A 57,671-nucleotide genomic window follows, 5' to 3' on the forward strand; every position below is an offset into this window, starting at 1 on the left:
TCAACAAAACTGTTGACGGCTTTTGTGTCCATATTGCGGCTAAAATTGCCTCTCACACTCTACGTCTTTTGCTTCGTCGCCGTTTTGGTATTAATGTTCTCACTTTCCAGTCTCAACCTATTTAATTCACATTAGGCGTAATTTGCAATCCTGCATCATAATCAGCCACATAGGCGTAGTTCCCTACTACTTGCACACCATAAGCAGAGCCAGAGGTATCGTAACCCCCGGTGAGGGTGGGGTTGGCTGGGTTGCTGATATCGATAATTTGCAATCCTGCACCACCATCACCCACATAGGTGTAGTTCCCCACTACCTCTACACCATAAGCAAAGCCAGAGGTGTTGTAATTCCCCACAAGGGTAACCATAAAGTCAATCCTTAATTGGTAAAGTTAATAGTGTCTGCGGTGTGAAAATTTACATATTCAACCCGCTTAACTAAAATCTATGTTAGAACAAACACCAAAATTATGTCAAATTCGAGGTTTATAAGGTATAATGGTGGCAATTTGTAAACCCATTTCTGAGATGCTCAGTACTAATTAATTCAAGTGCTATTTTAATTAGACTATGGACTCCAGATGCAGTTTTTGGAGAAAATAGTTTTAGGAATGCTTTTAATTGTCACCACCAATGCTCAACACCATTGCTCCCATTACTGGTAGGGTCAGTACTCGTGAACCCAAGCTGCGTTCTTTGTCTTTTATCCCTTTAAAGTTAGCAAGTGTACCTGGGTTAATTAATTCAAACAGGTGCAATTCTATCTCTTCACTGGCTAGACCAGGTACGCTGACCCCGTGGCGAAAATCTGGATTTTCTTGTTTTTTCCGTGGTTTACCCATGGCTTTTTCAACGTCAATAATTTCGTCTTTGTGTTGACTTTTACCATTTAGCTTCCCACTCTTGGCATAAATTCATTTTTCTTAACTTGACATTAATGGCATCTTCTCCGCCTACCTACTCAGATAAAATGCGCTGTAATTTTCCTTGTTTAGCACAAGGACTTCAATTCAGAAAATTCCCTGGAATCGCTGTCAAGAATTTTTAGTGTAATTCTTCCATCGGTTATGCAAATTTTGCATAATTTCCTGTTAACGTCCCAGCATTTTATCGCGCAGATGCTTGATGCGATCGCGCAATTTGGTTGCCTCTTCAAATTCCAATTTCTTGGCTGCTTCTTTCATCTGTGCTTCTAACGCACCAATCAATTCAGGAATTTGTTCTAAAGGTAGTTCATCTATATGTTCATCAACAATTTTTAAATCAGTGGCATTTAAGCGTCGGGAAACATCTAAAAAAGATAAAATTGCATTACTGGATTTTTTTATAATCGGTTGGGGTGTAATGCCATAAGTGCGGTTATATGCCATTTGAATTCCACGCCTTCTATCTGTTTCATCAATGGCTTTGATCATACTGGCTGTGAGATGATCAGCATACATAATAGCTTGGCCGCGAATGTGTCTTGCCGCTCTACCGATAGTTTGAATCAGGGAACGCTCGGCCCGTAAAAAGCCTTCTTTATCTGCATCCATAATTACCACTAGGGAAACTTCAGGTAAATCTAAGCCTTCCCGTAACAAGTTTACTCCCACTAAAACGTCAAAATTACCTTCACGCAAATCTTGTAAAATTTCGATGCGCTCAATGGAATTAATTTCTGAATGTAAATAGCGCACGCGTATATTATGTTCTTGCAGATATTCAGTCAAATCTTCCGCCATCCGCTTCGTTAACGTGGTAATTAACACTCGTTCTTGGAGGTCTACTCTGTCTTTAATTTCCCCTAATAAATCATCAATTTGTCCTTCTGTGGGACGGACGGAAATTTCTGGGTCAACCACTCCGGTAGGTCTAATTATTTGCTCAATAATATGACCTGCGGAAACTTCTAATTCCCAATTTCCTGGGGTCGCGGAAACGAAAATACACTGATTTACTTTTTGCCAAAATTCTTCTGCTTGTAACGGTCGGTTATCAGCAGCACTAGGAAGACGAAATCCATGCTCAATTAAAACTTTTTTTCTAGCTTGGTCACCGTTATACATTCCGTGAATTTGGGGAACTGTAACGTGAGATTCATCTATGACTAATAGCCAATCTTGAGGAAAATAATCAATTAAACATTCTGGGGGTGCGCCGGCTTTTCTTCCTGCTAAATGACGAGAATAATTTTCTACCCCATTGCAATAACCAACTTCTCGCAACATTTCTAAGTCATAGCGTGTGCGTTGGTCAATGCGTTGTGCTTCTAATAATTTACCTGCTTGTTCTAGTTCTGCTTTGTGCTGCTTTAATTCAGACGCAATGTCACAACAAGCGACTTCTAACCGTTCTTGTGGAGTAACAAAGTGACGGGCTGGGTAGACATTAACAGCTTGTAAACTGCGAATAATTTCCCCACTTACAGGGTCAACATATCTAATTGCGTCGATTTCGTCGCCAAAGAACTCTACCCGAATAATTCTGTCTTCATAGGCGGGGCCAATTTCCAAAACATCACCCCGGACACGAAAACGTCCCCGACCCATTTCCATGTCGTTGCGGCCATACTGCACTGATGCCAAATCCCGTAAAATTTGGCGTTGATTTATTTCCATCCCTATTCGCAAAGGAATGGCAGCTTTGAGATATTCTGCGGGAATACCTAAACCGTAGATGCAGCTAATGGAAGCCACCACAATTACGTCACGGCGTTCAAAGAGCGATCTCGTAGCTGAATGCCGTAACATATCTATTTCATCGTTAATAGAAGCCGTCTTTTCAATGTAAGTATCGCTAACGGGAATATACGCTTCTGGCTGATAGTAATCGTAGTAGCTGACAAAATACTCAACTGCGTTGTGAGGAAAAAATTCTCGCATTTCGTTACACAGTTGTGCTGCCAGGGTTTTATTATGGGCTAGTACCAAAGTGGGTCTACCCACTTTTTCAATTACTGAGGCTATGGAAAATGTCTTACCTGTTCCCGTAGCTCCTAGTAAAGTTTGGTAACGGCTGCCTGTTTGGATACTGTTGACTAATTGCGCGATAGCCTGTGGTTGATCCCCCGTGGGAATAAAGGGAGCTTGAAGACAAAATCCTGTCATACAGTTGTTTTCAATCCGTGGAAAATACCCTGTCCCATGGTAACACCAACTCAAATTTACTTTTTGGAACTGTCGGTGCTACCCAATGCACAGGCTAACAATGCCTAACTGACAGCTTTTGATACATCAGTTTCTCCACTGAGAGATACCGTTCGTGGTAAAGTAAACAAACCTCTATCTGTTCAGAATGACACCTTATAAAGGCAAAACCTTTAACGGTGTAACAACAATACTCACTCTAGTAAATAGCAATATTATTTTACAATAATTTACAGTTTAAATTTACTTATGTATCCCTTTTAAAGATAATTATGTATTAATTAGCTTGTTTAAGGTTACACTCTTAATGTATGGAAAAAAAATCATTTTTCCTTAATTATTGTAAAATTCAGTTAATAAACTAGAGGTATCCGTTTACGAGTATTAGCAGCACTAGTGAATAAATTGATTCTCAATAACAGGATACCAAGCTGAAGGGGGAAAACACAGTGGAAGTTGAAAATAAGCAGGATAACAGCTTGAATACAGATCAAGGGCAGAAAGAGCAGGGGAAACTGGCCGTTGCTGGAATCCGTCCCATAGGAAGCAGTGACTTACAAATTGCTGGCACAGTCTCTATTTCTGGAATCCGTCCCATTGGCATCAGTACTTTAGCGGTAGCTGATACAGTTAGTATTATGGGAATTCGCCCCATCGGCGCTCATACATTTGAAATTGCTGACACTATTAACCTATCTGGTATTCGTCCAATTGGTTCAAGCAAACTAGCAATTTCTGACAAATATACCTCTTTTGGTAACCGTCCAATGGCATCAAATATTATTGATGATTCAGAAATTCTCATGGGTTTTCTTGATTAGTCCTCACAGGAATTGCCATAACTTTAATTACCCGGTTATTTGATATAGCCGGTTTTTTTTATTTTAATAAAACATTAATTTGGTTTTCTCATCAGTCTTTTTGTATAGATAGCTAATATACCTAATGAGGGAAGATAGTCAGCCAAACATTAACCTACCTTATAAAGGTAATAACAAAGATTTTTTCAAGTAAACCCTTGAGGCAAACGAGCTGCTCACCCTAAATCTTTACACAGTAAATTACTCAACCAAACATTAAAACTCCCTAAACATATCAAAACTGAGAAAGTATCTGTCAAAACTTACCGGTTCACTTGCAACGCCCCGGATTCCCCCGGGGGCTACTTCGCCAAACCCTGTTAATAAATCACATTACATAGTTTGTAACTGTTTGACTATCAGAGGTAAAAATGAATTTGCTAAAGCAGGGTCGCAAAATCGTGACTGCTTTGATATTAATTTTAGTGTTAACAATAACTACTGCTTGTGGTGGTGGTACTGTAACCCAGCCTGACCCCAGGGCTACCGCACCAGTGGGTCGTGATGTAACTTATGCACAACTAGAGAAAGGTAACACCGCAGCCGGACAAAGTTTTGGCGCGTGGGTTGTAGAAACATCTAAAGGATTAATTCAGGATGCTTATGTCCGTGATAACAATCAGCTAGGTGTTGTGATTTCTTCTGAAGTTAGCCCCAAGGAGGTGCGACCTCTAGCAAAATCTTTAGTTCAAGGTTTTGAGAAAAACTTTCCCGGTCAAAATTTAACTGTTTTTCTGTATGGGCCAGACAAAAAGTTAATTTTGACTGCTCAGTATGACAGGGCGACAAATCAAATTCAGTATAGCTAACTAAGATCAAGGCAAAAATTGCACTGATTAAACTAATTAAGGAGTAAGTAAAGTGGCTAGTAGTGAAGAATATAGACGGCAAATCATGAAGGATTTGTCCGAGGCCAATGTAGAATCTCTTGATAATGTTTCTTATGAAAACTTTGATGATTTTGCCCAACGGACAACAACCGATCAACGTCGTCAGTTATTTGGTAAGTCTGTAAGTCATGAACGGATACCTCCCAGCCAAATAGAACCGGAATTACAAAAAGCCATCGCGCAAATCAAACCCAATGAACGGGATGATGTAGCAAGGGCTTTTTTTAAACAATTTAAATCCAGAGGCTTAGACGAACAACCACTAGAACAGCAGTTAGCTCTTTCTACCCGCAACCCCAACCGGATGACTGCTGATGATGTGAGTAAACTTGCATCTTTCGCCTATCACAACCACCCCGATATTTTCCGGGATGTGCTGGCCGAACAACCGACAATTATAAAGTTTCTCAGCAATCCCATTGTGGCTGGGCTCATTGGTATTGCAGCGGCCAAGTGGTTAGGTAGTCGCAAGTAGGAAACATAACCTCCCCAAGGGGAGGTTTTAGCTTAGTTATTCAAAAATAGCGAAATAGTTAAACCTTTGCCAACTCTGGGGTAGGACGCTTACTGTTACGAATAGAAGATACAGCTTCAGCGTAATCTTTCGCCTTAAATACTGCTGAACCAGCAACAATGGCATTAGCTCCTGCTTCCAAAACCTGCCAACTGTTATTGGCCTTGAGTCCGCCATCTACTTCAATCCAAGGATCTAAACCGCGCTCATCACACATTTGGCGCAATTGACGGATTTTTGGCAATACACCAGGGATAAAGCTCTGACCGCCAAATCCGGGGTTAACGCTCATAATCAAAACCAAATCGCACAGATCTAGAACATATTCAATTAGCTGTAAAGGAGTACCGGGGTTAAGTACAACTCCGGCTTTTTTGCCTAATTCTTTGATTTGTCCTAAAGTCCTGTGTAGGTGGGGCGAAGCATTATGCTCACAATGTACAGATATAATATCAGCACCGGCTTTAGCAAAATCTTCCACATACTTTTCTGGTTCCACAATCATCAAGTGAACATCCAGTGGTTTGGTTGTGACAGGGCGAATCGCCTCCACAACCAGAGGACCTATTGTAATGTTAGGTACAAAACGACCATCCATTACGTCAACATGAATCCAATCAGCTCCAGCTGCATCTACGGCACGAATTTCGTCGCCTAAACGACTAAAGTCGGCTGAGAGGATAGATGGGGCAATCACAATAGGCTTTTGAGATGAATTTTGGGTCATGGTTAGTGGGTTTTAAAGCGTTCTCGTCTGTAAGTATTGTAACAAAATAGTGAACACAAGCTAATCACTTTGATCCCATCCTGTTTAAGCCGCAAAAGAAATATTTCCAAACAGGGAAGCTCAGGAAATAAAGAATAATTAATAACAACTAAAAAATTAACAACTCAACAATGGGCAAAAAATTAAGCTGGATAATTTGGGGATTGAGTGCTTCTTGGTTAACCGTACCTGTACTTGCTTCAGCAGTGCACAGTGTTTTGGGGAGTAATGGTATCGATGCGCTGAAATTGCACCAACCTCCTTATAATTTGCTTGGCCGCAAAATTGCCATTGGTCAGGTAGAAATTGGTCGCCCGGGAATGTTTGGATGGGATAAGGCAGCATCTCAAAATCGCAGTGTGTCTTTAGCGGCAGTGTTTTTACGTAACTTACCCGCTAAATCTAACACTAGTGTTGATTCCCATGCTCATAATGTTGCTGGTATAATGGTCAGTGGAGATAAGGCTCTACCAGGAGTTGCTCCCAAGGCGCGGTTGTATTCCTCAGCCGTTGGTTCGGTAAAAAACATGGCACAGGCAGAAGAATGCCTAAGCGCACAACACATAGCTTTACAAAATGGTCATGATGTCCGCGCTATCAACTTTAGTTTTGGTGAACCTCTCAACCGCGATAAGCGCCCTGATGCAGTTTTAGACGGCAATGCTTTACTAACTTTATGCCTTGACTGGTCTACTCGCGTTCATGATGTTTTGTATGTCATCGCGGGCAATCAAGGCACAGGGGGCATTCCCATTCCCACAGACAATTATAATGGCATTAACGTTGCTTTTTCATCCCCCAGGGGGGGTATTTTTAATAAAGTTGATGTCTCTAATCTAGCGGCTGTTAATCAAGGAGCCACTGCTCGGTTAGCTGGTAAGGAGTTTAATATTGATGGTCGTCGTTCTATCGGTCTGGTAGCACCGGGAAGTAATATTCCGATGTTGAATCCGGATGGTAAGTTGAATAAGGTGACCGGCACAAGTTTTGCTGCTCCCCAGGTAACAGCTAGTGTTGCTTTGTTGCAAGAATTTGGTGACCAACAGCTACAGAAAAAACAAGTTAATTGGACTACAGATGCTCGCCGCCATCAAGTGATGAAAGCTGTATTATTGAATTCGGCAGATAAGCTCAAAGACAGTGGTAATGGCTTGCATTTGGGTATGACTCGGACACTGATTGATAAACACAATAAAAACTGGCTGGCTTCTGATGCTTATGAAGATGCGGAAATTCCCTTAGATGCTCAAATGGGAACTGGTCATTTAAATGTTTATCGTGCTTATCAGCAATTTAGAGCTGGTCAATGGCAGCCCTCAAACCAAGTACCTGTTATTGGTTGGAATTATGGCATTGTCAATGCAGGGACTACTGTGGATTATGCCATAAACAGACCTTTAAAACAAGGAAGTTTTGTAAGTATTACCTTGACGTGGAATCGGTTAGTAGAACTAAATGATAGTAATAAAAACCAGGAATATGATCTGGGTGAAACTTTTAGCCATGGCGGCTTGAATAATATGGATTTATATTTAATGAAAGCAGATGCTGGTGTTGCTTGTGCCTCTGTCAGTAAAATTGACAGTGTAGAGCATATTTTCTGTCCTGTTCCGGCTACTGGTAATTATAAAATCCGTGTCCAGTTTCGCCAACAGGTCAACAAAGCAACTCAAGCCTATGGTTTAGCTTGGTGGAGTGTTGCTCACTAGGTAATAGGCAAAATTTGGTGAAAAAGCCCTAGAAAAGACCAATAATTAGGTATAAATTTGTGTGGTACGGCTCAAACAGATTTATAATTTATCTGCAATAACCCAAAAAAATTTCCATTAAGGATAAATTGCGACTAGCTAACAACTAAGGTTATAGCATCAACTATAAGTGTTGAATCCTGCAATAAAAATTTACAATTTTTACGTTTTGCCCAGATAAAGTTCATTGTCTATTAAGAATAGAGTCATTAATTGCTCAAATTTTGTATCACCCACGCAGAACTTGGACAGTCAACAGTCAACATTTCTGAGCATCAACCAGCAGGAAAATAGATGCTAACCAAGTTAAGTACATCACACAACCAAACAATGATACCTAAAAACTTTTTCGGCAATTCACAGTTTTCTTCAGATTTCCCAAATTCCCTTCCTCCTGTAGCCAAGCCAAGTCCTGAGTTTTATGCTATTTTTTCTCAAAAGGAAATTTTAGACTTAATTCGGATATTAGAACTTACAAAAGAAATTCCTTTAAAATATTCTTATAAAGGTAGAGGTGCAAAAATATGGAATAATTTTTATCAAAAATATATTATTCCTAAATGGTTTCAAAAGACGAATGTAGAAATTGATTTATTACAAAAAAACTTTGAATATATTAACGGTAGTTATCAAAATTCTTCTCAAGTCAATATTGTAGATGTAGGTGCTGGTAATTCTTATCCGGTAAAAAACATCATTGCTCAACTTAATAAATTAGGCAGAATTAATAAATATATTGCTTTAGATATTAGTCAAGAACTTTTAAACTTATCAAAAGCAAACATCAGTAAATGGTTTCCTGTTCTTCAGTTTGATAGTTGCACAATTGATATAGAAAATAGTTCTATTCCCCCAGAGATTTTGCTACACTCAACTAATGAGAATATAGCAAATATTTTCTTACATTTAGGTGTGACAATTGGCAATCACCAAAACAGAAGTAAGGTACTTCAAAACTTGAGAAATACTATGGATAAAAAAGATTTACTTGTCTTCACTAATGAAATTGGCTCTAACTCTAACTGGAATGGACAAGTCCGGGGTGGTTGTAAGTATCATGTGGATGGAATATATACATGGATTAAAGACAATATAGGAATTAGGTCTGAAGACTGCGAACTGGTAAGAAAATATGATTCGCAAACAGATAGCATCACTGCAAGCATAAAATTTAATCAAAGTTACACTTTAAGTTTTACTCAGTTAGGAATAGATCAAAACTTGGAGTTTGCCCAAAATGAAGAGATTGTTATTTGGAGACACCATAAGTATGAAATACCTGAAATGATACAAGAGTTAGAAAAAGCCGGATTACAACTTGTTCACCATAGTCGTAATCAATATTCATCACATATTATGGCTATTTGTCAGGTTAATAACAGTTAATTAACCATCGCAACTTAAGAAAAAAAAGAGACCAAAAGAAGCTATGATGTGGAGATAGCAAAGGTTTTACATCAAAATAACCCCCATGAAAGACACCGCCCTTGAGCCTAAGAGCGATCGCTCTTAAAAACCAGCCATGAAAGAAATCATTGCTACCAACCTCCCATATTATTTACGTGTCAAGAGCAACTTGCAGAACAAGCCTCTGTAACTCGCCAGAGCATCAACAACTACGAAAACGCCAAAACCTTACCAGACAGCAAAATCCTCTAAACCCTGGCTCGTGCTTTGGGCGTAACACTTGATGACCTGCTACGTCCTGCTAGTGTTGGACTGCCCAAATTCCGGTTCCGCGCCCATGCTTCCTTTGACAAAAATCCCCAGTTTGCAGCCCAAGTATTACGAATGCTGCAAACTTATAACGCCCTAGAACAAAATAAATTTGGAGCCTGCGCCCTGCTTATGGGTTCTATGGGCTGTTGAGTGTCAACAGCCATTACAGATATTTTTCACCCTGAAATAAGGTTTAATATCGGACATTTCCTCTAAAGCGCAGTAATCTTTGCACTAATTGATAACAGGAACGTTTTAAAGAAGTTGCCATACGATAACATTTGCGAACCATATTTAAGACAGAGTATGGTACACGCAGTCCAAGTGGGTACAACAAAGGGCGATATAACCAATAATAAGCTTTTTTGAGGTCCTTCCACTTTGAGCAGTTTTCTTCATGGAGAAAATCTGATATATCTACAACTAACCCCCTATTTTCGTGCATCATGACGTTACGACCGTGGACATCATGGGGATGAAGTCCGCGACTTTGGGCATAGTCGAGAGCTTCATCAATGTCTCGTATGACCTGTTTGGGAATAGGTAAACCCAGGTGCATACAATCATAGAGGGTTGTTCCATAAAGCCGTTTCAAAATTAAAAAGTCATCTTTGGCATACAAACACTGGGAAAATGCTGGATGAGAACCTAGACGACGATAAACTTCTAGTTCCTCTTCATAGCCTGGCCGTCCAGGGGCATAAATCTTCACCACAGAGTCAGGGTAATCAGGGTGGTAGACCACTGCGGCATAATTTCCGGCACCAAGGAGTTGCCACGGTTCAGGAACATAGCTAACTTTAACTGGATTTTGGGGATTGACGCTTTCAATTTGTAATTGAGGTAGCAGCTGCTGATAAATGCTTTCCAGCATTTGAGGTGGGGGGGATTTTTCCATCTTGGGGATAAGTATTGGGAACAGTAGGATTTTGTGAAGTGCTCAAAATCAATAATATACGCCAAATCTGCGTTGCCGCTAATGGTTCAAATCTTCCATCCCCTGGGGGTTAATCTCTCACAACAAGCCGCGATAATGAATAAATATCAAAACCACCGCCCAGGAGCCCAACCCGACTTTGATGGCAACCAGGATATTCAGCAAGGGGATAACACCGCCACTCACCAGTGCCCCTAGGTCTCCGTGGGGTAACTCTATGCCAGCTAAAGTGATAACCGCCAGAATAATAAAAACAAGAACCGAAACTTTTTCCCATGCAGCCGCATTCCAGCGCTGGTAAATAGACTGCATCCACTCTGTTGATGAAGTAATGGCAACTAGGCCAATGGCCGTTCCCCCTGCTACCCCGGCGGCAAAACCACCACCAGGACTAAGATGTCCCCGAATCGCCAGTTCGATACCCACCAAAGAGGAAATAGTCGCTCCCAGACGTGCAAGCACTATAGATGGTTGATCTGTGAACTGATAAATTGTGCAGAATGGTCTTTCATCAGCCAGGAGAAACCGCGCACCCATGACCGCAATTGTAAATACCACGACCTCAAATATAGTGTCATACAGGCGATTCCTGAGAATGATACCCGTAACTGCATTGGGTATTCCACTATCTTGGACAATTGATCCCACCATAGAGATATCCAATGATTTTTCTATCTCATTGGGCATGAAAACAAATATTAGATACAGGGCTATCCCCGCGGCAATGTAGACCCACTTCATAGATGTTTGTCTCCTGAGTTTGGGACATTTACATAGGTTAAGATTGTCAATGGTGATGAAAGTTCAGCTTCCATGATGTCATAAATGCGTTTAACCCTGGTTACAGTGTGATAGAGTTGCCCTTGGTCTTGGTCACAGTGCTCTAATGGCCATCGCTTCCTACAGGTGGTATGGACTTCTTTATCCATCAAAGCTCGGTTTAAGGCTTGGGTGTTGGTATAGGGAACTAGCTCCAGACGCAAATAATGTTTGCTAAACATTGTCCGTAGTTCATTTATTAATTGTTCAAAATCATCCTCAGCCTCCTCGGTGGCTCCTTGGCTGAGAATGCCAAGACGCACAACCAAGGATGAACGCACAGCAATGGCGTACAGTGTAATTGCCAGCAAAGTACCCATTAATGCTTGGGTCAAAGCAACATCAGCCGCCCCTAAAACTGCAAACACCAATGCTGCCACAGATCCCAATATGCCTTGGATGACTAAGGCATTGTATGGATTAACTTGAAGTACCAGCATGAAGGCGGATAAAGGCAGTAGGGCAGTTATCACATAGACATAACTATCATTCATGCTCATCTTCTCTCATAGAACAATATGCCAACACATAGCCCAGCACTGTATTCCAAATTGCCAAAGAAATAATGCCGAGGACAAGTAGAGGCCATTCACTAGGTATTTTGAGCAACAGCCCAAAAATAATACTCATTGATCCCAGGGTATCTGCAACCGAAAGACTATGGAGCTTGAATAACACCGAGCGATGGCCAATGAGGGGAACAGTTCCCCAAAACCAGAAGCCGATTCCTAACCCTATGCAGGCATAACTCAACAAGTCGATCATATATCACTCATGCGTTTCAGTAGATGTGCCAATAACATTAATCCAGCATTACCCACACTCAGAATGATGATCCCCACAACCCCAATCATCCAATCATCTCGTAAGACCGATACCATCAGAATCATAATTGATGTTTTGGTGGCAATACTGGCAAATGCCAACATTTTTTGCCAAATATCCTCATCCTGCCAAGCTTCATACATCGGTATGAGTAAAGCCAAAATCATGGCAATCAATACCAGATTCATCCTTTTTTCCTCCGTCGAATCCGGTGTACTTCGTACCAGCCTTGTTGGTGGTATTTCAAGACAATGGTTTTTGGTGTAAAAGTAATGAGAAATATATCTAGAAATATCAGTCCTGGTGTGCGTTGGGGTTTGACTTGTTCTCTGATTACATCTTCGTGCTGATGGGGACGAAAGATGATTTCCAATGCCTCCACATAGGCTTGGGGAATAGCCACTATCACTTCACCCAATACACGCAGCCAATCCTTTAAGGCTTCCGGGACTTTTTGACGACCCGGCAATAAAATTGCAACAGTGATACCAATGATGATATTTGCCAAACTCACATCAGAGGTGAGCAAAAACCAAATGGCCAACCGCAATATCAGATTCAGATGCCCAATCATGCCAATACCATCCCCAAGAGCAAGAGCAACATTAAACTCATTACCCCAATTAAATTCTCAAATTGCTCAAGTACACGTGGCAAAGTGAGTACAATTCGTTTAAAAATCAAAAAATATCCTAACCATCCCAAAGCAACGGTTACCAGTGCTTTTGTTATATTGGCAAGGGTATAAGCCTGGTAATACAAAGCGTTTGCTACCATCAACCCGCCGAGCAAGAATATTAGAGCTAGCCAGTAATTAGGTTTTAAGTTTACTTGTTGCTCTTGTTTATCTTGAGGTTTATGGGGAAGAAATATGAATTTTGCAAATACTATTACCGTTCCCACAGCCCCAACATTCATGATCATTCCTTGCCAGGGTAGCAGATTCTTCATAGTCAACATCTTCGCTTCAAAGCCGTATAACAAGGGAAAGCCGGACATGGAGAGACTGGCTATAACCAGGGCTATCCATAAGACAGTATTTATGGGCTGTTCTTGCAGTTCCTTAAAGTTGCGGCTCGGTAATATACCAGCTATGAGGAAGAGTGCTGACTTTCCTAGTCCATGGGCTAAAGCATAAAAGCCTGCCACAGCAGGTGCAGCAATAACCCACCCTAATTGAGAAATCGTGCTTAACGCTAGCATTCGCTTGGTGTCCTTTTCAAAGATACCATAGAACACCCCCAGCATTGCTGTCCCCACTCCAAAAATCCTGACAATGGGATCAATGTCATCCACAAGTAAAGCACAGCGCACCAAGGGAAAAACCCCTGCTTTAATCACAACTCCCGATAGCATGGCAGACACTGGAGTTTCTGATTCGGAGTGGGTTAAAGGTAACCACAGTCCTGACACAAAGATTCCCCCTTTTGTCAATAATCCCACAAAGATCAGGGCGATGGCTTGGGTCGGTGCGTTACCCAAACCTGCAAAAGCAAAGGAATGATTTGCTTGATAGACCAACACAGCACCCACCAGATAAAACAGCATTGCTGTATTGCTGACAAACATATAGCGCAGAGCCACCCAAATAGACCGATTACTCCGGGGATAGGCAATCAAGAGAAACGCTGCAATACCGATTACCTCTAAAGCCACGTATGAACTGATAAAATCAGCAGATATAAATGCGGCATTAACGCTGCCATGCAAAATGATGGTTTGCGTATAGAAAAAAGCAGTTTTATCAGTGCCCCAACAGTAGAGAATCACTGCTATAGTTACCAGGGCATTTGTTAATATAAAGTAGCCACTTAATTCGTCCGCCAACAATGTCACGCCAAAGTTACCCAGTAACTTGAGTGTTAACGGCCACTGATTAAGAATTAAATGCAGGGCATATCCAGCAGAAACACAAGGTACGGTCAGCGCAAGGTATCGGTTAAGTTTGGGGAGCAGATAAATAACGAACCCCAAAAAGAATGGTAGTGCGATCCAACTAATAGCTATGCCTGCCGAAGCCATGGTCATGTTATTCATGGGGTATTATTCTTTTCGATCTCGTTGCTTTCCAAGGTAGGATTATCTCGTGCCAACTTCATCACACAAACCAGCATTAAAGCCTGAATTGAGAATCCGATCACAATCGCTGTTAATATCACCGCCTGAGGAACTGGGTCAGCGTAAGCACGATTTTCGACGTTAGCAATAATTGGTGTGAATAGGCCATCTCGTGAAGCAATTAGCACGTAATAGGCGATAACCCCCGTACTCATGACATCCATAGAGATGATTTTCATCACCAGGTTCTTTTTCAGAATGATACCAAAAAAACCGCACAGTATTGTTGCGAATATGCACGCTTCTAACACAAAATTACTTTTTAAGTTGTGATATGAACATAGCCAAATTTTAAACTGTTTTCGACGGGGATTTAAACCCCGACTCATAACAGTATTCAACCAATTAAATTGGCTTTTTCCAATGATTCTTTTTCCCCTGGGGATTGTTTAAATGCAAACCGTAAACAAGGCGGCGCTAGGAAAGTTGTGAGAATCACCATAATAATAATCGCAGCTTGAAGTGGTTTATCAAGGGTACCACTAGCTGCACCAATCCCCGCAAATACTAACCCAACTTCCCCCCGGGGAATCATGCCTACACCAACTGCTAATCTGTTGATGCCAGGTTGACCAAAAACTGACCAACCTGTGACAATTTTGCCAATGATGGCTACCACAATTAAAAAGGTAGCAATTACTAATCCTAGGCGATTTTCTGGAACTAAAGGATTAAGAACCCCTAGGTCAACTTTCGCGCCAACTGTAACAAAGAAAACAGGTACTAAGATGTCAGCCACAGGTTTAACCTGCTCATCTAGTTCTTTGCGTTTATCTGTTTCATCCAAAACTAAGCCAGCTGCAAATGCACCTAAAATTGCTTCTAAATGAATGGCATTGCCTAAAAAAGCCATGAAGAAGGCAAAGATAAATGCTGGGATAATTAAGTTACCTCTGGTTTGCAACTTATTGGCAAGGGCGACAAAACTTTGATTGAAATATTTGCCCAAGAGAATTGAGCCAATGAGAAATACGGTGGCGCTGACAATGAGATAAATGACGTTGAAAATATCAACTTCACCAGTTTTGGCTAGACTGGCAACCACTGCCAAAACAATGATACCTAAAATGTCATCAATGACCGCTGCACCTACAATGATTTGACCTTCACGAGATTTTAACTGGCCAAGTTCTGACAAAACTTTGGAGGTAATACCAATACTAGTAGCTGTGAGGGCTGCACCAGCAAAAATCGATGGAATGACTGGGGCATGAAATAGCAAAATCAATCCCGCCGTCCCAGCCATAAAGGGAACCGCTACCCCAACACAAGCAACAATTATGGCTTGGTAACCGACTTTGGTAAGTTCTTTTAGGTCTGATTCCAAACCAATTTCAAATAACAAAATGATCACACCCAGTTCAGCAAGAACCGAAATGATTTCGCTTTGGCTTTGAAAAATTGATGTTACTGCTTCGGGACTAAGGTCATTGATAAATTCCAGGATGGTCATAATCATGGAATCCGAAGCTCCTGCACCACCGTCGGGAAATACGACTAAATGGAGAGCAGAAGCACCCACAACCACACCCCCAATTAGTTCACCTAAAACAGGGGGCAAATCTGCCATTTTAGACAATTCACCGCCAATTTTACTGGCTAAATAAATGACTACTAAACTAAGTAATACACCAGCTAAGACTATGGGGGCATTTTCCGCTTCGTTTGTGGTGGCGAGTAAAGGATTATGCCACAAGTTAACTATTAATTGTGAGAAAGTCATGGTTTCTATGGTTATATTCAGGGAAATGGTGGGTGGTTACCCACCTTGGTTAACTTAATTAAGCTTGATATTCCTAGGTGTCATGGCCATTTGCTCAGGAACGATATTGACTAGTTCCAGGGTTATTGCTGCCCACTGGATAGGAATTAACTAACTCAACTGCTTGCTTTAGTGCCTCTGAACGGGTCATGTACCAGTTATGTGGGGCTACAAAGTTCAAAACACCAAGTTTTTCTAAGCGGCGCTTCACTTTGACAGTTGCACCAGCAATTAGTACTTGACGACCTTGATCATGAGCATCTTGGATGGCATTTTCAACTGCTAAAGAAGCCGTTACACCCATCATAGGAACATCACTCAGGTCTAAAATCAGTACATCACAATCTTTCATTGCTGAATGTTCACGGGCGATCGCTTTGGAAACTCCAAAAATCATTGGCCCACTCAAGTAAAATAACAGTGCCCGTCCGTTAGCTTGATTGAGTAGTTCCTTCTCTTCATCGTTCAGGATGATAGCATCATCGGCATCGGTAATTGTCTTCACATCCTGAGATTGCAATTCAGAAAGACGTTCGATAGTTAAAATGTTAGCAATGAAAACTCCCACACCCACAGCAACAATCAAGTCAACAAATACGGTTAAGAACATTACACCGTACATAATCAGTGTACCCTTGAGGGACACTTTATGAGCGCGTTTCAAGAAGCTCCAGTCTAAAATGTCAATCCCTACTTTGAGGGCAATACCAGCCAGTACTGCCATGGGGATACTTTGAGTTAAACCAGCTGCCCATAACACTACAATTAGTAATATTAAGGCACGAGTCAAACCAGATAAAGCTGTTTGAGCACCTGTCTGGATATTAACCACTGTACCCATAGTTGCACCAGCGCCCGGGAGTCCACCACATAAGCCAGATGCTAAATTACCCAGACCTTGACCAATTAATTCCTTATTAGACTTGTGTTCAGTACGAGTCAAACTATCTGCAATCACTGCTGTTAATAAGGTATCAATACAACCCAACATCCCCAGCATTGCCCCATCCACCAACATGGCAGTGATTTGTGATGGGGTGAAGGTTGGTAATTGCAATGTTGGCAGTCCCATGGGGATTTCGCCGATTCTTCTGATTTCAGAATTCCCGAAAAATACCAGAGAAACTATTGTGACTACTACTAATGCTACTAGTTGGGGTGGAGCAAAGCGCTTGAGTTTAGATGGCATCAAGAAAATAATGGCCAGGGTCATTGCTCCGAGAATTGTTTCCACAGGATTAACCTTTGTTAACAAATCCGGCAAGTTTTGTACCATTCCTAATACGCCACCCTTGGGACTGGGTTGTCCCACAAAAGGCGCAATTTGCAGCAAAATCAGGATGATGCCAATCCCAGACATGAAACCGGAAATCACGCTGTAGGGCATGAGGGTAATATATTTACCCAGCTTGAATACCCCCAATATGATTTGAAATATCCCCGCAAGCATGACCACTGTGAATGCCATTGCCAAGCCGTTTTCTGGATTCTTGGCTATCATGGAACTAACAATAGCAGTCATGACCACCGTCATTGGCCCCGTAGGTTCGGAAATCAGTGTTGGTGTCCCACCAAATAAGGCGGCAAAAAAGCCCACGCAAACCGCACCGTAAAGTCCAGCCCCAGGCCCCACACCAGAGGCCACACCGAAGGCTAAAGCTAGGGGTAGGGAGACGATGGCGGCAGTTACACCACCGAATATATCTCCTCTTAAGTTTCTAAAATGGATGGTATTGGTAAATGTCATACTCGAGTTGTGGTTACAAAAACAGCAAAATCAAACTGATGACAGGCAATAGTTGCTACTCACTTTGAGCAAGTTGCTTATCTCATCTGCATGGAAAGTCGAGCAAAAAAATTAAATTTTTTTGCAACCCACCAGAATATTGTGCATTTCTACAGGGGAAATCGTTGGTTGCGAATCGCGGCTAGAAATGACTGATGTCAAAGAGAGTTCAAAATTTTGATTAAAAAAACTTACATGGTTTGCAAGTTTTGTTGATAACCAAATTTAATAGAGTTAACAATAGTTTACAGCCTCCTAGGTGAATATTGTTCACTCATTAACCCGGATTTTAAATAAAGATTAAATTATTGCCATAGATAAAAGGCTATACCTGTTGTCTGACTTTGATTACAATAATTAATAAGATATGTAAAACTTATATGAAGTTTTATTAAAAAAATTATTTCACCAAAAGATGAAATAAAAATTGAGCCAGAGAGCCTTTAATTGAGCTGCTATGATCTGAAGTATAAAATAACATTTAGTTAAGTATAAGTAAAAATAATTAAACTCATTTATGGGAGAAGTCAACTGAGTCCCCCTGGGAATTAAAAAGGTTTTCAACTAAGATAGGTGATGTTGGATCCCACATGGTTGTGTCATTGACAGTTCCCTGGTGGAAAAGATAAGCTTCCCAGGAAAAATGAGAAAAACTTTGTTAAGCACTTTGGTGTACTGATTTTCAGCCCTTGGTAACTTGCTGTTAGCTGGGGCTGATTTTTCAGTAAATTCTTAAATATACAAAACATACAGCATCAAACGTTGACTGTTGACTGTTGACTGTTGACTGTTGACTGTCCAAGTTGTGCGTCGGTGATACAAAATTTGAGCAATTAATGACTCTATTCTTAATAGATAATGAACTTTATCGGGGTAAAATGCAGAAATTGTAAATTTTTATTGCAGGATTCAACACTTCTGGCATCAAACTGATGATTGCTATTAATCAGATTCAATGCTGTTGGGATGTAAATAAACAATAAATATTACTAATCAATAGCTTGAGAAATTGAAATTTTACTAATAGTGGTTTTTAGTTAAAAATAAAAGAATAGTGAATTTCCCATATTTCTGAGGTAGAAATCAATGGTCATACTTGCAGAAGATGCTCAAGCTATTAATGTAGGACGTTTGACTGTTCAAACGGTAGAAATTGCCTCTAAAACAACTGCTATTCGTTGTCTCGATTGGGATAGAGAACGTTTTGATGTGGAATTTGGTTTAAGAAACGGAACAACATATAACTCTTTCTTAATTCAAGGTGAAAAAATTGCTTTAGTTGACACCTCACATCGCAAATTTCAGAAACTATATCTTGAGATAGTGGCAGGTTTAATTGATTTAAATAAAATAGATTATTTGGTTATTAGCCACACTGAACCAGACCATAGTGGTTTAGTTAAGGATATTTTGCACTTAGCCCCTGGGATTACTGTTGTTGGTTCTAAGGTAGCAATTCAGTTTCTCGAAAACATGGTTCACCAGCCATTTAAATCTTTGTTGGTCAAAAGCGGAGAGGGTTTAGATTTAGGTAATGGTCACCAATTAAAGTTTATATCCGCTCCTAACTTACACTGGCCTGATACAATTTTGACCTACGATCACAAAACAAGGATTCTCTATACCTGCGATGTGTTTGGAATGCATTATTGTGATGACCATACTTATGATGAATATTTCTCTACCATTGCAGCAGATTTTAAGTATTACTATGACTGTCTGATGGCACCCAATTACCGGTCTGTTTTAGCAGCGTTAAAACGAATTGAAAATTTAGAAATAAATACAGTAGCTACAGGTCACGGTCCTTTGTTAAGGCATCATATTTCCCATGGTTTCGATAATTATAAAACTTGGAGTTTAGCCAAAGCTAAAACAGAGATATTAGTTGCCTTACTTTATGCTGAAGATTACGGTTATGGTGAACATTTAGTGCATACTTTGGGACATGGATGTACTAAAACAGGTGTAGCTGTAGAATTAATAGACATTAATAGTGGTGAATTACAAGAAGTTAGAGAATTGGTATCTCAAGCTGCAGGGATAGTGATTGCTATGCCATCCCAATATTCAGTGACGGCTCAATGTGCTTTAAATACTATTCTAGCCGCTGTACATCAGAAGCAGGCTATAGGTTTATTAGAATCTGGTGGCGGAGAAGATGAGCCTGTTTATCCCTTACGCAATAAGTTTCAAGAATTAGGATTAGTTGAAGCATTTCCTCCGATTTTAATTAAAGATATTCCAGGAGAAAAAACAGAAAAATTGTGTGAAGAAGCAGGTACAGATATGGGTCAATGGTTGACCCGTGACCCACAAAGCCCCGCTAGCAATCTCACCAGTAAGAAAATTCAATCCATTAACCGCAACTTAGAACAAGCCTTAGGCAGAATTACCTCAGGACTATATATTGTTACTACACAAAAAGGAGAAGTTAAAAGTGCAATGTTGGCATCTTGGGTGACACAAGCAAGTTTAAGACCTTTAGGAGTTGCCATTGCTGTGTCCAAGGAACGAGCTATTGCGTCTTTAATGCAACTCGGCGATCGCTTTGTTTTAAATGTTTTGGGAGAAGACAACTATCAAGGATTAATGAAACATTTCCTTAAACGTTTTCCTCCCGGTGCTAATCGCTTTGAAGGAATAAAAACTTATCCAGCAAGTAATGGTTCTCCCATCTTGGTAGATGCTTTAGCCTATATGGAATGTGAAATCACTAGCCGTATGGATTGTGGTGACCATTGGGTTATTTACAGCACTGTTAAAACTGGCAGAGTAGCCAATGTTAATGCTTTAACTGCTGTTCATCACCGCAAAATGGGCAATCATTACTAAATCACTGACTCAGAATTTTCAATTACAGCCCAATCCCCAATTTTCGTTGATATGTACAAACCTGTTGTGGAAGATAATGAAATTTCTGTTTACGAAATCAATCGGGGTCGCATCGTCCGCACATTGGAATTTATTCAAGATGTAATTGTGGTTTCCTTGTGTATTGGTTTATTTAGCTTCATGGTAATGCAAGTGTGGGATATGTTTCTGTCGTTGCTTCCTCCTTTGGATTTCCATGTGGTTACCGCAGATATTTTGTTTCTGCTGATTTTAGTGGAACTATTCCGGCTGCTGATTATTTACCTCCAAGAACAACGCATATCTATTGGAGTAGCCGTAGAAGTTGCTATTGTCTCTGCTTTAAGAGAAGTTATTGTCAAAGGTGTACTGGAAACTAATTGGAGCCAAGTTTTAGCAACTTGTGCCTTTTTATTAGTACTGGGGATACTGTTAGTTTTGCGAGTTTGGATGCCCCCTAATTTTGAAGGTATAGACCCAGAAAAACAATATCGCAATCGCTATGAGCAAAAGTTAGTCATTAAGAAGTAAACCAACACAGGAGAGTATTATGAATACTGCAACATTCAATCGTCCCAGAGATGTACAAGTGGCAAATATTGGCGAAAATACACTCATTTTGCGATCGCGTACTTGGGAACGCCTAAAATTTGAAGTTGAGTACTCCCGTCAAAAAGGCACTACAGCCAATTCCTATCTAATTCAGGCTGACAAAAAAGCTTTAATTGACCCTCCTGGTGAATCTTTTACAGCTATTTACTTAAAGGAACTGCAACAATATCTGGACTTCACTAGCCTTGATTACATTATTCTCGGTCACGTGAATCCTAACCGCCAAGTTACCCTCAAAGAGTTGCTTTCCCTTGCACCCCAAGCTAAGTTAATTTGCTCTCGTCCTGCTGCAAATGCTTTAAAAAGTGCTTTTCCTGAGTGGGAATCACCCATTCAAGCTGTGGGTTTTGAAGATACTTTAGATTTAGGACAAAGACATCACCTGTCATTTATTACAGTTCCTACTCCTCGTTGGCCTGATGGTCTTTGTACCTATGACCCTAGAACCCAGATTTTATACACAGACAAATTTTTTGGCGCTCATATTTGCGAAGATACCTTATTTGATCAAGATTGGAAAAAATTAGACCTAGAACGTCATTATTTCTTTCACTGTCTTCATGCACCCCAAGGGAAACAAGTTGAAGCAGTTTTAGATAAATTGGCTGTTGTGCCGGCTAGATGTTATGCTCCTGGTCATGGACCAGTGGTGCGTTACAGTGTGAGTCGTTTTACTTATGATTACCGTCACTGGTGTCAAGGACAGAAATCTCAAGATTTAAAGGTTGCCTTGCTTTATACCTCTGCTTATGGTAGCACCGCAATTTTAGCTCATGCTATGGCCCAAGGTTTGATTGCAAATCATGTCAGTGTGGAGTCTATCAATTGTGAATTGGCAGACCCCAGAGAAATTACCCGTATAATTGAAGCTAGCGATGGTTTTATTATCGGCTCCCCCACTTTAGGGGGACATCCACCAACCCAAATTCAAACTGCTTTAGGGATAGTTCTTTCAACGGGAGGGAAAACCAAGTTAGCAGGGGTGTTTGGTTCCTACGGTTGGAGTGGTGAAGCTATAGATTTAATTGAAGGCAAACTCAAAGATGCTAACTACAGTTTAGGCTTTGAAACTATTCGGGTGCGATTTAGTCCCACACCAGAAACCCTTGAACAATGTCAAGCCGCAGCTGCGACTTTTGCCCAAAACTTAAAGAAAACAAAGAAACTGCGAACCTTCCGCCAAGTGGTGACAGAAGCGAAAATAGATCGTACTGAACAAGCTGTAGGAAGGATTATTGGTTCCTTATGTGTGGTGACCACTCGTGATATGGAAAGCCATAAAGGCATTTTAACTTCATGGATATCTCAGGCAACGTTTCACCCACCAGGAATTATAATTGCCATTGCTCAAGACCAAAATGCAGATTTAATGCGTCAACCTGGTGACCAATTTGTGGTGAATATTCTCGAAGAAAATCGAAATTTACGACGTTATTTCTGCCGTCAAACCACAATAGGGGAAAATCCCTTTAACAATCTTGAGACACAGGTTGCTAATAATGGTTGTCTAATTTTAACTCAAGCATTAGCTTATCTGGAATGTACTGTGACAAACTTACTAGAATGTGGCGACAGATGCTTAATTTATGCTGTTGTCCATCAAGGTGAACTGTTGGAACATAATGGTATGACTGCCGTTGAACATCGCAAATCAGGTAGTCATTATTAGATATCTCCCACAAAGAATATAGAGACGTTCCATGAACGTCTCTAGGAAGTTTGTTCTGGTCATTGGGAGTATTTGCAATTGCTTAATTTCACTATTTCACTCGGCGAGGTACACCCATAGCACCCAACACTTGTAGTGTAGCTATAGTATGCCCACACTACAATATTTCCATCATTCATCTGTGTAATTTGTTACTTGTAGTCTACTATATCAAGGGGGATTTAAGCTAAACGTCAAGTCTACACATAGACTTTAATCTATGTATTGGATCATAAATCATCCACCATAGATTAGAGTCTATGGTTAAGCAAATAAAATCATGATATAAGAATTAGTTAGAGTAGACATCATAAATTGATGTTGTTAATCAATTCCTTTTTGGTGAATATGACGTAAGATAATAATAATATTAAGCAAAAATAAATTTTCTTTATTTACGATAATAGTCTGACCGAGAGCATAGCTAACTTTGCTCCCGGTAGGATTAGTGTCTGCTACAAATCCAGAGGTTAATTTCATGGCTCAGTTTCTCCTAGAGACTGTTTGGCTGGTTCCTTGCTACGCCTTAATAGGTGGACTTTTGGCCATTCCCTGGTCACCAGGAATCATTCGCAGAACGGGACCAAGACCAGCAGGTTATGTCAACTTAATCATGACATTTTTGGCATTAGTTCATAGTGCCTTAGCTTTACAAGTCAGCTGGAATCAAGCACCTCAAGAAATATTTATTCCTTGGCTATCAACCGCAGGCTTAAATCTCACCTTGTCCTTAGAGATTTCTTCCGTCAATATAGGGGCAATGGTAATAGTAACTGGCTTAAATTGGCTAGCGCAAATTTTTGCGATTGGTTACATGGAAATGGATTGGGGTTGGGGACGTTTCTATTCTTTATTAGGATTATTTGAAGGGGGATTATGTGCCCTAGCTTTATGCAATAATCTGTTCTTCAGTTATGTAATTTTGGAAGTTTTGACACTAGGAACTTACCTGTTGGTGGGCTTATGGTTTAGTCAACCTTTGGTGGTAACTGGCGCAAGAGATGCTTTCTTAACAAAACGGGTAGGAGATTTATTCCTGCTAATGGGAGTGTTGGGTTTATGGACTTTATCAGGGACTTGGAATTACACAGATTTGGCACAATGGGCCGCCAACCCTGAAGTAGACCCCACGGTGATTACATTAGTAGGTTTAGCATTAGTTGCCGGGCCCATGGGTAAATGCGCCCAATTTCCCTTGCATTTGTGGTTAGATGAAGCAATGGAAGGCCCTGTTCCCAGTACAATTTTGCGGAACTCAGTGGTAGTTGCTAGTGGCGCATGGGTACTGATTAAACTCCAGCCCGTATTGACTTTATCCCCTGTGGTTTCGTCATTTATTGTAGCCATTGGTGTCGTTACTGCTGTAGGCGCATCGTTAATTGCCATCGCTCAAATTGATGTTAAACGCTGCCTATCTTACTCTGTTAGTGCTTACATGGGCTTGGTGTTCATTGCGGTGGGGGTACAACAAGACGAAACAGCACTGTTGTTAGTACTGACCCACGCTCTCGCATCTGCATTATTGGTAATGAGCACTGGTGGTATCGTCTGGAATAGCATTACCCAAGATGTAACTCAACTTGGCGGCTTGTGGACACGTCGCCCTATTTCCGGGTTAGCTTTTATCGTTGGAACTTTCGGTTTAATTGGTTTCCCACCTTTGGGTAGCTTTTGGGCTTTGCTGAAATTAGCTGATGGACTTTGGCAAACCTCCCCTTGGTTAGTGGTAGTCGTCATCGCAGTCAATCTCTTAACATCTGTAAGTTTAACTAGAGAATTTGGCTTAATCTTTGGTGGTAAAGCTAAACCAATGAGTGAGCGATCGCCTGAAGTTCATTGGCCCATGGTATTGCCCATGATGATTTTATTTGGCTTTGTGTTGCATTTGCCCTTAGTGTTAGAAAGCTTATCACTACTACCAAACTGGGCAACCCTGAACAAAGATGTGGCTTTATTACTGATTGGGTCAAGTATTGTTGGTTGCAGCATTAGCGGGGTAATTTATTTAGGCAATATTCCCAAACCAGTGCGCCTACCTTGGCAAGGTCTACAAAACTTGCTGGCTTACGACTTTTACACACCCAAGCTCTATCGTATGACCGTCATTTTCAGTGTTGCCCAACTTTCTAAGTTTGCTGACATGATTGACAGGTTTGTAGTTGATGGCATCGTCAACTTTGTGGGCTTGTTTTCGCTATTAGGTGGGGAAGGTTTGAAATACAGTAACAATGGACAAACCCAATTTTATGCTTTCACTGTGCTTATGGCAGTGGGGATTTTAGGCGCATGGGTAACTTGGCCATTTTGGGGAGTAAACTTTTTAAGTCTGATTTATTAAATCACCACCAAAATTCATCCCAATTTAGGGGAAACCTGACCAACGCCAATGACCAATTAACTATGTCAAATCTATGCTCAGTGTTCTAATTTTAATACCAATTGTAAGTGCTGTAATTATTGCCTTTTTACCCGGTAAAGCCTTTTCAGCCAGTGGGATTCGGTTAGTAGCTTTAACGGCAGCATTGATAGTTTTACTGTGGAATTTCTTTATTTTGCTGAAATTTGATATCAGTAATCCAGGAATGCAGTTTGAAGAATATCTACCTTGGAATGAAACTTTGGGTTTGAGTTATCACATTGGTGTTGATGGCTTATCAATTTTGATGTTGCTCCTCAATAGTTTACTCACCTGGATTGCTATTTACAGCAGTAACCAAGAAACTGAACGCCCACGACTTTTTTACTCACTAATTTTATTAGTTAGTGGTGGCGTTGCCGGAGCATTTTTAGCGGAGAATTTGTTGTTATTCTTCCTGTTCTATGAACTGGAATTAATTCCTTTCTATTTATTAATTTCCATTTGGGGAGGAGAAAAACGAGCCTATGCCGGCACCAAGTTCTTGATTTATACTGCTGTTTCCGGGACTTTGATTTTAGCCAGCTTCCTAGGCATGGTATTTCTCACTGGTTCTACCAGCTTTGCTTACAACACTATATCCACACAAACACTATCCGCAGGTTTGCAATTCCTGCTCTTGGTGGGAATTATTTTAGGTTTTGGCATTAAAATTCCCTTGGTTCCCTTCCATACCTGGTTACCTGATGCTTATGTTGAAGCTTCTGCACCCATTGCTATTTTGTTGGGTGGGGTGTTGGCGAAATTGGGAACTTATGGACTGTTACGGTTTGCCATGGGGATGTTTCCTCATGCTTGGAATGTCCTAGCTCCCACCTTGGCAATTTGGGGTGCAATTAGTGCAATTTACGGAGCAGTAGTTGCCATTGCCCAAACAGATATTAAGCGTATGGTAGCATACAGTTCCATCGGTCACATGGGTTATGTATTGCTAGCCAGCGCCTCTAGTACGGCTTTGGCATTGGTGGGTGCAGTGGCTCAAATGTTCAGCCACGGTTTGATTTTGGCAATTCTCTTTCATCTCGTAGGAGTGGTGGAGACAAAAGTGGGAACTCGTGAATTAAATAAACTCAATGGTCTAATGAGTCCCATTCGCGGTTTACCTTTAATCAGCGCCTTACTGGTTCTCAGTGGTATGGCCAGTGCTGGTATTCCGGGTTTAACAGGATTTGTGGCAGAATTTATTGTCTTCCAAGGTAGTTTCTCTGTTTTTCCCTTCCCCACCCTATTATGTGTCGCATCTAGTGGCTTAACGGCAGTTTATTTCGTTATCCTCCTCAACCGCACCTGTTTTGGCAAGTTGGATAATAATTTAGCTTACTACCCCAAGGTTTTATGGTCTGAAAAAATACCGGCTTTAATTTTGGCAACTCTAATTATCTTTTTGGGCATACAACCTACTTGGTTAGTACGTTGGACTGAACCAACAAGTACGGCAATGGTAGCGACAATTCACCCTGGTGAAAAAACCTTACTTTCTCAAGTTGCTCTCAAATAGTTAGAAGAATGTCTAAATCAAAATTTAGAGGCGATTACAATGGTACAAGTTCCGAATCATCCCACTGGGAAATTACCTCCTTCCCAACACGAGTTTGCTGACATAATTCATCGGCTAGAAGCTGGGGGCTCCATGTTGCCAGATACCCCAGAAAATTTAATGCAAATTATCGGCATTTATAAAGCTTATGCCGTGCCAATGGATTTCTACTGGCGGGATTTACTGTACATTGCTGAACAGGTATTTTTACAACCATTACCCTTTTTTAAATACTTTCTTCCCCAAGAATATTTGCAACGGCATAATCACTATGCTGGTGATGATGCCGAGTTGAGAGTTTGGCGCGGTGAAGCTACTGCTCATCCAGAACTTTTGGCATTTATACAAAAGGGTGAAACCATGAAAATGCCCAAGCTATTGCATCACTTATTCCATGACCGTATCAATATGGAATTTGCAGAAGCCTGTATGCGGGCAATGCTTTGGCATAGAGGTATGGGTGGTAAATTTGACCCTTACTTGGATACTGAAGAATATAAAGCTAATGCTCATCAAGCAATTAAAGCTTATTTCCAAAGTAATCCATTGATGTTAGGGCTTTATAATCTGTTCCCAGATATGTTTATAGAACAGTGCCGCCAAATGTCTTACTATGCCAATTTGGGGCTATTTTGGGAAGTCATGGCTCCTGTATTCTTTGAAATGTCTGATTTGTATGATGAGGGGAAAATTACCACTGTCCCAGAGGCGATGAATTTTCTAGTCAACGGCATTTTTGCAGTGGCAAATCGTCCTATTTACCATCATGTTTATATTCGTGGTGAATGCTACGAAATTGTTCCTAAATCTAAAGGCTTTGTTTGGCTTTATGAAGCTGCATTACCTTATGTGGAAGCTGTTTTTTATCGCACAGCTCCTTTCCGAGGAACAAAATCATATAACGCTCAAGCCGGACAAGTGCCAACACAGCAAAAAGACTTTCACTATGGAATTCTCTATGCAGATGTATTTCCCGTAGGTACTGCGGGTATTCCACCAACACTGCTCATGCAAGATATGCTGCACTTCTTACCAGAATATCTTGTTGATTACTACAACAGTTATTGTCGCGGAGAAGAAGATATGTTGATTCAGTTAGGAATTAGTTTCCAACGGTCAATGTACAATGTTACCTCTGCCGTTATTCAAGCATTGCGGACTGCACTGTGTCATCCCTTAGATGACCCCGATCCTGAGCATTTACAAGCTAATAGGCAATTCTTTGAGTCTCAGTTAAATCGTTTCACTCGCCCTGAATACAATATGCGTGATGCTGCCCGTTTACGTGATGTTCAAAGACAAGATTATCGTTGAACTTACCTTGGTTATCTTGCACCACAGCAGCCACACAGTAACTTAAGCTTCCCAGAATTTTTAACTACCTTAGGCCAACTTCTCCCGTTGTCCTAACAAAATAACAAGCTTATTGTCCTTCCTTAGACCCAAGGGCAATAACCACCTGGGAAATCCTATCCCAGGGAGAAGTTAATGGTTGCCAGTTACTCATGGTCATGTCTAAGTACAAAATGCTTTACTTAATACTAAGTAATTAGCATTATTTATCACTAACCTTATTTAATAAAGTGTCATGAATAAAATGTTTCATTTTATCCCATAAGAGCTACTATTAATATAGTGCAAGGAGTGGTACCATTTCACCCAAAGTTTGTTACAACTAATTCTGGCAACACTCATGTAAGAGTGGGGTTACCGTGTTTAAATGTTGCACTCAACAAGTAAAATGGTATAAACTTTTACAAAAAGGTACTTGAGTAAAATAAAACCTCAAGTACCTTTTTGTGTATAAAAAAAAATAAGTAATAGTTTCGGCTTTTTATCTGAGGCTTACCAAGAGCTTTGTAGCCTTAAGTCCTGTGAAAATCCAGTGGGCTGCTGCATTTGACATTCCCCCGCCACAATGATTTGCATTGTAGCGGGAAGTTATTGATTCTTAGAAACACGCTTTTTAGTACAAATACCAACGAGTCTTACTGTTTCTCCACAAGGTTGAAATTCTGTGTGTCCCACAGTATCTGTTCACACCATTCTCATCCCTTCTGGTCTTAGATTTCCTGAGAAATTTGGAAAAATCCACTCACTGATGCTTAAATCCAGGAAATCATTCCTATGACCCCACCATCAACATTGACTTAGCTAATTTGGTAGGTGGCAATTTTTTAACCCAAAGGTTTTGAGCTACCATAACTTGGTTATCCTCACATAACTTTCCTGAGAGTTTATGGAGAAAATCTTGTCTTGTATTTGTTATTTTCTCCTGAACTTTAGCAACTACATCCCCTCAAGTTTGACCACTGTAACGTAAGTTCCCTTGCTCCATTAAGATGGGAATAGTCTTACAGCAGATTTCGTTTTTATGAAGTACAAATTATAATCATGAAACTTTTGCCAATGCACAACTTGGACAGTCAACATTCAACAGTCAACATTTCTGCGAATAATGTTTAACCACAACAAATTAACTGGTATGTCTTCTACCCATTCCCATTCATTACCACACTCCATTCCTGTTGAGCAGATTTCCTACGATGAACGAGGTTTAGTACCGACCATTATTCAAGATTATCTAGATGGTACTGTCTTAATGATGGCTTGGATGAGTCAGGAGTCGTTAAAAAAGACTTTAGAAACTGGAGAAACTTGGTTTTGGAGTCGTTCCCGTCAAGAATTATGGCATAAGGGGGCCACTTCTGGCCATATTCAAAAAGTGAAAAGTGTCCGTTATGACTGTGATAGTGATACCCTGCTCATTGGAGTGGAGCAGCTGGGAGATATTGCCTGTCACACTGGTGAACGTAGCTGTTTTCATCGTGTAGAAGGGGCAATTGTTGCACCCCCAGGGGATACATTATCTCAACTGTTTCAAGTCATATGCCACCGCCGTGACCATCCAGTTGAGAGTTCTTACACCTGTAAGTTATTGGCAGGTGGCGATAACAAAATTTTAAAAAAAATCGGTGAAGAAAGCGCCGAAGTTGTAATGGCCTTCAAGGATGACGACCCAGTAGCCATTGCCGGTGAAGTTGCAGATTTACTTTACCACACTCTGGTGGCCTTGGCTCATCATCAAGTGGATTTAAAGTCAGTGTATCGCCACTTGCAAGAACGTCGCCGCTAGGAATGGTGACAACGAAACTATATGGAAGTATACCCTTCCCAACCACCAATGGCTAAATTTTTTTGTAATTCTTATTATTACCTCAAATTTTCCTCACCCATTCCACAAGGTTTCCACAGGTGTTTTGGTAGTTTTCCACAAATGTTCTACGAGTTAATAGGCACTTGCCGTCTTCTTGGGGATTGTTCATTAAGAATAGCAAGGAGCATGGTGCACTGAGTTTTTGTGAAGTTGAGTAACAAAAAATCGGCTATAACCCTTATTCTTACGTCAGGATTTGTGTTTTATACCAAGGAATTTAATATTTCGCAGCATTGACAAACCCACCCCCTCTTGTCGCACAATGATGCGACTAGCTTTTTATAGTCTGTTCCATCACTGACACCAAAAGTCACCTGAGATGCTGCTGTGGATTGTCAGGTAAGCTCAAAACTATTTAAAGCAAATCTCCTTTGCAAGTAACTTGTCTCTCTTGATTAACCTCAGAGAAGGAAAAACTCATGAACGCAACAGTTAGTATCTTCGCAGAAATTCCAGAAGCACTACATGAATCCCTCAAAAATTACCTCGAAACACACCCAGATTGGGATCAAAACCGAGTGCTAACAGCTGCCTTATCCCTGTTTTTACTCCAAAATGGCGATAGCGATCGCCGTGCCGCGCGTGTATATCTAGAAACTTTGTTTCAACGTTGTTAGATATAAATGCCGACACCAATTAACCAGAAACACCAAAGTCCCTGTAAGTAGGTGAAAAAGAATGTTTAACTATGTTGAAAAGATTTTATGGTAGGGTGTGTGGTCCCACAAAGTAGAGCAATCAAGCCCGAAGAACATTTACACCCCTACAAGGCTTTTTTTCCTTGTTACCTTCCCCCCATCAGGTTGATATTTGTTCATGTAGTGGTAGATATTCTCTCCAACTTACTTAAAGGCTGTGTCAACCTGGTTGCCGTCTGAGCATGGGGCACGGTAACCGTGCCCCATGGATCCATATTAATTAAAGCCACCAAGGGATAAAATCAAAAATCAAACCTGTTACATAGGGAAATTTAAACACCGACTAAAAAAAGAGCTATGTGAATACCTGTGCTTTTGGCGCTCTTACAGGGGAAATATATTAAACCCTGAAATTGTTAACAACAGTGAATTAATCATCAAAAAATCTCCAATAAAAACCATGCACTTAGGAATGAGTTTTCAACCGTTCCGAATGAGTGGGGCACTCAAACTTATACCCTACTCCACGTACAGTTTGAATTAGTGCTGGTTGGCTAGCATCGACTTCAATCTTCTTACGAATTTGACCGATGTGTACATCTACAACTCGTTGGTCCCCAACATATTCATAATCCCAGACCTCTTGAATCAGTTCTGCCCGTCGCCAGACTCTACCAGGATGGCTGGCTAAAAAATGCAGCAAGTCAAATTCTAGAGCAGTTAAGGGTATTGATTGGTTGTTAAGTGCGACTTCCCGTCGCGTGGGATCAATCATTAACTTTTCAAACACTAGACGTTTTTGTTCAGTACTGGTTACAATTCGTTGCCGTCTCAAAATTGCTGCTACTCTCACTTCCAACTCACCTAGCCCAAATGGCTTGGTGAGATAGTCGTCAGCACCTTTAGAAAAGCCGCGAATTTTGTCGGCTTCGTCGGTGCGACTAGTCAGCATCAACACAAAAACGCCATTACGACTTTGCATTTCCTGGCAGAGGTTAAACCCAATAACATCTGGTAAGTTCACATCTAAAATTACCAAATCTGGGTTAAATTGCTCAAACATGGCTAAGGCTGTTTTGCCATCCTCAGCAGCCTCTACCTGATAGGTCTGCTTCATCAAAAAGCGTTGGATTAAATTACGGACCGCAGGGTCGTCATCAACTACAAGAATCTTGGCGGGAGCCATGACCATCACTTTACACAAAAGTTCGTAAAATTAACAGGAAGCAGAATTGCGTAAAAACGCGTTTGTAACTTAGGGGGTTATTTAAGACTCTACAGCACTAAGGAATGTATTTCCTGATTATCCAAAATAAAATAATGGTGTAATCAAAATTTCGGCAAATGAAAGTCAGAAAATTTTTCCTGGTAACACCTATAGCTAAGTAGAAATATTGTAATTATTAAACTTGATGTGTAGGAGATTATTCGTGTTTTCAACATTCCCTACAGCAGTTTGTCAACCATAGTGGTGTGATTTGATTAGTGAATTTTTCCTAGAGCTAGGGAACAATGAACAGTGAACAGGAAACAATGCTTTGAATATGTACGGAGTTCTGTATGGCTGGGCTACCCAAGCTATGGAAAATCAAATAGGAGTCCCATAGTAAAGTTAACTTGCCCAGTTAACTGGGGATTGCAAACTTTTTAATTTTCAATCCAGATGTGGCTATGCACCACAACCTATTATGAAGCTAATGCCTAAAGATTTCCTTAACATCTCCCAAATTGCAAAGTTTTGAAACATAAAAGTTAATCTTTTCATCAAAAATGCATTTTAGGTATCTCCAGCTAAAATTATAAACCAGGGGTCTCACTATCTAAGGGCGTGATCCCATACACAGAGTCATCACAATATGTTAAAGTTGACATAGTTGAAAATTCTAAATCAATTCTACTAGCCCGTGTTAGTATCCTTGTAGGATACAAAAATGGGTTAATTTGTTAGTTTTAACAAGATAAAACCTAAAGACCATAGCTGACTAAGGCTAAAGAAAATATAAACTCCCATGAGCGATCAAAATCCCTACGAGAAACTTGGGGTATCAGAAGATGCTAGCTTTGATGAAATTCAGGAAGCTCGTAATCGCCAATTGGAGCGACACATTGGCGATGCAAAAACTTTAGAACTCATCGAAGTCGCTTACGATGCGATTTTAATGGATCGCCTACGGATGCGCCAGGAAGGTAAAATTAAAGTGCCTGAACGCATCAGGTTTCCCGAACTGCGAGTACAATTATCGCCAAAAGAAAATTCCGCCCCCCGGGAGCAGTCCCCTCCATGGCTACAACGAGTCATGGATAAACCCGCCCCCACAGATATACTCTTACCTGGAGCTTGGTATTTGGGTTTAAGCGCCGTTGGTATATTTGCTCAATCCCCAGGGGACCAGGTTTTACAGTTAATTTTGATAGTGGGTACAGGAATTAGTATTTATTTCCTCCAACGCAAGGAAGGTAAATTTGGTAGAGCAATTTTATTAACCCTGGTTGGTTTAATTGTTGGTTTAATCCTCGGCGGCCTACTTGCTGGTTTCCTTTTGCCCCAGATCAACTTTGGGCAATTATCAAATGAACAATTTTCCACAATCCTAACGTTTACATTGTTGTGGCTAATTAGCAGTTTTCTGCGTTAAGGCCATGAGTTTTTTCCATTCTGGATTGATTAAAGGTAATAGATAACCTGGGTTTAACCCTTTGTCTATTACCCATGTAGTTCAATTTAGCGGCGATTCAAGGATAAGTTTGACAGCCGCACTTAAATCCTGAACAATTAAGTCGGGTTCGTAAATTTCTAATTGAGAGCGATGGCGAATACCACACTCCACAGCTATCACCTTAATATTGTACTTTTTAGCAGCAGCGATATCCGCTTCAGTGTCCCCCACCATCCAAGTATCTTCTGCATGGGGAAGTTCCCCTAATGCCCGTTCCATTAACAAGGGCTTATCTTCAATGTCACTGGTTTTAACATAGTCATTTGTCAGGCAATAACAGCGATTTTTTGGGAAAAAACTGTCTAAGTTGTATTTTTTCACAGCGTAATCTAGTTCCCGTACCCGACGCATTGTCATCACAGCCAAATCAATTCCAGCTTGTTGAACTTTTAACAGTGCTTCTACAGCACCAGGGGTAAGGGTGTCATACTGAAAATAACTATCTGTGTGTACTGTTTTTCGGCGCAACTGGGCAAATTCTTGTGCTTGATTAGCATCCAAACCAGAGTTTAAGCCAATTTGTCTTTCAGGAACCCGACATCGCTTCATTTGCCAAAATTCCCCTTTGGAAAGTTGTCGTACAGATTGTTCTGGATATCGGATTTTTTCCAAGCAAAATTGATAAACACGGTAATACCGTTCAGACACATCAATAATCGGGCCGTCGAAGTCAGTGATTAGTCTTAGCATCGGCGGAAATTGTGAATTTTTATGACAATTATCTCATTTGTTGACTAACCCAATGTTTAAAATCTGTCCAAGTGTATTTTCATGACTAATATTTGATTTGTTTACAGCAGATTTCCTTGTGATAAAGTACAAATTATAATCATGAAACTTTTGTGGGGTGGGCATCTTGCACGCCAACACTGTACATCACCACACCGGAAAGTGCTGTATTTGATTTGTTTCCCAACCCCAAAGGAGAAATCCACAGCTATTGCAAAGTACCTCGTTTAATTTGTTCACCTTCCATAGCCTCAAATAAAGCGCGAAAATTACCTTCCCCAAAACCTTTAGCTTGGTAACGACGCTCAATAAACTCAAAGAAAAAAGTCGGTTGTCCAAAAATCGGCTCGGTAAAGATTTGTAACAGTACTGAATTTTGGGTATCTTCTTTCCAATCCACCAAAATTTCCTGCTGGGCAATGGCTTCTAGTTCTACCATGGAAAGGGGGAATCCTCGGCGCTGTTGAATCCGTGAGTAGTAACTTTGGGGAACCGAAAGTAAAGATAGACCACGAGCCCGAAATTGAGCGATCGCACTGACAAGATTAGGTGTCCCCAAAGCGATGTGTTGAATTCCCGGTCCCCGGTTGACATTGAGAAACTCTTGAATTTGGGAATTACTAGAAGCTGGTTCATTTATAGGTAACTGTACGCCGCCATTACGGGAAACCATCACTTGACTATATAAAGCAGAACGCTCAGTTTGAATTTTAAAACTTTGCTGGGGTTGAAAATCTAGAACTTTTTCGTACCAAGCAACAGCGGTTTTTAACTCACCCCCAGGGACATTCAGCACTATGTGATCTATAGCAGTAAAAGTATGGTCTGTTGTTTGTGGTACATAATCCCTTGTCACCCCTGAGACTTCAACCAAGGTATGACTCAACCCCCCCCAAGGAGCAATTTTCCCCCATTTGCGGGAGACATCACCATACTGCTGTGACTTTATGGGTTGGATTACCCTAGCACCGTATTTTTGAGCTAAGGCCATTGCACCTTCCACATCTTCCACTGCAAAAGCCACATCTGCTACCCCTGGTGGATGTTGGTTAAGAAATTCAGCCACCGGACTTTTAGGTAATAAAGCTGAAGATAGCAAAAAGCGAATCGTACCACTGCTCACTACTTCCGTACAAGTGTGCTGGGAAGTCATTCTACTATGTATTGCTGTAAACCCCAGGTGGTTTACAAACCAATCCCGCCAGACTTTGGCATCTTCTACATAAAAATGAACGTGATCGATCTTCATAAATCCTGAGAATCCAGCACAACAGCTTACCTGTTTGTAATTTTTCTCTTTTTTGCTAGATTATCAAGTTTTTCCTTTTTCATCAATCAACATGGCAATATACACTAGATTTTATCTACATCAAACAACTAATAACTGTAAAAATCCCCAACAAAACATTTTGAATTTAGCAAAAATCTAGGCATAACCATTAGATAAAAAATCAATCCAACCACTCAATCAAGACGAGAAAAAATATAGTTACGGGTACGAGAATCCCCAGGGTTAGTAAAGATTTTTGTTGTCAGTCCAAATTCAACCATTTGACTAATCCGATTTTCATTAGTCTGAAAGAAAGCTGTAAAATCAGACAAGCGGCTAACTTGCTGCAAGTTGTGACTAATAATTACCATTGTTATGTCACAGCGTAAACGTAAACTTTGGATTAAGTCTTCAATTTTTATGGTAGCCGTAGTTTGAAGACCAAAGCAAGGCTCATCCATCATGATAATTTTTGGCTTTACTGCTAAAACACGAGCAATGCAAAGTCGTTGTTGTTGACAAATAGAAAGGTCTAAAGCTGATTTATGCAATTTATGTTTCAGTTCATCCCACAGATCAGCATCCCTAAGAGCAGATTCAACAATTGCGTCTAATTCTGCTTTTGGTCGCCACCCCACTATTTTCACCCCATAAGCCACATTATCGTAAATACTCATGGGAAAAAGATTGGGCTTAGGCAGTATCATACTAACTTGGCGGCGTAACCTATTTAAGTTGACCCGACGCTCATAAATATTTTGATTAAAAAATTCTACCCTTCCTTCTACCCTTCCTTCCGCTTCTAATTCAATCATGCGATTGAGACATTTAATAAAAGTAGATTTACCACAACCACTAGAGCCAATAATCGCAGTGACTTTGTTCTGGTAAATATCCATTGATATATCTTCAAATATTTTGCAGTTATTGTAGTAAAAACTGAGATTTTTAACTCTAATAGCTGGAACTAGTTGATTCATGCTCTAAAAAAATGTATAAAAAATATCCACTAAACAAAGCGACAAAAGCAAGTAGTGATATTTGGTGATGTATCACTGGCCCATCAACTTATTTTCCACTTCCTTGTCTTACTCTTGTGTTAAAACCCATAATTGTGTTGCATTAAAGGTAACTCCTCATTTAATAATCAAAGAAATATGTTATGGCAATATCTTGGCCTTAAACCTTAAACTCCTCTTAAATTAGTCTATTAACTTACCTCACACCTCATTTGTAAACTTTTACCTCTATACTTCAATATATTTGCGGATTATTCTTCATTAATGGCAGATTAGAGTAACAGTATGTTTGTAGTGTAAACATTAGTAGCCCACATGTCTAGAATAGATAAATCAGCCTTCATCTGAGTAAGTACAAAGGCAACCACCATGTCCACCCCTAAAAGAAATAACACCCTGAAACTCCGAAAATTTTCGGGTTTCCAAGGTGTTGCCAGTAAGCTTTATGCTTTAATACATTTAAGCTTCCCTTCAGGAGAAGCCAAGGCGGGTTAGTTCAGCCAAAAAGTCCAGAAACATAGTCACTAGTACGAGAATCTAGCGGATTATGAAATATTTGATTTGTCACACCAAATTCAACCATTTGACCAATACGACTTTCATCGGTACTGAAAAAAGCTGTGAAATCTGAAACACGAGTAGCTTGCTGCATATTGTGGGTCACAATAGCAATAGTAAATTCAGAGCGCAGACTATGAATTAGTTCCTCAATTTTCATGGTAGCAATGGGGTCAAGAGCCGAACAAGGCTCATCCATTAGCAACACCTTTGGTTTAACAGCTAAAGCACGAGCAATGCATAGGCGCTGTTGTTGACCACCGGAAAGACCTAAAGCTGATTTATTCAGCTTATCCTTAACTTCATCCCACAGAGCAGCTCCTTTCAAAGCTGTTTCAACCACCCCATCTAATTGTCTTGAGGAAGATTTTCCAGCTATTCTCATCCCATAAGCCACATTTTCATAAATGCTCATGGGAAAAGGATTTGGTTTCTGAAATACCATACCAATTTGGCGCCGTAGTCGATTTAAGTTAATGCGGGGGTCATAAATATTCTGACCAAAAAATTCCACACTTCCTTCTACTTTCACCGAACCCTCTAATTCGCCAATGCGATTTAGACTTTTAATGAAAGTTGATTTACCACAACCACTAGGGCCAATGAGCGCCGTCACTTGATTTTGATAAATATCTAATGAAATTTTATCAATTACTTTAGTAGTGCCGTAGTAAAAGCTCAGATTTTTGACTTGAATAGCAGGAATTAATGCGTTCATCTTCTAGGTTAAATTTTTGAGATTAACTTACTATCAAAGGTTAAAACTTTAACTTTCACCTACTTTTTCTCTTACGAGTAACTAAGCGAGAGACAATATTGACACACAAAACCAAGCTGAGTAACACTATGGAAGTAGTCCAAACCAATTCATGTTTTTGCGGGTCGGGGTCATTATAAAGGTTAAAAATCAATACTGGTAAGGAAGCCGTTGGGTTGAGTAATCCCGATGACCAATCTAAGCTAAACAAAGCCGTAAATAGTAAAGGCGCTGTTTCCCCAGCAGCACGAGCCACGGCTAAAAGAGCACCTGTGGTAATTGTAGGAATAGCAGCAGCAATTACCACACGAAAGGTAGTTTGAAAACGATTACCCCCCAAAGCTGCGGAAGCTAAACGCTGCTCCACCGGTACTAACTTTAACGCTTCTTCCGTTGTCAGCACAATCACAGGTAACATAATTGTGGCTAAAGCAAACCCACCAGCCACCGCACTAAATTTTTTGGTCAATAAAACTATAACACCATAAGCGAATACACCCACAACAATAGAAGGAACACCAGTGAGAATCTTGGTGATAAAGCGAACAAAATTCACTGCTGGGTGAGTACGTCCAAATTCCGCTAAAAATACCCCCGTTAATATACCTAGGGGAACACTTAATACCGCGCCAATGGCAACTATTTTTGCTGTTCCCACAATAGCATTGCCAAATCCAAAATCAATTACAGAATTGACAAACATTTCCGCCTTGATACCAGATAATCCCCTGGCGAGGATTTCCCACAAAATAGATACTAAAGGAATTAAAGCTAACAATGTTAATCCCAAGGCCAGGACATTCATTAAATAAGTAAAAAACTGCCTGGACTGTGGTAACGGTCTAAATAACTCCCTAGCTAAAGATTGATTTATTGCCGATTTTTGAGAACTATCCATAATTATGAATATTTGTTTATGACTATTTTGATTTCAATTTACTCATCCCATCAAGAGCGATTTTTATTACGCACCCACTGTATCAGCAGAACAGCACCAATATTCACCGCTAAAGTCACTCCAAACAAAACTAATCCCAGGTAAGTTAAAGCACCAATGTGCAACCCCTGTTCAGCTTCTGCAAACTCATTAGCTATGACAGAAGGTATGGTATAAGCCGGATCTAATAAAGAAGCACTAATTTGAGCAGAATTACCAATCACCATAGTCACGGCCATTGTTTCCCCCAAGGCTCTACCCAAAGCCAGCATTGCTGCACTGATAATCCCGGAAAATGCAGCAGGTAGCAACACTCTAAAAATTGTTTCCCAACGAGTACTACCCAAAGCCATAGATGCACTACGTAATTCTTTAGGGGTAGCCAGTAATACATCACGGCTAATTGCTGCCATTGTGGGCAAAATCATAATGGCTAGAATAATTCCCGCCGTTAACATATTTGTTCCCACGGGGAATTCTGTATTAAATAGCGGTATCCACCTTAAATATTCACTTAGCCCGGCTTGTAATGGTTCTAAAAACGGAATAAAAATAAAAGTTCCCCATAAACCAACAATCACACTGGGAATTGCGGCAATTAATTCAATCATCAATGCCAGAATTGTTTGTATTGACCCAGGTAAAAAATTTTCGCTAGTTACTAAAGCCACTGCTAAACCCACAGGGAAAGCAAGTAAAATTGCGATGGCACTGGTCACCAAGGTGCCATAAATATAAGGTAAAGCACCAAATATCTCATTACCCACATCCCAATCCCTACCCCACAAAAAACTAATGCCAAACTTAGCAATAGCCGGGCGAGCTTCTTGAAAAATAATCCAACTCATTACAAATAGCACCGCCACAGTGATAGCTGCGGAAGCATACACCAGCCATGTAAATCCTTGGTCAGACCAACCCTTAATATTTTCCTTAGCTATCAATTCGATGTATTCATCATTTGATAATGATTCATCTTCAGGGGAATTAAACGAATTTTTCATGAAAAACTCAGAATATTACAGTTTTTTCTCTGATTAAGTTAAATTTACTTTTTGGATAGTCCATAAACAAACTTTCTTAGGTTGACTTAAACAGTTCCCAGGGATTTTGCCAACATCAACTCCTAGCATCACCCTTAGAGTCTGCATTAATCTTGAAACCATCAGAAGTTTTATAAACTCCGCCACTTACTCCCTGGTGTCCACCTTCGGTTTTTTCACCGAATTTAGGCACAAAATCAGTCCTTGGGAGCGAATAACAAACAAGTTCGCTCCCTGGTACTTCCTCCACTAGCTAAAGCCAATTAGCCTTGGTACTTTAGGAGGAATTTTGTTGTAATTATGGTTTAACAGTACTATTCACTGTTTGTAATACCCGATTAGCCACTGCAGAAGGAATTCTGGTGTAGTTAAGGTCATCATTGAACTGTTGACCGTCTGTCAATACCCAGTTAATCCATTTTTTAACAGCCTCAGACTTAGCGGCATTAGGATATTGTTTATAAACCATCATCCAGGTAAGACCCACAATAGGATAACCTTTTTCTGGATCTCCCACAAAGGTGCGGTAGTTACTAGGGAAATTAACCGATGACAAAGCTGTGTTTGCAGACTGCAAAGAAGGAGACACAAATTCCCCTGACTTATTTTGCAACTGTGCTGATCTCAGCCTGTTTTGGGTAGCGTAGGAATATTCCACATAACCAATGGAACCTGGAGTACGAGCTACTATAGCAGCTACACCGGGGTTACCCTTACCTTTAAGAACATTAGGCAAAGTCCACTTAGGAGCAGTGCCGGTGCCAATTCTACCCTTAAAATAAGGACTAATTGAACTCAAATGGTTAGTAAAAATGAAAGTTGTACCACTACCATCCGCACGAACAGCAAATCTAATTGGCTGGTTGGGTAAATTTACACCAGGATTATCAGCTTTAATTTTGGGGTCGTTCCAGTTGGTAATTTGACCAGAAAAAACAGCCGGTAAAGTACCACGAGATAATCTGAGATTATTAACACCCGGCACATTATAAACCACAGAAACCGCACCACCTGCTGTAGGTACTAAAATCACACCATTTTTGACCTTAGCCATATCAGCATCTGTCATAGCAGCATCGCTAGCACCAAAGTCAACGGTTCCTGCAATTGTTTGACGAATACCTCCGCCACTACCAATTGCTTGGTAGTTGACTTTCATACTTGGAAATTTCTTTCTTACTTCACGAGCGTATCTTTCATACAAAGGCGCTGGAAAAGTTGCTCCCGCACCATTGATAGATTGAGCTTGAGCTTGAGCAGGTGCAGCCAAAACAGAACCAATGGCCACAGCAGCTGTTAGCGCTGAAGTGGTAAATGCTCTGTGCAAAGTGGTGGTTGAAAAATTCATATTACCTCGGATTGTGAGCATTAACTTTTTGTTTAATTCACACCTTTGACTAAGTAAATTTATTTATAATTAAGGCTAGATTAAGCTTTACTTAACAATAGGGTAATTTATAGTTAAAACTTATCGGTATAAAAATATCGGGACTAATTTTTTCTCAATAACTAACTTTATTACAGTGGATTTTGTTCTTATGAGGTACAAATTATAATCATGAAAACTTTGTGCATTAGGCATCTTGCCCGCCATTAGTGTAACTCACCACACCAAAAACCCCTGTACTTATAGAAAAAGAAACCGATATTTGACTGACAAGTGAATTTTTATAGCAAAATTTGACTATTGGCTAGATGCCCAGAAATGTTGAATCCTGGGATAAAAATTTACAATTTTTGCGTTTTACCCAGATAAAGTTCATTGTCTATTAAGAATAGAGTCATTAATTGCTCAAATTTTGTATCACCGACGCAGAACTTGGACAGTCAACAGTGAACATTTACGGCTTTTACCATACTTTACCGGAAGGGTTAAAGCCCCACTAGAACCAGCAATCACATTAGTTGCTTCCTCAAACAGGAAACCTAGCAGGTGTATATTAATACACACACCTGCCGAAAGTGCATACTGATAATAGCCATGTTTGACGAGGTAGTGCTTATTTGTAACAAATAACGCCTATCTGGAATTAGCATAGCTAAATCAGCGCAACTTAATAGTTAAGGTCAATGTATTAATAGGTTAAGTTACTGTTAAACCAACCTACAGCACTTTTCAAACAAATAAAGTACAAATCATAATCATGAAACTTTCGGGGGTGGCTATGTTCCCCGGCAATACTGTACCTCCTTGGTTCTGTAGCGCGGAAAGCTTCAATACTCCACAATTAATTAAGAAGATGCTTTACGTTTCTTCAATATTCTAATTTGTGATAACAATGGCCAGAGACTTACGAGGATTCATTAAAATTTTAGAAGAAAGAGGACAATTAAAGAGAATTTCGGCTTTAGTTGACCCAGAGCTAGAAATTGCCGAGATTTGCAACCGGATGTTGCAACAAGGCGGACCAGGGTTACTCTTTGAGAATGTCAAAGGAGCATCATTCCCAGTGGCGGTGAACTTGATGGGAACCGTGGAAAGAATATGCTGGGCCATGAATATGGAGCATCCACAGGAATTAGAAACTTTGGGTAAAAAGCTCAGTATGCTCCAACAACCAAAACCCCCAAAAAAGATTTCCCAAGCCATAGACTTCGGCAAAGTCCTATTTGATGTCATCAAAGCTAAACCAGGACGAGATTTTTTCCCGCCTTGTCAGCAGGTGGTAATTTCTGGCGATGATTTGGATTTAAATAAGTTACCCCTAATACGTCCTTATGTCGGTGATGCTGGCAAAATTATCACCCTAGGATTAGTAATTACAAAAGATTGTGAAACAGGTACACCTAATGTAGGTGTATATCGATTACAACTGCAATCTCCAAATACCATGACCGTTCACTGGTTATCAGTGCGGGGGGGAGCTAGGCATTTACGCAAAGCTGCCCAATGTGGGAAAAAATTAGAAGTAGCCATTGCACTGGGTGTAGATCCTTTAATTATCATGGCAGCTGCCACACCCATTCCTGTAGATTTATCAGAATGGTTGTTTGCTGGACTTTATGGCGGTTCCGGTGTCAACTTAGCAAAATGTAAAACTGTAGATTTAGAAGTACCCGCAGATTCAGAATTTGTCTTAGAAGGCACCATCACCCCAGGAGAAGTATTACCTGATGGTCCCTTTGGTGACCATATGGGCTACTACGGTGGTGTGGAAGATTCCCCATTAATCCGCTTTCAATGTATGACCCACCGCAAAAATCCCATTTATCTCACCACATTTAGCGGTCGTCCACCTAAAGAAGAAGCCATGATGGCCATCGCCCTCAATCGAATTTACACTCCTATTTTGCGACAACAAGTTTCAGAAATTGTGGATTTCTTCTTACCAATGGAAGCCTTAAGTTACAAAGCAGCCATTATCTCCATTGACAAAGCATATCCAGGACAAGGGCGACGAGCTGCTTTAGCATTTTGGAGTGCATTACCCCAATTTACCTACACCAAGTTTGTCATTGTGGTAGATAAAAATATTAACATTCGCGACCCACGTCAAGTAGTGTGGGCCATTAGTTCCAAAGTTGACCCCACCAGAGATGTATTTATTTTACCCAATACACCCTTTGACAGCTTAGACTTTGCCAGTGAAAAAATTGGTTTAGGTGGACGTATGGGAATTGACGCCACCACCAAAATTCCCCCAGAAACCGATCATCAATGGGGTTTACCTTTGGAATCACATCCAGATACAGCAGCCATGGTAGATAGACGGTGGGCTGAATATGGTTTAGCAGATTTAAAGTTAGGGGAAGTAGATCCCAATTTGTTCGGGTATGATATGCACCATCCCCCTTCCAGATGAAAAAACTTTCCTGGTAAGGTAATTTTCCTGGTCAAACAACTCCATCAAACCCCACTTCAGACATGAGTGCGAACCTAGGATAAAGATACATCAAAAATTCCATAACTAACCATAGCCCCATGTGGAAGAGGTATCTTCTACATGGGGTATATAATTTTATCCGTCCCCATGACCCAAGCAAACCCTTATTAAAAAGCAAACAACTCCCAACTAAGAATTACAAAACACCCATGATTGAAACCGGACAAATAGTGCAGGTGAGAACACGGCAGTATCTTGTAGAGGAAGTTGTCAATCCACCATCCCCAGGACAAGATACCAAAGTAAGTCTTTCCTGCTTGGAAGATGATGCCCTAGGAGAACCACTAGAAATTCTCTGGGAAAAAGAAATAGACGCAAAAATTGTAGAAAGAACTTCATGGAACACAATTGCCCACCGAGGTTTTGATGACCCCCATTTATTCTCCGCCTACTTGCACACATTACGTTGGAATTGCGTAACTTCCACAGATGCCACATTATTTCAAGCTCCCTATCGAGCCGGAATAGAAGTCAAAGCCTACCAACTAGAACCCCTACGGAAAGCATTATTAATGCCCCGGGTTAATTTATTCATTGCCGATGACGTGGGTTTAGGCAAAACCATCGAAGCAGGGCTAATACTGCGGGAAATGTTAATGCGCCAAAAAGTCAAACGAGTAGTAATCTCCTGTCCTGCGGGAGTAACAAGGCAATGGCTAGAAGAAATGGAAAATCGCTTTGGATTGACATTTGTCATTCTCAACCGTGAATTCATTATAGCCCGCCGTCAAGAACGGGGATATGGAATTAACCCTTGGACAACACACACCCGGTTCATCATTTCCCACACTTTACTGCGAGAGGAAACCTATGCAGCACCATTACGAGATTGGCTGGGTGATTTTTGTCCCAAAGCCATGTTCATCCTCGACGAAGCCCACCACGCAGCCCCCGCTAGTGGAGCCAAATATGCTGTTGACTCTCAACTAACCAAAACAGTGCGGGAACTAGCCAGGCGCTTTGAACACAAACTATTCCTATCCGCCACCCCCCACAACGGACACTCCAACAGCTTTGCAGCCCTACTAGAAATTCTTGACCCCCAGCGTTTTTGTCGAGGAGTACCCGTCAGAGACCTTAAACTTCTAGATACAGTAATGGTGCGGCGATTAAAACAAGACTTGCGAGATATAGGAGAAGAATTTCCCCAACGTCATGTAACCCCCATCATCATTGACAATCTCCCAGACAACGCCCCGGAAATACAATTATCCCAATGGCTCCAACAATATCGCCACCTACGTGAAGCCAGACTTAAAAACGCAACCAAATCAGCCCAAACCAACGCAATATTAATCATTACTTCTCTGCAAAAGCGTCTTTTGTCATCCATAGAAGCTTTTGCCCGCACCTTAAAAGTACATCAAAGTGCCATAGAAAAACAAACCACCCCCTCAGTTTCCACAGAACAAACCCATCTTTCTTTATTAATAGAAACCCCCGGAGCCGATGACGAACGAGCAGACCTACCCGAAGAAGAAGTAGAAAAAGAAGAAGAGACTCAAATGATACTTGCTTCTCAGCAAAACTGCCAGCCAACCCCCGAGGAATTAGCAATTTTGACCACCATGACAAACATAGCTAATCGTTATCGCCATGAGCCAGACCCCCGTATTAAAAGATTAGTAGCATGGATTCGTACACACCTCTGCCCAGAACTAGGTCAAACCGACGCAGCCTGGTTAAATAGGCGAGTGATTATTTTTACAGAATATACAGATACTAAAACTTATCTACACCAGCAACTCCAAGCCGCCATCGCCCACTCCAACCGTGCAAACCAACGAATAGAGACTTTTCACGGTGGTATGGGAGAAGAACGTCAAGAAGCCATTAAAGCTGCATTTAACAGCGACCCGGCCCGTCATCCCCTACGGATTTTAATTGCCACAGATGCAGCACGGGAAGGAGTAAACCTGCAAAATTACTGTGCTGATTTATTTCACTTTGATATTCCCTGGAATCCCTCCCGCATGGAACAGCGCAACGGCCGAATAGACCGCAAATTACAGCGATGTCCCATTGTCAACTGCTATTACTTTATTTTTCCCCAACGAGCAGAGGACAAAGTGTTAGACATCTTAGTGAAAAAAACCACAACCATTCAACAAGAACTAGGTAGTTTAGCACCAGTGGTACAAAAAAATGTTTCTTATTTACTCGCCAACGGTATTCATCACCACCAAATAAACCACCTAACCCATTCCATCAACAACATAGAACAACACCACCAAAACAGCCACAACAAACAAACAATCAACCTAGAACTAGAACAAGGAAGATTGCGCCAACAACAATTGAGCCAACAAATCCAGCATCTACAACTAATGTTGAAAAACGCCCGAGATTGGTTAAAACTCAACGACCTGCACTTCCGAGAAGCCATCTCCGCCGCCCTAGAAATATTGGGAGTTTCCTCCCTTAAACCCCTAGACATCAACGAAGTCGCTAAGAACCCCCTCACCGCTCGTTGGTTAATTCCTCCCCTAGACCAACACACCGGAGCAGACCCCACCTGGGCCACCACCCTAGACAGCCTGAGAACACCGCGTAAAATCGGACAAAAACCCTGGGAATGGCGCAAACAAACCCCCCCTCGTCCTGTGGTATTTCGTGACCTAGGAACTTTAGACAGTGAGGTGGTGCATTTGCACCTAGAACATAGACTTGTTCAACGGTTATTAAGCAGATTTTTAGCACAAGGATTTTTGCACAACGAATTAACCCGTGCTTGTATTTGTTTCACCGACGACCCTGTACCCAAAGTCATCGCTTTAGGAAGATTAGCTTTGTATGGAGAAGGAGCCTCCCGTCTTCACGATGAAATTATAGCCATAGCAGCTTCCTGGACTGACAACCCCAGTCCAGGAAAAAAAAGGCTTCAAATCTTAAAACAAACAGAAAAAGACAAAGTACTAGACCTATTAGAAACTTCCATAGCTTCTCCCCAATCCCCACCCATTCCCCCAGGAGTCAAACAAAGATTGCAAAACAGCGCCCCCCAAGACATAGCAGAATTAATTCCTCACCTACAACACCAAGCTCAGATATTAAAACAAAATGCTGAAAAAAAGCTAACCCAACGAGGCTTAAAAGAAGCAGGAGAAATGAAAAAAATTCTCCAGCAACAACAACAGCAAATCTTGAAATGTCAGCAAGAATCTCAAGTACTGCAATTGTCGTTATTAGAAGAAAAGCGCCAACAAGAAGCAGACCGTCGCCATTGGGAAAAACGCCTGGAAACCATTGCTACAGAAATGACCTCCGAGCCAGCTCGCATTGAATCTGCTTACAAAGTTAAAGCCACTCGAGTTGAACCAGTGGGTTTGACTTACTTATATCCAATTTCTGGTTAAGGAAAAAAGCAATGATAAAAGACTCAGAAATTAAATCACACAAAGAATGGCTTGGCTTTCTTCAGCCCGTGGGTTTGGTAGTTTATCCAATAGCATTATCAGAATCACAAGTTGTAATTAACCGCAACCCAGTGGAATTGCAACAAAAATTAGCAGCAATTGTTTATAGAAATTCTAGCAACCAACAAGACAATAGCTGTTACATCAAAGATTTTCGCACCTTCGCTCTTAATATTTTAGATTGGCAACCCCAAGACCTGGTAGAAAGTCCAACAGAATTAACTGTCTCCCTGCCAGACTATCACGAAATATTAACTCCTACCTATGCAGTACCTAAAGAAAATGGCCAGTGGATGATGTTGGTTCAAGAGTTAGAACCAGGGATAAATTTTGACAAAATCAAAAACCAAGATACTAAAACTAATTATTCCCACAGCACACTTTCTCCCCAAGCCAAGTTTGAACGATTGTTAAAAGAAACAAAAATCTACACAGGGCTTTTGTGTAATGGTAAAGAATTGCGCTTGGTATATGCGCCACCGGGAGAATCCTCAGGACATCTGACTTTTCCTGTAACAGCCATGACTGAAGTATCTGGTCGGATAATTTTAGGCGCAATGGTCATGCTTCTTTCCGCTGACCGACTATTTATTGTTCCCAGCCATCGCCGTTTACCTGCTATTTTAGAAAAAAGCCGCAAGTATCAAAACCAAGTTTCTACCCAATTATCCGAACAAGTTTTAGAAGCATTGTGGGAATTATTGCTTGGTTTTCAAACAGCATACGCTATCACCAATAACTTATTACTCACAGAAATAGCCACCACCGCACCCCAACATATTTACGGCGGGCTAATTACTGTTTTAATGCGGTTGGTATTTTTGCTCTACGCCGAAGACCGTGACTTAATGTCTCAAGATAAGGTGTATGCAAATTATTATTCCGTCACTGGTTTGTATCAACGTTTACGGTCAGATGCAGGTAATTATCCAGACACCATAGACCAAAGGTATGGCGCTTGGTCTTCATTGCTGAGTTTATTTCGCTTAGTCTACAACGGTGCTAGTCATGGAGAGTTATTTTTACCACCACGTCACGGACAATTATTTGACCCAGAGGAATATCCTTTTTTAGAAAATCGTCCACTCAATAGCAAATATCAACCAAACCAAACAATAGAGCCTCCACGACTTGCTGATGGAGTAATTTACAGAGTATTGCAGAAATTACTCATATTAGATGGAGAGCGTTTATCCTATCGTTCCTTAGATGTGGAGCACATTGGCTCAGTGTACGAAGCCATCATGGGCTACCAAGTGCAAATAGCCAAAAATCCATCCATTGGACTTTGGAGTAAACCCCAAGGAGCTAAAACATCCGTAACCGTTGTTGTTGAGCTCCAGGACATCATACAAGCTAAACCACCAGAGCGAGCTAAACTTTTAAAAAACATAGCCGGTTGTGAGGTCACAGGGAAAATTTTAACAGACCTCAAAGCAGCCCACACAGAACAAGAAATATTAGCAGCCCTAGCACCGAAGATATCACCAAAAACACCAAACTTAATACCCCGTGGATGTTTGTATTTACAACCAGGACAGGAACGACGTACCACTGGTAGTCACTACACCCCTCGTGCATTAACAGAACCCATCGTTAAAGAAACTTTAAAACCTGTTTTAGCAGCTTTAGGAAAAAATCCCACACCACAGCAAATTTTAGATTTAAAGATTTGTGATATAGCAATGGGGTCCGGAGCATTTTTGGTAGAAAGTTGTCGTCAATTAGCTGAGAAATTAGTTACAGCATGGAATCAGCACAATACCTTAGTTCACATTCCCCACAACGAAGAACCTTTATTATACGCCCAGCGCATTGTAGCTCAACAATGTTTGTATGGAGTAGACAAAAACCCTTTTGCAGTCAACTTAGCTAAACTATCTTTGTGGTTAGTCACTTTAGCCAAAACCAAAGCTTTTACCTTTCTAGACCATGCTCTTAAGTGGGGAGATTCTTTAGTCGGATTAACATCAGAACAAATTAAAAATTTTAACTGGAATATAGACACTACCTATAACGACTCTAACCTTCCTTTGTTTCACCAAACTTTAAATCAAACAGAAAAATCCCGATGGGAAATTTATAGTTTAGGTATTGATAATTATCAAATCAAACAAGACATCTATAGAAAAATAGAAGTTAATTTAGAAAATATTCGCTTGCAAGGTAATTTAGTTGTTGCAGCCTTTTTTGCTCACGATAAAGACAAAAAAAGAAAAGACGAATTAAATAATTATCGGTTAAAGATACACCATTGGCGCAGTTATCCAGAAAAAAAATTAGAAATCAAACAAATTCTTGAACACCTGGGTTTTAGCCATAAACCCATACCAGTTTTTAATTGGGAAATAGAATTTCCTGAAATTTTTAATAGGAATAATCCCGGTTTTGATGTAATTGTTGGTAATCCACCATTTGCAGGAAAAAATACATTAATTAATGCTCATATTCCCGGTTATTTAGATTGGTTAAAAGTTATCAACCCCCAATGTCATGGTAATGCTGATTTAGTTGCTCATTTTTTTCGCCGCGCCTTTAGTTTGTTACGCCAATCAGGTTGTTTTGGTTTAATCGCAACTAATACTATTGCCCAGGGTGACACCCGTAGCACCGGTTTAACATATATCTGTCACCATGGAGGAATTATTTACAATGCTCAAAGACGGTTAAAGTGGCCTGGTTTAGCTGCGGTGGTGGTGAGCGTAGTTCATGTTATTAAACAAAATACCCAAAGAGCAAATCCTGGTGTAGTTCCTTCGCAAAATAGTCTTTGTTTACAACCCATTCTAGATGGTGAAGAAGTTCCCTTTATTTCAGCGTTTTTATTTAAATCTGGTAAACATGATAACCCCCCTCCCTTGTTAGCAAATGCTGATAAAAGTTTTCAAGGTAGCATTGTTTTAGGCATGGGTTTTACTTTCGATGATGATAATCTAGATGCAACACCCATTGCAGATATGCACCGTTTGATTGAAAAAGATTCTAAAAATCAAGAGCGGATTTTTCCTTATATTGGTGGTGAGGAAGTTAATTCTAGTCCCACCCATGAACATCGTCGCTATGTCATCAATTTTGGTGATATGACTGAGGAGGAGGCTAGGGAATATCCTGATTTAATGCACATTGTTGAGGAAAAAGTTAAGCCTGAAAGAGATAAGCAAAAAAGAGATGCTCTACGTATCAAATGGTGGCAATATGCTGAAAAAAGACCTGGTTTAGTAAAAGCCATCGCACCTCTTGAACGGGTGTTAGTTACTAACGCTCAAGCATCAATGCATTTATGTTTCATTTTTCACGCACCTAATGTTGTATTTGCCAATAGTTTAAATATTTTTCCTTTCCAAAGTTATTCTACTTTTGCAGTTCTTCAATCACGTATCCATGAAACATGGGCTAGATTTTTCAGTTCAACTTTAGAAGACCGACTTCGTTACAATCCCTCAGACTGCTTTGAAACCTTCCCCTTCCCTGAAAACTGGGAAATTAACTCCACCCTAGAAGCTGCGGGAAAACAATATTATGAATACCGCGCTGCTATGATGGTTCGCCACAACCAAGGATTAACAACCACATATAACCGCTTCCACGACCCAGATGAATGGAGTCCTGAAATATTGCAATTGCGCCAACTTCATCAAGAAATGGATAAAGCAGTGCTCAATGCTTATGGTTGGTGCGATATTTCCATTGATTGCGATTTTCTTCTTGATTATGAAGAAGAAGAAGAAGTTGAACATAACACAAAACCACAAAAGAAAAAACCCTGGCGATATCGTTGGGGCGAAGGAATTCGCGATGAAATTTTAGCTCGTTTACTTCAATTGAACCAACAACAAAGCGAAGCAGAAATTTTAGGTGGAAAATTTCCACCCCCTAAATAAAAACAATCAATCCCAAGGAATTCCTAACTCCCAACATTTCTTCCCAATGTAATTAATAGTTGAGAAAACCTATGTGCTTATGGCAACTTTATTATCATATTGTCTGGGGAACTAAACAACATTTACCTTTGATTGTTCCTCAACAGGAGTTTATCCTTCATAACTATATTATTCGCAAAGCCAATGAAGTTAATTGCATAATCCATGGTATTGGTGGAATGGAAGACCATATTCATTTAGTCATATCTATTCCCCCCACCATCGCTATCGCTAATTTAATAGAAAACATCAAATATAGCAGTTCATGTCATTTTTATGAAAACAATTTTTTCACCCCAACCAAATTTTTTTGGGATTCAGGATATAGTGTTTGTTCCCTTAGTTATAAACAATTAGAACAAACCGTAAGTTACGTCAAAAATCAAAAAAAACACCACCTACAAGGCACCCTCAAAGTGGAATTAGAAAAAACCAACATTAATTAAGACAATGAACAAAGAAAAATATACCACCTCCCCACAAGTGCGATCGCATTTAATTGAATTTTTAGAGCTTGACCTCATCGGACCCACACCACAAAACCAAGACTATGCTGAAGAAATTCTCGACCAACCACCATCAAAGTACTATCTTACAGGTTTTTTAGTCCCCCATGGTGTACCCATATCACAACGCAGTGATGATAGTAGCGATGATGACATAGACCTCATTTCAGATAAAATTAGCAGTGAAGACGAAAATATTCCTGAAAAAACCTTTGCAAAAAAAGCTTATTTTCCTTCCTCCATTGGGTTAAGCTTTCTCTTGCAAGAAAATGTTAATTTCCTTGATGTCACAATTCAATGGGGTGACTATTTAGAACTAAAACACAACCCCACCCCAACAGAAAACCACCTCAATGAAAAAGAAACAACTTCTTCAGATAAACAACCCCCCAACACCCACCACCAAAAGCCAGTTAATTTATCAGGTTCCTGGAAACGCATTCCCCGTGAAGCAAAAATCCCTGTTTCTTTAACAGAATTATTTTCCAACTACAATCAATTACCAAAAATAATTCCCATACCAGACACCGACGGCTTACAGCTCGTAGTTTCCCTTCGTCCCGTCAGTAATAATAACTTAATACCCCCTGGTACAGGTTCCGTTTCTGTATTTTTGGTTAATAATCGCTTTTCTACCCCAGAAAACAACAAAGATACCACCTACACCTTTCAAACTTGTTTAACCATCCACACTCCCCAACCATTAGTACCCCGTCCTAATCTCCGAGGTGGTAACAACGAAGATTGGGACGAAAACGTAGCTGATTTACAATACCGTCACGATTATGAATATGCTGTAGGTCACAATGTTTCTGTTATTGCTCTTACCGACACTAACGGTAACTGTCAACAAGTAAGCACCGCATGGATACCTAAAGCTGATGTAGAAAAGGTCATACCCACCCAAGTTAATAACGTAGAACTGAACATGGAAGCCCTAGCCCACGCTTCCACTCCACAAGCATTACAAAAAATGCTTTTTCCCCTGGTAGATGCTTATAACCAGTGGATTGCTCAACAAACCAGTGAGTTTTCCACACAAAGCACAGGACAAGATGAAACTTTTAATTTGCTTATCCGCAATTGTCAAATCGCCAACCAGCGAATCCACGCAGGTATCCTAGCATTACAAGACCCCCAAATATTCACTGCTTTTTCCATGGCCAACAAAGCCATAGCCACAGCCATTCGCCAACGTAACACCCACAACAAAAACATCACCCCTTCATCAGTAGCACCACCTCAATGGCGACTCTTTCAATTAGCCTTTTTGCTAATGAACTTAGTAGGAATAGCCCAAGGGGAAAGCAGCCATCGCCCTGTAGTAGATTTATTGTTTTTTCCCACAGGCGGTGGAAAAACCGAAGCCTATTTAGGAATCGCTGCTTTTACCCTAGTTTTACGCCGACTCCGTTATCCTGGAGTCAAATCAGCTGGAGTAAGCGTTTTAATGCGCTATACACTGCGGTTGTTAACTCTCGACCAATTAGGACGAGGAGCCACAATGATTTGCGCCCTAGAGTTAGAAAGACGTAAAAATCCTCAGCAATTGGGAACCTGGCCATTTGAAATTGGCCTATGGGTAGGAGAAAAAGCCACCCCTAACCGCATGGGTAAAGCAGGAGAAAGAAACGAAAACAGCGCTAGAGAAAGAACCATTGCTTTTGAACGCGACAACTCCACTAGAGCACCATCACCCATCCCCATAGAAAATTGTCCTTGGTGTGGGACAAAATTAAAACCCATTTGTTTTCAGTTAAAACCCACTCCTCAGCGACCAATTAATTTAGAAATAACCTGTTGTAATCGCAGCTGTGATTTTCATGGAGATTCTTCTTTACCAATAGTAGCGGTGGATGAAGTCATATATCGCCGCTTGCCTTGCTTTATCATTTCCACAGTGGATAAATTTGCTATGTTACCTTGGGTAGGAGAAACAGGTACATTATTTGGAAAAGTAGACCGCCATGATCAAGATGGTTTCTATGGACCTACTCAACTCAACAAAGGGAAACCTCTAGGGAATCATTTACCACCACCAGATTTAATTATTCAAGACGAATTACATTTAATTTCTGGCCCCCTAGGAACAATGGTCGGACTCTACGAAACCGCCATAGATGCTTTATCCACCCAACAAAAAAACAATCACAAAATTCTTCCCAAAATAATCGCTTCCACCGCCACAGTTCGCCGCGCCAACAAACAAATTCAAGCATTATTTGGACGTAACGAAGTCAGCATATTTCCCCCACCAGGACCAGACAGACGCGACTCATTTTTTGCCAAAACCGTCCCCATCACTGAAAAAAACGGCCGCACCTATGTAGGAATCGCAGCCCAAGGACGCAGCGCTAAAGTGGTATTACTACGAACTTATTTAGCATTATTAGGCGCAGCCCAAAAACAATGGTTAAATCTAGGAGGAAATAAAAATCCCGAAAACCCAGCAGACCCCTACATGACCTTACTAGGCTACTTTAACTCCTTGCAGGAACTTGGTGGTAGTCGGCGAATTGTTGAAGACGAAGTTAAATCTCGCCTTGCTTACCATAGCCGTCGTCGGCGAGTTAATGAAACATCAGGTTTATTTGCAGACCGAGAAATAGACGACGAACCAGAAGAATTAACCTCTCGTATTACCACGAATCAAATTGCAAACACAAAACGACGCATGGAATTAACCTTTAGCCAACAAGAAAAAATCGATGTTGTCTTAGCCACTAACATGATTTCCGTCGGTTTGGATATTACCCGCCTCGGTTTAATGGTAGTTCTCGGTCAACCTAAAACAGCCGCTGAATATATCCAAGCCACCAGTCGTGTAGGACGAGATGACCAGAAACCAGGATTAGTAATTACTTTACTCAACATTCATCGTCCACGCGATCGCTCCCATTATGAACGCTTTTGTGCTTGGCACGCAACATTCTACCGAGACGTAGAAGCCAGTAGCGTCACACCTTTTTCACCCCGGGCCATTGACCGAGGTCTTGCAGCCATTACTGTTGCTTTAGCCCGACTGGGACATCCAGGAATGACAGCACCCACCCACGCCTTCAATATTACTAAATATCGCCAAGAATTAAATTTTGTTATTGATACCATAGCCCAACGAGCACAATTGTGTAAAAACCAAGAAAATGATTCTGAACAAACACGTCAAAAAGTTGCAGCACGAGTAAAAGAATTGCTCGACCTGTGGAACAGTACTGCTGATGAAAAAAACCGCCTCCAATATCAACGAGAAGTGGGAGAAGCACCACCACTGATATTCAACCCCCTAGACCCAGAGCTAGATAACCAACCCCCAGAAATCAAAAAAAGATTCAAAGCCCAGCGTAGCTTGCGCGACGTAGAACCAATGGTTAATTTACGGTTAATTAATTTCCACGGACAAGAAATAGAGGAATCACAAACATGAGTAACCCCCCAGTCGGACAACTACGCCAAAGTCAAATGCTTTCTTCCTTTGGACCAGGTGCCATGGTAGATTTACCTAAACATTCCGTTTTAATTGGTGGCTTAAGTCATTGGCGTGGTGAAAAAAAACTCATCCACGAAGAACGTTTAGCAGCTAGAGTTGCAGAGGTTTTGCAAGTTCCCGAAATCAAATTATATGCACCCCCCATAGACCAACAAGACTTTCAAGGTACCCCCACAGGAATTGATGTTTTCATCTTTCCCACCTGGTTTTTAGCCCAAGTCAAAAAAACCTGGGAAGATACCAAAACCAAAAAAACATACCGCACCCGTCCCCTAATACCCTGGTCTAATTTAACCAATGGTCAATATCTCGATTCTCGCAGAAAGAAAGTCCCGGTTGTACCCATCCGCTTTGTCCAAGCCTGCGTCAACGGACATATCAGCGATATTGATTGGATTTACTTCCTACATTCCAATACAGAAAAACAATGCAGAGGTCCCCTGTGGTTAGACGAAGCCGGTTCTGGTAATGATTTCGCTGAAATTTACGTCCGTTGCGAAAGTTGCGGACAGCGCCGCCCCCTAGCCAATGCTAAGGTCCCCAACGGTAAAGTTTTAGGTCCATGTCAAGGCCATCGCCCCTGGCTAAAACCTGACCCAGGTTCCCAGGAACCTTACTGTATTCGTCAATCCACCGGCGAACCAGAATACAATCGTTTATTAGTCAGGTCAGCCAGCAACGCTTACTTTTCTCAACATCTCAGCGTAATTTCCCTTCCTGACTCCGATGCACCTTTACAACAAGCCGTCAATGCAGTGTATGATGACTTTCTCCAATATGCAGAAAGCACCAGCGAAATTCAAAAAGAGCGCAAAAAACACAAAGTAGCCGCAGCCCTGGAAAAATTCAGCAATGAAGCAGTTTGGCAAGAAGTGCAACGGCGACAAAGCGGGCAAGTAAAAATACCTAAAAGCATTAAGCAAGTAGAAATTGAAACACTACTTTCCAGCCCGGTGGAAGTTGGCGAAGACATACCAGAAAGCGACTTTTATGCCACATCACGCACCTTGGATCACCTAAAGCCCAAATTTTCTGCTTGTATTGAAAGAATTGTTTTAGTCCACCGCCTACGAGAAGTCATTGCTCAAGTAGGCTTTACCCGCTTTGAAGCCGAAATGCCAGACATAGACGGCGAACTTGATATTAACGTCCGCCGAGCAGCCCTAGACACACAACACAACTGGGTTCCAGCTATAGAAAACAAAGGGGAAGGCATATTCATTGCCTTTCGTCAACAAGCAATTGACCGTTGGTTTCATCGCCCCCCAGTGAAAGAGCGCGCCAGAGAACTTTCCAGAGGATTTGACATTTGGTGTGCCCGTAAAGGCATAGACCAAGAAAAACAAAAAATCAAATTCCCTGGAGTTCAGTATACCATGCTCCATTCGTTATCACACCTACTAATTATGGCAGTATCCCTAGAATGTGGCTACGCTGCTAGCTCCATCCGCGAACGCATTTATGCCAGCAACGCAGGTTACGGCATTCTCTTATACACAGGCTCATCCGGATCAGAAGGAACATTAGGCGGACTAGTAGAAGTTGGTAAACGCATTGAACACCATCTAGAACTAGCCCTAGAGCAAGGAAAATTATGCTCCAACGACCCAGTATGCGCCCAACACCGACCAGATAACGAAGAAGAAGAACGCTTTTTACACGGCTGTGCTTGTCACGGATGCTTGCTCATTGCAGAAACATCCTGCGAACGCCGCAACGAATTTCTAGACAGAGCCTTAGTAATATCCACCGTAGAAAAACTAGGCGCAGAGTTCTTTGACTAATATCCCTGCATTCACATCTCCTTGGAACTTACACCCACAGCCACATCCATGGTTACCAGTACAAAGAGACTTTTTCACAATTCCACCACAATACCCCAAGGATTTTCAGCCTATTTTCCTATAAATTTCACCGCTAAAAGGCTGTACACCAATCATGGGATACTCATCATCGCTGGGACTAAAAATCCTCATCACATCTGTCACTACAATCCGCAAACCTTCGGAAATTGATTTCGTCATCTCCGCTAATACTTTGGTAATAGCCATAAAAGACTCCTTATTCGAGTCGCTTGAATAGTGATGTATCTAATCTAATATCAATATTGTTACTTACAGCACTTTTTAAGTAAATAAATTACAAACCTTAATATCATAAATGTAGCAAGCGCAAAGGTAATACAAGCATAAACTATAAGCACTGCTTACTGACTAAAATCGGGTCTGCTTCTAGGCCATAATCAGGGGCTAAATTATCGGAAGTAAGATTAAGTTGAGTTCCAGCAAAGTTTTCAGTGGTGGTAAACTTAAAATCCCCTAACTTTAACGGTAGGGTTTGGTTAGGCCAGTTACCACCAAAGTCAGCATAGCCAAATTGAATATAGCGATCGCTTTGGGAATCCTTGTCTAGGTTACTACCATCAGCTAGGTCTTCCACTGGAACGAATAGATTGTTATTAAACAGATTTTCTACAGTTTGAAAATTCAATTCATTAGAATTGTAGTGCAACCGCAGACTAATGCCGGTCAGGGTGTTGTCACCAGTGGAGGTGTTGTAGAACAGGGGAATAG

Annotated in this window: 47 protein-coding genes and 1 pseudogene (1 of these 48 running past the window's edge); 23 read left to right on the forward strand and 25 right to left on the reverse strand. The window is 40.8% G+C overall.

The features are described 5' to 3' along the window. Window positions 1-125: pseudogene (locus NWP25_RS18845) on the forward strand (IS982 family transposase); the annotation flags it as partial. Here the strand turns inward: NWP25_RS18845 and NWP25_RS13400 are convergent. The 3 genes from NWP25_RS13400 to uvrB form a co-directional block, all read right to left on the reverse strand. Continuing rightward, window positions 122-370: an LVIVD repeat-containing protein gene (locus NWP25_RS13400; RefSeq protein ID WP_280699579.1), complete on the reverse strand. Its 249-nt coding sequence runs from the start codon at window positions 368-370 to the stop codon at window positions 122-124. The pseudogene NWP25_RS18845 and the gene NWP25_RS13400 overlap by 4 nt on opposite strands. 249 nt (window positions 371-619) lie before the next feature. Continuing rightward, window positions 620-844, reverse strand: a complete 225-nt coding sequence (locus NWP25_RS13405; RefSeq protein WP_280650939.1) for a hypothetical protein — start codon at window positions 842-844, stop codon at window positions 620-622. Between the two features lie 249 nt (window positions 845-1,093). After that, complete coding sequence (gene uvrB, locus NWP25_RS13410; protein ID WP_280650940.1) at window positions 1,094-3,091, reverse strand: excinuclease ABC subunit UvrB; 1,998 nt, start codon at window positions 3,089-3,091, stop codon at window positions 1,094-1,096. Window positions 3,092-3,579: 488 nt separating this feature from the next. On the opposite strand from uvrB, the gene NWP25_RS13415 reads away from it, so the two are divergent. The 3 genes from NWP25_RS13415 to NWP25_RS13425 all read left to right on the forward strand — a co-directional run bounded on the left by NWP25_RS13415 (window position 3,580) and on the right by NWP25_RS13425 (window position 5,355). Further along, a complete protein-coding gene (locus NWP25_RS13415) occupies window positions 3,580-3,951 on the forward strand; it encodes a hypothetical protein (RefSeq protein ID WP_313958988.1) in 372 nt (123 codons plus the stop codon). Window positions 3,952-4,361: 410 nt separating this feature from the next. Next, complete coding sequence (locus NWP25_RS13420; RefSeq protein ID WP_280699581.1) at window positions 4,362-4,799, forward strand: hypothetical protein; 438 nt, start codon at window positions 4,362-4,364, stop codon at window positions 4,797-4,799. A 52-nt stretch (window positions 4,800-4,851) separates the two neighbouring features. Then, window positions 4,852-5,355: a hypothetical protein gene (locus NWP25_RS13425; protein ID WP_280650942.1), complete on the forward strand. Its 504-nt coding sequence runs from the start codon at window positions 4,852-4,854 to the stop codon at window positions 5,353-5,355. Between the two features lie 58 nt (window positions 5,356-5,413). Here NWP25_RS13425 and rpe read toward each other — a convergent pair whose 3' ends face one another. After that, window positions 5,414-6,121, reverse strand: coding sequence for a ribulose-phosphate 3-epimerase (gene rpe, locus NWP25_RS13430; protein WP_280650943.1), 708 nt, complete (start codon window positions 6,119-6,121; stop codon window positions 5,414-5,416). A 170-nt stretch (window positions 6,122-6,291) separates the two neighbouring features. Between rpe and NWP25_RS13435 the strand changes: the two genes are divergently transcribed. The 4 genes from NWP25_RS13435 to NWP25_RS13450 all read left to right on the forward strand — a co-directional run bounded on the left by NWP25_RS13435 (window position 6,292) and on the right by NWP25_RS13450 (window position 9,777). Next, complete coding sequence (locus NWP25_RS13435; protein ID WP_280657440.1) at window positions 6,292-7,869, forward strand: S8 family serine peptidase; 1,578 nt, start codon at window positions 6,292-6,294, stop codon at window positions 7,867-7,869. 333 nt (window positions 7,870-8,202) lie between these two features. Continuing rightward, a complete protein-coding gene (locus NWP25_RS13440) occupies window positions 8,203-9,294 on the forward strand; it encodes an L-histidine N(alpha)-methyltransferase (protein ID WP_280650945.1) in 1,092 nt (363 codons plus the stop codon). Between the two features lie 222 nt (window positions 9,295-9,516). Beyond that, window positions 9,517-9,567: a hypothetical protein gene (locus tag NWP25_RS18720; RefSeq protein WP_369010994.1), complete on the forward strand. Its 51-nt coding sequence runs from the start codon at window positions 9,517-9,519 to the stop codon at window positions 9,565-9,567. 15 nt (window positions 9,568-9,582) lie between these two features. Beyond that, window positions 9,583-9,777, forward strand: coding sequence for a hypothetical protein (locus NWP25_RS13450; RefSeq protein ID WP_280699583.1), 195 nt, complete (start codon window positions 9,583-9,585; stop codon window positions 9,775-9,777). A 43-nt stretch (window positions 9,778-9,820) separates the two neighbouring features. On the opposite strand, the gene NWP25_RS13455 is transcribed toward NWP25_RS13450, so the two are convergent. The 10 genes from NWP25_RS13455 to bicA form a co-directional block, all read right to left on the reverse strand. After that, window positions 9,821-10,525 carry a serine/threonine-protein kinase gene (locus tag NWP25_RS13455; RefSeq protein ID WP_280650947.1) on the reverse strand — a complete coding sequence of 235 codons (705 nt, stop codon included), beginning with the start codon at window positions 10,523-10,525 and terminating at the stop codon, window positions 9,821-9,823. A 117-nt stretch (window positions 10,526-10,642) separates the two neighbouring features. Continuing rightward, window positions 10,643-11,305: a Na(+)/H(+) antiporter subunit B gene (locus tag NWP25_RS13460; protein WP_280699585.1), complete on the reverse strand. Its 663-nt coding sequence runs from the start codon at window positions 11,303-11,305 to the stop codon at window positions 10,643-10,645. Beyond that, window positions 11,302-11,877: a DUF4040 domain-containing protein gene (locus NWP25_RS13465; protein ID WP_280650949.1), complete on the reverse strand. Its 576-nt coding sequence runs from the start codon at window positions 11,875-11,877 to the stop codon at window positions 11,302-11,304. The genes NWP25_RS13460 and NWP25_RS13465 overlap by 4 nt, the downstream gene beginning before the upstream one ends. Beyond that, window positions 11,870-12,148 carry a monovalent cation/H(+) antiporter subunit G gene (locus tag NWP25_RS13470; RefSeq protein ID WP_280650950.1) on the reverse strand — a complete coding sequence of 93 codons (279 nt, stop codon included), beginning with the start codon at window positions 12,146-12,148 and terminating at the stop codon, window positions 11,870-11,872. The genes NWP25_RS13465 and NWP25_RS13470 overlap by 8 nt, the downstream gene beginning before the upstream one ends. Further along, complete coding sequence (locus NWP25_RS13475; protein WP_280650951.1) at window positions 12,145-12,396, reverse strand: hypothetical protein; 252 nt, start codon at window positions 12,394-12,396, stop codon at window positions 12,145-12,147. Before NWP25_RS13475 ends, NWP25_RS13470 begins: the two co-directional genes overlap by 4 nt. Further along, window positions 12,393-12,782, reverse strand: coding sequence for a Na+/H+ antiporter subunit E (locus NWP25_RS13480; RefSeq protein WP_280650952.1), 390 nt, complete (start codon window positions 12,780-12,782; stop codon window positions 12,393-12,395). The genes NWP25_RS13475 and NWP25_RS13480 overlap by 4 nt, the downstream gene beginning before the upstream one ends. Then, window positions 12,779-14,245, reverse strand: coding sequence for a cation:proton antiporter (locus NWP25_RS13485; RefSeq protein ID WP_280699587.1), 1,467 nt, complete (start codon window positions 14,243-14,245; stop codon window positions 12,779-12,781). The genes NWP25_RS13480 and NWP25_RS13485 overlap by 4 nt, the downstream gene beginning before the upstream one ends. Further along, on the reverse strand, window positions 14,242-14,577 hold the full coding sequence (locus tag NWP25_RS13490) for a cation:proton antiporter subunit C (protein ID WP_280650954.1): 336 nt from the start codon (window positions 14,575-14,577) through the stop codon (window positions 14,242-14,244). Before NWP25_RS13490 ends, NWP25_RS13485 begins: the two co-directional genes overlap by 4 nt. Window positions 14,578-14,663: 86 nt before the next feature. After that, window positions 14,664-16,049, reverse strand: coding sequence for a cation:proton antiporter (locus tag NWP25_RS13495; RefSeq protein ID WP_280699588.1), 1,386 nt, complete (start codon window positions 16,047-16,049; stop codon window positions 14,664-14,666). A 94-nt stretch (window positions 16,050-16,143) separates the two neighbouring features. Further along, the gene (gene bicA, locus NWP25_RS13500; RefSeq protein WP_280650956.1) at window positions 16,144-17,835 is read right to left on the reverse strand and encodes a bicarbonate transporter BicA; all 1,692 of its coding nucleotides are present in this window, start codon (window positions 17,833-17,835) and stop codon (window positions 16,144-16,146) included. A gap of 1,125 nt (window positions 17,836-18,960) precedes the next feature. On the opposite strand from bicA, the gene NWP25_RS13505 reads away from it, so the two are divergent. From NWP25_RS13505 to NWP25_RS13515, 3 genes are read left to right on the forward strand one after another with little or no spacing between them, the layout of a single operon-like run. Beyond that, window positions 18,961-20,709, forward strand: coding sequence for a diflavin flavoprotein (locus NWP25_RS13505; RefSeq protein WP_280650957.1), 1,749 nt, complete (start codon window positions 18,961-18,963; stop codon window positions 20,707-20,709). 51 nt (window positions 20,710-20,760) lie between these two features. After that, the gene (locus NWP25_RS13510) at window positions 20,761-21,258 is read left to right on the forward strand and encodes a phosphate-starvation-inducible PsiE family protein (RefSeq protein ID WP_280699589.1); all 498 of its coding nucleotides are present in this window, start codon (window positions 20,761-20,763) and stop codon (window positions 21,256-21,258) included. A 19-nt stretch (window positions 21,259-21,277) separates the two neighbouring features. Next, window positions 21,278-23,008 carry a diflavin flavoprotein gene (locus tag NWP25_RS13515; protein WP_280699591.1) on the forward strand — a complete coding sequence of 577 codons (1,731 nt, stop codon included), beginning with the start codon at window positions 21,278-21,280 and terminating at the stop codon, window positions 23,006-23,008. A 363-nt stretch (window positions 23,009-23,371) separates the two neighbouring features. Here NWP25_RS13515 and NWP25_RS13520 read toward each other — a convergent pair whose 3' ends face one another. Next, complete coding sequence (locus NWP25_RS13520) at window positions 23,372-23,527, reverse strand: hypothetical protein (RefSeq protein ID WP_280657443.1); 156 nt, start codon at window positions 23,525-23,527, stop codon at window positions 23,372-23,374. Between NWP25_RS13520 and NWP25_RS13525 the strand changes: the two genes are divergently transcribed. The 5 genes from NWP25_RS13525 (at window position 23,526) to NWP25_RS13545 (ending at window position 30,834) form a co-directional block, all read left to right on the forward strand. Continuing rightward, window positions 23,526-25,385, forward strand: coding sequence for an NAD(P)H-quinone oxidoreductase subunit F (locus tag NWP25_RS13525; protein ID WP_280650961.1), 1,860 nt, complete (start codon window positions 23,526-23,528; stop codon window positions 25,383-25,385). The two genes, NWP25_RS13520 and NWP25_RS13525, sit on opposite strands and share 2 nt — an antisense overlap. A 73-nt stretch (window positions 25,386-25,458) precedes the next feature. Continuing rightward, window positions 25,459-26,961, forward strand: a complete 1,503-nt coding sequence (locus NWP25_RS13530; protein WP_280650962.1) for an NADH-quinone oxidoreductase subunit M — start codon at window positions 25,459-25,461, stop codon at window positions 26,959-26,961. A 39-nt stretch (window positions 26,962-27,000) separates the two neighbouring features. Next, a complete protein-coding gene (locus NWP25_RS13535) occupies window positions 27,001-28,314 on the forward strand; it encodes a CO2 hydration protein (protein WP_280650963.1) in 1,314 nt (437 codons plus the stop codon). Between the two features lie 1,171 nt (window positions 28,315-29,485). Continuing rightward, window positions 29,486-30,136 carry a bifunctional phosphoribosyl-AMP cyclohydrolase/phosphoribosyl-ATP diphosphatase HisIE gene (gene hisIE, locus NWP25_RS13540; protein ID WP_280650964.1) on the forward strand — a complete coding sequence of 217 codons (651 nt, stop codon included), beginning with the start codon at window positions 29,486-29,488 and terminating at the stop codon, window positions 30,134-30,136. A 500-nt stretch (window positions 30,137-30,636) separates the two neighbouring features. Continuing rightward, a complete protein-coding gene (locus NWP25_RS13545; protein ID WP_280650965.1) occupies window positions 30,637-30,834 on the forward strand; it encodes a DUF2811 domain-containing protein in 198 nt (65 codons plus the stop codon). A 487-nt stretch (window positions 30,835-31,321) separates the two neighbouring features. On the opposite strand, the gene NWP25_RS13550 is transcribed toward NWP25_RS13545, so the two are convergent. Continuing rightward, window positions 31,322-32,041 (reverse strand): response regulator transcription factor, encoded by a 720-nt coding sequence (locus NWP25_RS13550; RefSeq protein ID WP_280650966.1) that lies wholly within the window; start codon window positions 32,039-32,041, stop codon window positions 31,322-31,324. Between the two features lie 823 nt (window positions 32,042-32,864). Between NWP25_RS13550 and NWP25_RS13555 the strand changes: the two genes are divergently transcribed. Further along, entirely contained in the window at window positions 32,865-33,491 is a 627-nt protein-coding gene (locus NWP25_RS13555; protein WP_280650967.1) for a CPP1-like family protein, read from the forward strand. Between the two features lie 81 nt (window positions 33,492-33,572). Here NWP25_RS13555 and NWP25_RS13560 read toward each other — a convergent pair whose 3' ends face one another. The 7 genes from NWP25_RS13560 to pstS form a co-directional block, all read right to left on the reverse strand. Beyond that, window positions 33,573-34,262, reverse strand: coding sequence for an HAD family hydrolase (locus tag NWP25_RS13560; protein WP_280650968.1), 690 nt, complete (start codon window positions 34,260-34,262; stop codon window positions 33,573-33,575). A 247-nt stretch (window positions 34,263-34,509) separates the two neighbouring features. Further along, window positions 34,510-35,550 (reverse strand): 4-hydroxyphenylpyruvate dioxygenase, encoded by a 1,041-nt coding sequence (gene hppD / locus NWP25_RS13565; RefSeq protein ID WP_280650969.1) that lies wholly within the window; start codon window positions 35,548-35,550, stop codon window positions 34,510-34,512. A gap of 215 nt (window positions 35,551-35,765) precedes the next feature. Continuing rightward, window positions 35,766-36,551 (reverse strand): phosphate ABC transporter ATP-binding protein, encoded by a 786-nt coding sequence (locus tag NWP25_RS13570; RefSeq protein WP_280699593.1) that lies wholly within the window; start codon window positions 36,549-36,551, stop codon window positions 35,766-35,768. Between the two features lie 535 nt (window positions 36,552-37,086). Further along, complete coding sequence (pstB, locus tag NWP25_RS13575) at window positions 37,087-37,866, reverse strand: phosphate ABC transporter ATP-binding protein PstB (RefSeq protein WP_280650971.1); 780 nt, start codon at window positions 37,864-37,866, stop codon at window positions 37,087-37,089. 55 nt (window positions 37,867-37,921) lie between these two features. Then, window positions 37,922-38,803, reverse strand: a complete 882-nt coding sequence (gene pstA / locus NWP25_RS13580; RefSeq protein WP_280650972.1) for a phosphate ABC transporter permease PstA — start codon at window positions 38,801-38,803, stop codon at window positions 37,922-37,924. A 50-nt stretch (window positions 38,804-38,853) separates the two neighbouring features. After that, complete coding sequence (gene pstC, locus NWP25_RS13585; RefSeq protein ID WP_280650973.1) at window positions 38,854-39,846, reverse strand: phosphate ABC transporter permease subunit PstC; 993 nt, start codon at window positions 39,844-39,846, stop codon at window positions 38,854-38,856. A gap of 337 nt (window positions 39,847-40,183) precedes the next feature. Continuing rightward, on the reverse strand, window positions 40,184-41,233 hold the full coding sequence (gene pstS, locus NWP25_RS13590; protein ID WP_280650974.1) for a phosphate ABC transporter substrate-binding protein PstS: 1,050 nt from the start codon (window positions 41,231-41,233) through the stop codon (window positions 40,184-40,186). 931 nt (window positions 41,234-42,164) lie between these two features. Here pstS and NWP25_RS13595 point away from each other — a divergent pair. The 6 genes from NWP25_RS13595 to NWP25_RS13620 all read left to right on the forward strand — a co-directional run bounded on the left by NWP25_RS13595 (window position 42,165) and on the right by NWP25_RS13620 (window position 56,882). Beyond that, complete coding sequence (locus NWP25_RS13595; protein ID WP_280650975.1) at window positions 42,165-43,688, forward strand: UbiD family decarboxylase; 1,524 nt, start codon at window positions 42,165-42,167, stop codon at window positions 43,686-43,688. A gap of 230 nt (window positions 43,689-43,918) precedes the next feature. Continuing rightward, window positions 43,919-47,125, forward strand: coding sequence for a DISARM system SNF2-like helicase DrmD (drmD, locus tag NWP25_RS13600; protein WP_280699595.1), 3,207 nt, complete (start codon window positions 43,919-43,921; stop codon window positions 47,123-47,125). Between the two features lie 11 nt (window positions 47,126-47,136). After that, on the forward strand, window positions 47,137-51,066 hold the full coding sequence (locus NWP25_RS13605; RefSeq protein ID WP_280699597.1) for an Eco57I restriction-modification methylase domain-containing protein: 3,930 nt from the start codon (window positions 47,137-47,139) through the stop codon (window positions 51,064-51,066). A gap of 71 nt (window positions 51,067-51,137) precedes the next feature. Continuing rightward, on the forward strand, window positions 51,138-51,551 hold the full coding sequence (tnpA, locus tag NWP25_RS13610) for an IS200/IS605 family transposase (protein ID WP_280650978.1): 414 nt from the start codon (window positions 51,138-51,140) through the stop codon (window positions 51,549-51,551). 4 nt (window positions 51,552-51,555) lie between these two features. Further along, entirely contained in the window at window positions 51,556-55,035 is a 3,480-nt protein-coding gene (gene drmA, locus NWP25_RS13615; protein ID WP_280699599.1) for a DISARM system helicase DrmA, read from the forward strand. Then, the gene (locus NWP25_RS13620; RefSeq protein ID WP_280650980.1) at window positions 55,032-56,882 is read left to right on the forward strand and encodes a DUF1998 domain-containing protein; all 1,851 of its coding nucleotides are present in this window, start codon (window positions 55,032-55,034) and stop codon (window positions 56,880-56,882) included. Before drmA ends, NWP25_RS13620 begins: the two co-directional genes overlap by 4 nt. 105 nt (window positions 56,883-56,987) lie before the next feature. Here NWP25_RS13620 and NWP25_RS13625 read toward each other — a convergent pair whose 3' ends face one another. Then, entirely contained in the window at window positions 56,988-57,149 is a 162-nt protein-coding gene (locus NWP25_RS13625; RefSeq protein ID WP_280650981.1) for a nicotinate phosphoribosyltransferase, read from the reverse strand. A 142-nt stretch (window positions 57,150-57,291) separates the two neighbouring features. Further along, window positions 57,292-57,671, reverse strand: partial view of a Calx-beta domain-containing protein gene (locus tag NWP25_RS13630; RefSeq protein ID WP_280650982.1) — the 3' end only. 553 nt of this gene lie beyond the right edge of the window; 380 of the gene's 933 nt are visible here — the last part of the coding sequence; its start codon lies off the right edge, out of view; its stop codon occupies window positions 57,292-57,294.

The organism is Umezakia ovalisporum Ak1311 (assembly GCF_029891685.1).
Lineage (GTDB): Bacteria > Cyanobacteriota > Cyanobacteriia > Cyanobacteriales > Nostocaceae > Umezakia > Umezakia ovalisporum.

Bases quoted from the DNA above. Each gene is read 5' to 3' on its own strand.
- bicA (WP_280650956.1), bottom strand. From the start codon at position 17,835: ATGACATTTACCAATACCATCCATTTTAGAAACTTAAGAGGAGATATA.
- NWP25_RS13470 (WP_280650950.1), bottom strand. From the start codon at position 12,148: ATGATCGACTTGTTGAGTTATGCCTGCATAGGGTTAGGAATCGGCTTC.
- NWP25_RS13560 (WP_280650968.1), bottom strand. From the start codon at position 34,262: ATGCTAAGACTAATCACTGACTTCGACGGCCCGATTATTGATGTGTCT.
- rpe (WP_280650943.1), bottom strand. From the start codon at position 6,121: ATGACCCAAAATTCATCTCAAAAGCCTATTGTGATTGCCCCATCTATC.
- pstA (WP_280650972.1), bottom strand. From the start codon at position 38,803: ATGGATAGTTCTCAAAAATCGGCAATAAATCAATCTTTAGCTAGGGAG.
- drmA (WP_280699599.1), top strand. From the start codon at position 51,556: ATGAACAAAGAAAAATATACCACCTCCCCACAAGTGCGATCGCATTTA.
- NWP25_RS13480 (WP_280650952.1), bottom strand. From the start codon at position 12,782: ATGATTGGGCATCTGAATCTGATATTGCGGTTGGCCATTTGGTTTTTG.
- NWP25_RS13440 (WP_280650945.1), top strand. From the start codon at position 8,203: ATGCTAACCAAGTTAAGTACATCACACAACCAAACAATGATACCTAAA.
- NWP25_RS13455 (WP_280650947.1), bottom strand. From the start codon at position 10,525: ATGGAAAAATCCCCCCCACCTCAAATGCTGGAAAGCATTTATCAGCAG.
- NWP25_RS13525 (WP_280650961.1), top strand. From the start codon at position 23,526: ATGGCTCAGTTTCTCCTAGAGACTGTTTGGCTGGTTCCTTGCTACGCC.
- NWP25_RS13550 (WP_280650966.1), bottom strand. From the start codon at position 32,041: ATGGCTCCCGCCAAGATTCTTGTAGTTGATGACGACCCTGCGGTCCGT.
- hisIE (WP_280650964.1), top strand. From the start codon at position 29,486: ATGTCTTCTACCCATTCCCATTCATTACCACACTCCATTCCTGTTGAG.
- NWP25_RS13625 (WP_280650981.1), bottom strand. From the start codon at position 57,149: ATGGCTATTACCAAAGTATTAGCGGAGATGACGAAATCAATTTCCGAA.
- pstC (WP_280650973.1), bottom strand. From the start codon at position 39,846: ATGAAAAATTCGTTTAATTCCCCTGAAGATGAATCATTATCAAATGAT.
- NWP25_RS13485 (WP_280699587.1), bottom strand. From the start codon at position 14,245: ATGAATAACATGACCATGGCTTCGGCAGGCATAGCTATTAGTTGGATC.
- NWP25_RS13570 (WP_280699593.1), bottom strand. From the start codon at position 36,551: ATGAATCAACTAGTTCCAGCTATTAGAGTTAAAAATCTCAGTTTTTAC.
- NWP25_RS13545 (WP_280650965.1), top strand. From the start codon at position 30,637: ATGAACGCAACAGTTAGTATCTTCGCAGAAATTCCAGAAGCACTACAT.
- NWP25_RS13535 (WP_280650963.1), top strand. From the start codon at position 27,001: ATGGTACAAGTTCCGAATCATCCCACTGGGAAATTACCTCCTTCCCAA.
- drmD (WP_280699595.1), top strand. From the start codon at position 43,919: ATGATTGAAACCGGACAAATAGTGCAGGTGAGAACACGGCAGTATCTT.
- NWP25_RS13495 (WP_280699588.1), bottom strand. From the start codon at position 16,049: ATGACTTTCTCACAATTAATAGTTAACTTGTGGCATAATCCTTTACTC.
- NWP25_RS13530 (WP_280650962.1), top strand. From the start codon at position 25,459: ATGCTCAGTGTTCTAATTTTAATACCAATTGTAAGTGCTGTAATTATT.
- NWP25_RS13400 (WP_280699579.1), bottom strand. From the start codon at position 370: ATGGTTACCCTTGTGGGGAATTACAACACCTCTGGCTTTGCTTATGGT.
- NWP25_RS13465 (WP_280650949.1), bottom strand. From the start codon at position 11,877: ATGAATGATAGTTATGTCTATGTGATAACTGCCCTACTGCCTTTATCC.
- NWP25_RS13510 (WP_280699589.1), top strand. From the start codon at position 20,761: ATGTACAAACCTGTTGTGGAAGATAATGAAATTTCTGTTTACGAAATC.
- NWP25_RS13515 (WP_280699591.1), top strand. From the start codon at position 21,278: ATGAATACTGCAACATTCAATCGTCCCAGAGATGTACAAGTGGCAAAT.
- NWP25_RS13505 (WP_280650957.1), top strand. From the start codon at position 18,961: ATGGTCATACTTGCAGAAGATGCTCAAGCTATTAATGTAGGACGTTTG.
- NWP25_RS13435 (WP_280657440.1), top strand. From the start codon at position 6,292: ATGGGCAAAAAATTAAGCTGGATAATTTGGGGATTGAGTGCTTCTTGG.
- NWP25_RS13620 (WP_280650980.1), top strand. From the start codon at position 55,032: ATGAGTAACCCCCCAGTCGGACAACTACGCCAAAGTCAAATGCTTTCT.
- NWP25_RS13405 (WP_280650939.1), bottom strand. From the start codon at position 844: ATGGGTAAACCACGGAAAAAACAAGAAAATCCAGATTTTCGCCACGGG.
- uvrB (WP_280650940.1), bottom strand. From the start codon at position 3,091: ATGACAGGATTTTGTCTTCAAGCTCCCTTTATTCCCACGGGGGATCAA.
- NWP25_RS13460 (WP_280699585.1), bottom strand. From the start codon at position 11,305: ATGAAGTGGGTCTACATTGCCGCGGGGATAGCCCTGTATCTAATATTT.
- NWP25_RS13520 (WP_280657443.1), bottom strand. From the start codon at position 23,527: ATGAAATTAACCTCTGGATTTGTAGCAGACACTAATCCTACCGGGAGC.
- NWP25_RS13420 (WP_280699581.1), top strand. From the start codon at position 4,362: ATGAATTTGCTAAAGCAGGGTCGCAAAATCGTGACTGCTTTGATATTA.
- NWP25_RS13475 (WP_280650951.1), bottom strand. From the start codon at position 12,396: ATGAATCTGGTATTGATTGCCATGATTTTGGCTTTACTCATACCGATG.
- NWP25_RS13595 (WP_280650975.1), top strand. From the start codon at position 42,165: ATGGCCAGAGACTTACGAGGATTCATTAAAATTTTAGAAGAAAGAGGA.
- NWP25_RS13555 (WP_280650967.1), top strand. From the start codon at position 32,865: ATGAGCGATCAAAATCCCTACGAGAAACTTGGGGTATCAGAAGATGCT.
- NWP25_RS13605 (WP_280699597.1), top strand. From the start codon at position 47,137: ATGATAAAAGACTCAGAAATTAAATCACACAAAGAATGGCTTGGCTTT.
- pstB (WP_280650971.1), bottom strand. From the start codon at position 37,866: ATGAACGCATTAATTCCTGCTATTCAAGTCAAAAATCTGAGCTTTTAC.
- pstS (WP_280650974.1), bottom strand. From the start codon at position 41,233: ATGAATTTTTCAACCACCACTTTGCACAGAGCATTTACCACTTCAGCG.
- hppD (WP_280650969.1), bottom strand. From the start codon at position 35,550: ATGAAGATCGATCACGTTCATTTTTATGTAGAAGATGCCAAAGTCTGG.
- tnpA (WP_280650978.1), top strand. From the start codon at position 51,138: ATGTGCTTATGGCAACTTTATTATCATATTGTCTGGGGAACTAAACAA.